This window comes from Bradyrhizobium elkanii WSM2783 (assembly GCF_000472865.1).
Taxonomy (GTDB): Bacteria; Pseudomonadota; Alphaproteobacteria; order Rhizobiales; family Xanthobacteraceae; genus Bradyrhizobium; species Bradyrhizobium elkanii_A.
In genome coordinates, this window is the sequence record NZ_AXAP01000050.1 from 1 (window position 1) to 56,667 (window position 56,667).

The following is a 56,667-nucleotide window of genomic DNA, read 5'->3' on the forward strand; positions in this document are numbered from 1 at the left end:
TGTACGCCGTCCAAGGAGCGCCGCATCACGCGCTGGGAGCATGAGCATGTGGTCGAGGAGGTCCAGAGACGGCTCGATTCCGATCCCGACGCCATGCGGACGCGGCGCGAGACGGTTGAGCATCCCTTCGGCACGATCAAAGCCCGTATGGGTGCGACCCACTTCCTGATGAAGCGCCTAAGGAATGTCGCCGCTGAGATGGCGCTGCATGTTCTCGCCTATAACCTCACACGGGTGATGAACATCGTCGGCAAACCGAGCCTGATTGCAGCCATCCGCGCCGCCTGAAGGCCGGAAAGTGCGTCCAAAAGCGCGATAACGCGTCCCTATATCCACCTTCGCCGGCTATCGGACGTTGGAACGCGTAGCCTGCAACGATTGTCGACCACGGCCGCGTCCGTTTGCACACAACCAAGACCCGGAGCGAACATTCTGAACGTGTTGAAAAGCGGCTAGAGTTTCACTCGGCGGGCTGCTGGCATCAACGCTGACGATGGCAACCAGTCTGACGCACATCGCGAAGGCTATGAAATGCTGCGCTATGGAAGGGTGCGCCAGCTCAGGGTCGATATGGGGAGTGCCTTCGTTCCATTAGATGGAACCGTCGGCATCCTTCGAAGATACGGGAAACATTTTCCCGCTCCTTAACTTAAGTCAATCGTGGGGCCCAATCGAAAGGTCGCGATATGGAACCGACCAGTCGAATATTGGACCACATCGACCATAAGACTGCCCGGTCGATCTGTGACGAGGTGGGTGACAGATTGCAGCAGGACTTATCTCTCGCAGCCTCGCCTCTGCCGCCCTACCTCGAACGTCTAGTCGATGAATTGCGCAAACGGGAACGCCATCAAATTGATGGCACCGGTGCGCCCGCTGACCGTCGCCTTCACGCCACGCGGCGGTAGTTGCGGTCGTCTGAGTGCGTAAGGAAAAAGCCGTCGCCGTTCTCGACCCGGCGGCGGCCTTTCCGCTAATCTTGTCGCTGAGGCGTTCCGGGCTTGGCGGGCTAAAGTTGAACCGAACACGCTCGGAGATCGTTGTTCCGCATCACCGGCCGAGGCTCTGCCCGTTGGCGTCGGTGGTGCGCTCCCGCCTGCATGACCAGGGAGTGCAACTATGCACCCGTCTTTCCGCTTTTTCCGCCTGCCAAACGGTTTGAAGGAACGCGATGACGCGCACCTGAAGGTAGCGCGCGATAGTGTACAGGCGGCACGAGAAGTGCTGAAGACGAACCCCCCGCCTGACACCTTCGCAGGCCGCAAGACCCAAGAGGCGTTCCCCAAGTTCCTGGGATTATCGGCAGAACCTATAGCTCTCCAGCGTCGACACCCTCAATGGTCTTGATGATGTGCTTCCTGTGCTCCTGCATCTCTTGGAGAGTACGGCGGAAAGTTTCCAGCATTTGCTCCGCTAACCCCAAAAGGCATTGTAGCGAGCCTTCCGCCCTGATATCGGGACGACCCATTTGCATCGGAGGTTGTTATGGTCGATCTACCCCTCACTCATTCTCCTGGCTACATCGTCATGGTCTATGACGACGAGAATGACGACCTGGCCCGCTATTTCGTCGTCTGTGGCGCGGCCGATGGCGGGGAGGCCACCGCTCTGGTGCTTGGGTCGGTCCCAGAGAAGATGGGCCACGCGGTGCGCAATGCATCCCAGTCTGAGGTTGAAGGGATGAAGGCCGGTGAGTTCCATGCTGTAACTGCGGCGAGCGCTACGCGCAAATAATCAATCCAGTGGCCGCCGAAACGGGATCACGTCTCCATCCGCGGCCCGGAGCACCACCCTCGCCAGCTCCATGACGTCGAAGTCGAGATCAGCGATCGCTTCGGCAACGCCCTGTCGATCCATCTCACGGATGATCGCCTCAGCAACTTTCATCAGTCGTGCCGTTTCCGCTGTTGCATCGGCCATGGTCATGGTCTCGGTGAAACCGAGATCATAGCCGCCCCTGGCATGGGTAGCGAGCGCTTGGCGCTACATTGGCATCAACATCACCGCCGTGGATAGGGCGGCGACCAGAACGATCAGCGCCGAGACGATGAGAGCGAGCCAGACGTTGTGCATGGCCGCCCAACGGGTCGTATGGATCGTGGTTCCTATCATGGCCGGCGGCGTGCCGATGGACCCCTACGAGCAGTTCGTGCCGGCCAAGATCATCGAAGCTCAGGCCGCGCTCAAGGAGGTCTATCCCGAGTTCTGGTCTGTCGGAACGGCGCGCGGCATCGCGAATGCCAACGAGGAGATGAAGGGCGTGGCGGACAACATCTTCTCGAAGATGTGCGCCTTCCTGAAGGCCGAGACGATCAAGCGGATGGACTGAAGTCGGCCGCGGGTAGCGAGGGCTTCGCCCTGGAGCTGGCCGCCGAGGAAATCACCTCTTGTCGGCGTTCGTCCGCAGCGCCACACGCGCCAGCGCCGCCAGGTCGAAGCCACTCACCGTTAACACCTCGGCCACGCCCTGCCTCTGCAGCTCGGCGCCGAGGGCATCGATCATGTGAAAGACCTTCTCGGTCTCACGCGCAGCTCTGCGCTCTTCCAGCGAAATCACCATGTTCGACTCCGTGTATCGGCCACCGAGTGTAGCGAGCGCTCCGCGCTGAGTCCAAGATCTGACGGATGTGGCAGGCGTTGGGGAGCGGCTCCGGCGCTGGGGCCGGGGGGCGTTGGGACACCGGAGCCGCCTACTTGCTGCCGGGGACACTCGCGGACCCTGTGGGAGGTATCCGCTTGCGGCAGACGCATTCCGACAGAAGCCACAACCGACAGTCGGTGCAAATGAAAGTTTGATGACAATTCCGCGGGCCGGAGAATTGTCAGGGCCAATGGCCGATCCGTCGAATAAGGCCGCCTGGCCGATGTCGCGCTCGGGAAGATTCGGTTGTTTGGCCCGGCTATTCCCGCTCGGGATTACCGCTCTGGAAATCCGATACCGGCGAGGGCGTACCCTGGGAAAGACGCGCTGGCGCCGCCGATTGCCGCGTGGGTAGCGAGCGCTTCGCGCTCAGTCGTTGAACCGGGCGCGGCGGCGCGGAAACACAATCAAAGGGGTGGAGGAATCAGCGTTCCATCCAGGAGGGAGCTAAAGATAAGATGGATGGGTCCTGTGAACACAGGGAGAATCCAACATGTCAAAGTCTTTCGCTGGCATCGCAGGTGGAGCGTCAATGTTTGCGCTTCTGTGCTCCCCGTCATACGCGGAACCCTGCATAGGGTACGCGGCGGGTCACCGAATGCAACTCGCTAATGGCACCCTTGAGTCCTGCATTCGTATGGTCATAGCGACGAACGCAGGTAGAGGGTGGTGGGGAGGACAAGAGATAGAAGTTGACCGTGATGGCTCTGCCTATGTGGATGGTGAGTTTTTTGGTCGAGCGCGAAGAAGTTCTGACGAAGGTACGGCTTCGCCATACGATAGGTCGCAGGAGCCGCGAAACTGGAATTACTACCGGTTCAATCAGCCTCACTGAAAAGCCTTTCTCATCGTCATCCCGCGCCGGGCGCCCCTGTGTGCTCACCCGGTTTCGGATGCCGCCACTGGAAACCCTGGAGCTGCGCGCCAAAGCCGCCGATCCAGGTGTAGAGGCCGCCGCTCAGCATGCGTCTCCTGGCTCGAAGGCAAGTGCATCAAGTACGTCCAGCCGGATCTGCTTCATGGCGAGAGCACCCGCACCTCCTTGGACAACATGATCGTGGGCCTGTTCGCCTTCGGCGTCCTGATCAGCTTTGTCATCGCCGCCTACGCTGGCCTCTCGGAGGAGGACAAGCCGAAGGACGACGAGCGCGAGGATGACTATTGGCGTGCCATTAAGTGATTCCGCACGGGCCGGCGAGCGCTTAGATGGAAGAACGAGCTGGGTCGGCCGATCTAGTCGTCAAAGGAGCAGCCCCAACGTCGCAGGCAACGGCATTGCGGCGCTGGGGTCTGCTCCTTGGGCGGCTCTTCTAGACCGCACAAGAGGCAACGACCGAGGTGGGGTGCCGTTCCTACATGGCCGGCGAGCGCTTCGCGCTCAAAATCCGTCTAGCGACTAACGTGTGTTAGAGCGCGAAGCTTAGTCATCGGAAAAAGTAGGAAAATCCGGGAGACGGCTTTTCATTTCGAATTTTTGGCCCGGGGCCGGGGCCACAGTTCCAAGAGGGTCCCTTTGGAGGAGCAGCTCGGTCAGCCCAATGACCGGGCTGCTTCTTTATAGAAAACGGACGGCCGAAGCCGCCCGCCGTCAGCAGTGAGTTTACGCAGAACGCTTAGAAGCTGCGACTTGCTTGCTTCCGATGTGGGCCTTTCCAGTCAAGATCTCACTGACCCGTCCCGCGTTGATGCGGTAATCGGCGGCGATGTCGTGCTGAAGCTGACCACTTCAATAGCGCAACCAAACATCCACAGCTTCGTCGGACGTAAACTTCGTCTTACGCATCGGCGGCGGTCGCCGCTTTGTTCGTTACCGGAAAAAACTTGCCCTAAGTTAGAAAGTCTTTTCCGGACACGGAACATCTCGTGATCAGCGTGTGTGGCCGAGCCCGATGCCAAGCTGGTGCGCCTTCGTCCGCAGCGCCCGGCACGGAGCGCTTCATCTGCTTGGAGATCTTAGCGATCGGCGTCCGCGCCTTCGAATGCGCCTTGAGCGCATTGATGTCGTCGCGAGTGTACTCACGCCGGTTGGCCGGCTTGCTTTTCTTGGAATTTGGCATGCGATCCCCATTGCATGGACAGGACAAGTCGCCGGCAACGCTGCAAATGCGCAGACGTTCCCGCCGAGGCGGACGAGGGTATCGAGCGCTTCGCGCTGAGCCCAAAGATCTGAGCCCCCGCAAGCCGTAGTCTACCGTGGTTGCGCGTGCCGGCGCCTCAGATAAGTTGCGGCCGTTCGCCTGGTCGGCTTGGTCGCTTGCGGCTGTCCGGACGGCTCCGCCCACCCTTCGCCGCACGGAGGGTTGGGCATTTTCATGAGTAGCGAGCGCTCCTCGCACTTCCCGGCCTGCCGGCGCCGGCGCCGCCGGAACAATCTGCGGCTGTTCTGCTTACTTTCTGCTGCTGCCACTAGACGTTGGCTGGTGACGCTATGAGAGAAGGCGATCGTATAATTCTGCTGCTTCGTACAACCGAGAATCTATCAGCCCGTCTTCAGCAGGGGGTGCAATTGAGTCGCACTGCCGAGGATCTATTAGCCCGCCTTCAGCAGGTGGTGATCTTGAGAGCTGAACTGGAAGGACGTCTCGGGCGGCGACCACCTGATCAGACGGCCTGAGGCTAGGAACTCGATTCCCGGTTGACCGCTGGAACGGGACGCGAGGCTGATCGTTGCCGACGTTCCAGCCGGCTGGCATTAGCTCCTCTCGCTAGGCATGCTTAGGCACGGGCGAGGGGAGCGCTCCGGCTCCCGTACGATACTGGAGTTTACCGATCGGAACGCTTGGAATACCCAGCAAGTGTCGCTTCCGAGGGCACGACACGACATCAGCCTTCGGAAACTTGGCCTGCCTCCAGACGCTCTGGGGGCAGGCTTTTCTTTTTGCGGCGAACGCTGCGCGCTATAGGCCCAGTCAGGGCTGGGCCAAGGAGGACTGAATGAAACTCAACAGCGACTACGAACGCGGGCTCGTCATCCAATTCTCGGCCTGGTTCATCAAGCACCATGACTTGAAACTCGAGGACCAGAACAGCTCGATCAGCTGATGTCCAATGGCCCGTTCTGCGACGGCGACGTGACGATCAGCCTCTGCAAGATGCTGAACCTCAGCGTTGCGGTCCAAGGATACGCCATTCTCCCAATCTGTTAGGAAAGTGAAATCGAACGACAGAAGTTCCCGAAGCGACCATTCCCATAGAAGACAGGTCGCCCGCGCCAGGCCGGGCGAAGCGTCGACCCTGGTTCCATGTTCCAAAAAGCCTTGCGAACGACTATTTTCCACGCAAACAAGGTTGCCCGCACCCTGCTAAGCGGCAAGACGCGCTGAAATAACGGGTCGAGACATGACGATCGCCACTCACCAACCGAACTTCCGGTCGCCCGCTGCTTTGATGGCCGAAGCACAGAACGTGTGGCGGCGGCTGTTCGAGCATTCGCCTCTTCCGATACTCGTCCTTGCGCCGGACTTAAGGATAATCGACGCCAACGAGAGCTACCTCCGCGAGGTCTCGCGCTCGCGGGAGACGCTGGCAGGTCTGGACATGCTCGAGGCATTTCCGGACAACCCACTTTGTGCAGGGGCGGATGGCGTTCGCAATCTGAGCGCGTCGTTCGAGACCGTGCTGCACACAGGGCGGGGACACGTTATGCCTCCGCAGCGCTATGACATCCAACCCGATGCACGACCATGGCAGGTACGTTATTGGTACCCGAAGGATTGGTCAGTACTCGATGACAAGGGATCAACAGTCGCGCTGGTTCATCACGTTGCCGACGCGACCGCTTCCATCTTGCACAGAGAGAAATTGCCGCTGCCTTCGTCATCCCGCTCGTCAGAGAATGTCTTGCAAAGGGCCGACGAGGCGATTTGGGAAGCGCGAGAGTTGGTGAGGCAGACTCACGAGAGCATTCTGGCATGCCGCGCGGGCATGAAAGCCGGAAGCTAACCGATCACCTTCTCGATCATTCTAAGCCTGCCCGTTTTTGGGCGTCGAAGTCGTGCGGTGGCGACAGCGGCCGCGAAACGGACTCGCCAACTTGTCTCTCCTTGGTCGCGCCAACAAAGTGGTCGAATGAAAGCCAAGACACTTCCGGTAGTGGCCCTTCTGAGATATGCCGACCGCTATGATGGATGTCCGCCGACCCTGCGAACCGAGATCGACACGCTGATCGGCACGCTGGAGGCCCGTCGCTTGGGCGTTAGTCTTCGCGCATGTGGCGCATCTTCCGCGGTGGAGAAGCGCAATGTCCATCTCTACCCTCAAGCAACTCGGCGCGTCGGCGGTGCTGACTGCGATAAGCTGCGCGCCGGCTCCGGCCCAGCTAGTGATATCCGAGCCCTGCTATTGCGCACAGTTCTATCCAAATGCCAATTGTCAGAACAAAGGGCCCGGGAACCCCAACACCGACCCGAATTACCGGCTGTATGGCGGCCAGAGCTCGGGACCGTGGCCGAGCGGTGAGCATAATGTTCGATGATGCCGGCCTGCAAGATGCTTCAAGCTGGTCCGCAATCTGAAGCAGATGTATCCGAACACCGACGCGCTTGGGCGAACGGCTCAAGCTGTATGTTGAGGAGAACTTTCCCGACTAAACCCGTCCACCGCCAGCCTGATCTTGTGCGCGGTATGGTCAATGGTGATGCAGTTTATCCTCGTCAGCGCGCCGCTGGTCCTGAAGAACAGTTTGTGGCCGAGCTTTAGCTTGCGGAAGCCTCGAATTGTTTGCCGGCCACGGCGTCCCGCGGAGGCCCGAGGATCTTCGACGCCTGCCATGCGTGACGTTCGACGGTCCGCTGCCGTCCCCAGGATGGCAGCTCCGGGACCCGGCGACCAAGCTGCCATTGGTCGTATCCGTCACGTCGCGCCTTTCAGTGACAACGATCGAAGCCGCGCTTCGCGCGGCCGTGTCACATGTCGGCATCACGCGACTGCTCTGCTACCAGGTCGCGGACTCGATACAAGCGGGACGGCTGCGGGTTGTCCTCAAGCGGTACGAGCCCGAACCCGCGCCCGTCAGCATCGTCCATGCCGCGCGCGGCCAAATGCCGATTAAGACGCGCCTCTTCCTCGACTTTGCGACGCCGCGTCTGCGGAAATCGCTCGCGGCGATCGATTGCAAGATGTGACCGCGATCGTTCGAAAGCCTATTTTCGTTGGAAAATTCCAGCGATCTCGCGCAGTTTCTCCTGAAGACGCGGAGCGACGAAGTCGAGAAACGCCCACAGTTTGAGCGGCTGGTGCTGCGGTTGCGCGGCGTGCACGAGGTGTACAGGAATGCCCCGCGGCTCGTACTCCCGCATATCGGAACCAACGCCCCCTCGCGAACGCTCGCTGCCGCCTGGTAGCACATCACGCGCGCGATGCCGAGGCCGCCGACGGCGCCGCCGATGACCCCGTCCGCCGTGTTGACCGAGAAGCGGGGGTTTATGGTGATCTGCTGTACGGCCCTGGGCCCGCGAAAAGGCCACTCGCGGTATCGCTGCAATCCTTCAAACGCGATGCAGGCATGATGCGAGAGGTCGGCGGGCGCACGGGGCTCGCCGTGGCGTCGGAGGTATTCCGGACTCGCGCACACCGGCCACCAGATGTCCCCGACGCGTCTGCCGACTAAAGCGCTGTCGGGCAAACTTCCGATTCTCACGGCGACTTCGATCTGGGCGTCGACCAGATCGATCACGCCATCCGACAAAACCAGCCTCACCGTGACGTCCGGATAGGCGGCAAGGAATTGATGGACGATTGGCGCGACGATCTGGGAGCCGAACATGATCGGAGCCGTCACCAGGAGTTCCCCACGCGGCGCCCGGTACTCGCCCGACGCGGCACGTTCCGCCTCGGACAGTTCTTCCAGCGCCCGGCGCGCGGAAGCGAGGAAAGCCGTGCCCGATTCGGTCAGCAAGAGTTTGCGTGTCGTGCGGACCACGAGCTGCGAGCCGACGAAGGCCTCAAGGTCCGACACGCGCCGGCTAGCGGTCGGCAAGGGCAGGTGCAACGCCTTTGAGGCGGCCGTCAGGCTTCCGCCGTCCACCGCTGCGATGAGGGTGCGGATGGCTTCAAAGCGATCCATCAGATTCCACGATCTAAAAGGCGGTTGCCGGTGCGTTCAAGCGCGCTCCGTACCCCGGGTGCTTCCGCTTTATGGAAGGCATACTCTCGCAATTCCAACATTATTCTCCTCCCCTGCATGAGGCATGTTCGCTTACCTCGAGTTGTACGGCTCGAACCCAACTGTGGATGCCTTTGGAGATACTCGATGTTTAAGAAGAAGGTGGGCATGGCGGCCGTCGCCGGCGTGCTGCTGCTCGCTGCGAGCGCGTCGACACTTGCCGCCCAAGACGCTTCGCGCCCGGCCCACGAGGGTCCTTCGGTCAGCACCCCTGCCGACCAGATCAAGTTCGTGAATACGGGAATCAAGACCGACAAGGGCGAGCTGCCGGCTTACGGTAACCTGCAGAAGGGGCGCCACGGCACCTTCCTGCGCATGCCGGCCGGCTTTGTGAGTCCCGCCCATACCCATACCGAGGATTACTACGCGGTCGTCATTAAGGGCGTCGGCGCAAATCGCCCTCCCGGTGCCAATGCCGTCCCGCTGCCCGTCGGGTCTTATTGGTTTCAGACGGGTGAGGAGGCGCATGTGACGGAGTGTCTCTCGAAGACCGAATGCCTTTTCTTCCTCGTTCAGCCCGGCAAGTTCGACTTCGCGCCCGCGAAGTGAGCAATAACCGCTCCACCGAACCCTCGACAACAGCCTCAGAAGCGATCATGGGTCGGGGGATGGATGAACCATCGCAAAGGAGCGTCGCCCCGCGATTTGGCGGCGCTTCCTTGCGGAGCACCACCGGCCGTCCTTGCGCAGATGAGCGTCAGGGGCTGACTAGCGGGATTATTTCAAGCCCTGCGTTTTCTTGATTGCCTGGCTTCCTTTGCCCGATCGCGGTGAGCCTGCGCTTTTGCCCGGTTGCCGCATACGGCCATACTGCACCAACGCCGCGCCCGAGCGCGCGTGCGGTCTACAAAGACGAGGGTACAGTTGTGGCCTTCACAGGACTTCACGTCCGTGAAATCATCGGTGCACACGAACTCGGCCATCGCATGCGCGATCGGGATCAACAGCGCGTCGGCCGATCGCCATCGCCGCTCTTTCTTGAGTATCAAGGGATTGAGCGCCGCTTTACCCGCCGAGGGCTCGCGTAGTCCCACCTGAATAAACTCTTCATCGCGCGCCAGGATCCGGTTCAGCGGCGCAAGCTCCTTCGCCGCGTCTGGCGATAGCCGCTTGCCTTTGTGTTCCTGAACGAACTTGCGAAACCATTCGCGCAAGGCGCGGGCTTGCGCCGCGACCGCGTCCAGCTCACCGGGCATGGAGTTCTTGAGAAAACTCCTTCCCACGTCGGCAGGAACCAAATTGGCAACCGCAAGCCAGTCGAGCAGATCCTTACCCGAGGTGATCCATTCCACCTGTGTATCGAGCGGGATCGCAATCGAATTCAGAAAATCAAGCGCGGTCGCATCCGCGATAAAAAGTGCCGGGGGACGCTGCTCTGTCATTCTCGTTTCCAAGGGCAGGCTGATCGGCCGGCCACCGTCGAATACGGTAGAATAACCTCCCTGAGGCCAGTTGACAAGTTAACATAACGTGCCGGCTGCCACCGCGTCCGACAGGCCGGCTTTCACGCCAGAGACCGTGGGCCGCTTTTCCACAAGGATCAGCGAGAAGTATTCCCGTTCGTCCGTCCAGCCGCCGACCGGCGACCAGCCGGCGGCGCGCAGGAGAACCCGGGCTTCCCCGATCGCGTATTTCAGGCTGCTTTCGGTATGGATCGTCTCGCCCTTGCCGAGCGCAAAATCGCGGCCCGCCGCGGTGAACCGAATGTCCCCGCAGAACCTCGAGGTGCATCTCAATCCGCGATTCTGCTTCGTTCCAGCGGATGAGATGCTTGAAAGCATCGATCGGAATCGATCCTCAAGTTCGCGATTGATCCTCCGCAGGAGGTTTAGATTGAAGGCCGCGGTGATGCCCCTGCGTATCATCGTAGGCGGCGACGAGCGTATCGCGGTCCTTCCGCCTGTCGATGCCGATCAGCAGCATCGATCCGTCCCCGAGGGTCGCGGCCATCGTCCGCAACAAATCCACGGCTTCGTCCACCACCAGATTGCCGATCGTTGAGCCGGGAAAAAATCCGAGCCGCGGCATACTCTCGATCGCATTCGGCAAAGAGAGAGGCCGCGTGAAGTCGCCCTCCACGTCGTGGACAGGAAGGCCGCAAAATTCGCCCCGTAACGTTTCCGCCGCGGCGCGCAGAAAATCGCCGGAGATGTCGATAGGCACGTAGGCCGACGGCGCGATCGCCGAGAGAAGGATCCGTGATTTCAAAGAGGACCCGGACCCGAATTCGACCACGGCGCGCCCAGGTCCGATCGCCGCGATTTCACATGCGGCCTTCGTCGGGATCTCTATCTCGGGCCGCGTCGGATAGTATTCGGGCAGCTCCGTGATCCTCTCGAACAGCTCCGAGCCCCGAAGGTCGTAGAACCAGCGAGGCGGGATGGTCGCCGGGCGCCGGCTAAGCCCCAGGATGACATCTTCCCGAAACGCGGGATCCGTTTTCGCTGGAGCGCCCGCGCAAGCGTCTTCTGGTCGAAAGAGCATTCAGATATCCTTGGCGAGACGAACGCCGGTGAACTGCCAGCGTTGATGCGGATAGAAGAAGTTTCGGTAGCTGGCCCGCACGTCGCCGCGGGGGCGTCGCACAGCTCCCGCCGCGAAGCACGAACTGGCCTGACATGAATTTGCCGTTGTACTCGCCGACGGCCCCGGGGGCCGGCCGAAAGCCCGGTAGGCGAGGAACGCCGAATTCGTCCATTGCCAGAGTGCGCCGTACATCTGCTTGAGGCCCGCCCGCCCCGTCGCAGGTTTGGCTTTCACCGGCCTGGGTCGATCAAGGAAGTTGCCTTGCGATTCGTCGAGGGCCTGCGCGGCGCTCTCCCATTCCGCTTCCGTCGGCAGGCGCGCGCCCACCCAGCGTGTGAAGGCGTCTGCCTCGAAGAAACTGACATGCTGGACCGGGGTCGCCGGATCGAGCGCGATCGAACCATCGAGCCCAAACTGACAGGCTCATTTTCCTTCCGCGTCGCGGCGCCAATGGAGGGGGCTTCGATCTCGTTCTGCTTGACCCACGCCCATCCATCCGACAGCCAGTTTCCGACCGCCCGGTAGCCGCCGTCGTCGACGAAGGACAGCCACTCCGCGTTGGTTATGAGGCGATCCGCGAGCGCATGGGGAGCCGGCCACGTGGCATGCCGCGGACCCTCGCAATCGAAAGAAAAGCCCGTGCCGTCATGGCCGATCGAAACGGGTCCTTGCTTGCCCTTGATCCACTGAAGAGATAGCGGCACCTCCTCAGGCCTTTTGCCCGTCGGCGGCCAAAAGGCCGGTGCAAGCGGATTTTGCGCAAGGAGGTGCAGAAGATCCGTCAGCAGGAGCTCCTGATGCTGCTCCTCATGGTGGCAGCCAAGCGAGATTAGCTCGAGAGCCTCGCGCGACATCTGCCCGATGGAACGTTTCACCGCCTCGTCGACATGGCGCCTATAGGCCAACGTTTCGCCGAGCGAAGGGCGGGTAATGAGACGGCGCGACGCGCGCGCGATGCGGGCGCCTTCGCTTCGTAATAGCTGTTGAAGAGGAAGGGGAAACGCGTGTCGAAACGTTGGTAGCCCGGCGCGTGGTCGACGAGAACGAACGTCTCGAAGAACCACGTCGTGTGGGCCAGATGCCATTTGGCGGGTGACGCGTCCGGCATCGATTGAGCGGTTGCGTCCGCATCGGACAGGTTTTCCGCCAGAGCCGCGCTGAGCGATCGCACCCGATCGAAGCGCTGGACTAACGTTTGAGCGAAATCGGCCTTCATCTGGCCTGTTGTCGTTAGATTGACGCCCATCGAAGCTCTTCACCTCCGACCGGCAAATCTGGCGGTTCACCGCGCGCCTGATAACCTGCCGTTCTCCGTTATACAAGTTACGTAAAGGGCCTGTTAACCCTCCGCCCGTACAATCACGGTGATGTGTTTCAGAAGGGAAGGTTTGGTTTGGCAGGTGTAAGCCGCGCGCAGGGTTCTTACCTGCAGGCGGGTCGTCCGCCGCTCTTCAGCAACGTTCTCCCAAAGCAGAGGCCGGCTGGAAGTAGTTTCGAATTCTCCGTCAAGACAGATGCGTCGAACGTCAAGGGGGAGGATGCCGGCAAGGCCGGCAATCAATCGACCGCGGCGGCGGCTGCCGCGCTCGACGCCGTGGACAGCCTTTCTGATTTAGCCAAGACGCTCGGGAACAATCCGTACCACCTGTCCGCCGTTACTTTCACGCTCGATCGGAACGGTGGACTCTTGTCGGGAGGGGAACTCTTCGCCAACGGTGATCTCGACGTCCATGGCAGCGGCTCCTCGAACGGAGCCACCAGCAGCATTGATCTCTTCGTTCCCGGTACCCAAGGCGGAAGCGGCGACTGGTCGACCGAGGCCGCGACCGGATTGGCGCTGGCGGCGTATAATTTGAACGCGGTGCTCGACCAAGCCGGCGGCCGTACGCGCGGCGCGTACGTCAACGCGGCCGCCTAGCGGCCGCGTCGCGACGTCGTTTTACGTAACGTTGCGTACCCGAAATCCGTCTCTCACAAGGAGATGTCCGTCGCGCAGCGGAAGTCAGTGGCCGGCGATCTGGCCACCATCCACATGAAGGATCTCGCCGGTAACGAAGTTCGCGTCTTCCAGGTAGAGGATCGCCTGCGCGATGTCTTCCGGCTCACCCATTCGCTTGAGTGGATGCAGCATTCCTACCGCTTCATGCGTCTCGGGCGCGTGCAGGGGCGTCTTGATCATGCCGGGCGCCACCGCATTGACCCGAATGCCGCGCGACGCGTACTCGATCGCAAGGCCGCGCGTGGCCGCCGTGACGCCGCCTTTCGTTATCGACGCGAGCAGCGCAGGCACGTTCGAATTGGCGTACTCGACGAGGGTCGTCGTGATCTGGACGACGTGCCCGCTTCCCTGCTTGAGCATGGCCGCGATGGCGTTCTGCGTGATGAAGAAGAACCCGTTCAGGTTGGTCGCGAGAACGTCCTTGTAGTTCTGCTCGGTGTATTTCTCGAACGGTCCGGGAATGAAGATGCCGGCGTTGTTGATCAGCGTGTCAACCCGTCCGAAGCGCTCCAGCGCGGCGTCGATCACGCGCCTTCCGGTCTCAGGATCGGCGATGTCGCCGCGGATCGTGAGGAAGTCGGGATCGGAAGACGAGGCGATCGATCGCGACGTTCCGACAACGCGGAAATTCCGATGGCGATAGGCCTTGACGATCGCTTCCCCAAGACCGCGTGACGCGCCGGTCACCACAACAACTTTCTGTTCCGAGCTCATAGTTTTCCTCGCATGGACGACGTTGGATTCAAACAGCGAGGGATGAAATAGATCGCGCGCACCGACGCGAGAACGTATCGTTTTCGAGTAGCAATTCCTCGAAAACTGAGAAGGCGAATTGGACTTGATCCAGGCCTGTCCGAACAGCCCGTCAGTCCGGCTGCACCGAGGCCTGTCCCAGCCGGACCAGCGAAGCACGCAAGCGTGGCGCCGCATGGTCGATGAACCGGCGCAACTTCAGCGGCATTTGCGTCCGCGGGACGTGCACGATGTGAACTGGTTCGGGCTCGGGTTCGAACGCCTCCAGCACGGGCTCCAGTTTGTTCGCTTCCAGGAGCTCAACGGCTTGGTAATGGAGCAGCCGCACGAGCCCCACGCCCTGAACAGCGGCTTCGACGGCGGAGAGGGCCGCCGACACCTGGAGCCGCGGCGTGATCCGTATCTCGAAGCTCGTCAAAGACGTTGGATCGCGAAACTGCCACATGGGCGAGAGCATCGGCCCGTCGGTCGAGACGCACGGGAATCGCTCCAGATCAGAAGGGGTGTCCGGACGACCATGTTTCTTCAGAAGCGCGGGCGATCCGCAGGTAATCGATCGCATTGAGCCAAGGCGCGTCGCCACCATGTCGCTGTCTGGCAAATCTCCGAAACGCACGGCCATGTCGATGTGATCGTCGACCAAGTCGGTATTGCGGTCTCCCAAGACCATCCTGATGTTGATATCCGGAAACGCCGCGAGGAAGTCGGAGACGATCGGCAGAAGATACAGATGGCCGAACAGGACGGACGAAGTCACGACCAGTTCGCCTTTCGGGCTTTTGAATTCGCCGGCCGCCTCGCGCTCCGCTTCCTCGACCTGATCGAGGATACGGCGTGCCGCGGCCACATAGGCCATCCCTGCATCCGTCAGGGAAAGCTTGCGCGTAGTCCGTGTCAATAACTGCGCGCCAAGCAGGGTCTCGAGCTCGCCGACCTTACGGCTCAGGGTCGGAATCGCAACGCCCATCTCGCGTGCGCCGGCTGAGAGGCTGCCTTTTTCGACCGCGGCGAGGAGCATGGACATTGCTTCAAAGCGATCCATGACGGAATCCCGATCAAAGCCAGCGCCGCGACGACGATCGGTCCGGCGTGATCAAGAAATGGTCGAGAGCAAACATGGATCGCGAACCTTCAAGAAAAACCTGATAACCAAAGTGTGACGGTTACGATATCAAAATGCGCCACGTCCGCAGGTCCTTGGGAGCCGCGCCTCCTCGGAGCTTTCGTTCAGCGCATTGCCATCATGATCAGGCGATCGAATAGACGATCGGACAGGCACCGCCGGAGGAAAAGCATTTGACTTGCCATCAACCCCGCGTGGTAGCGCGTCCTGGGACGCCGTGCCTTAAGCGCCTTCACGATAAGATCAGTGACGCCGCGGGGCGGGGGCAAATCGCGCTGTCCGGCCTGTAGCTCGCGAAACTTTGCCGCGAGCGCCGCATAGGGGCCCTTGCCTGAATAGCGGTCCGCTTCCTCGGTCGCGATGGCGGCCCATTCGCTCGCGATGCCGCCCGGTTCGATCACGATGACGTCGATGCCGAAGGAGCGGACCTCGTTTCTGAGCGCATCGGAGTAGCCCTCCAGCACAAATTTCGAGGCGTGATACCAACCGCCGAGCGGCAGCGCGAACCGGCCGCCGATTGACGAGATGTTGAAGATCTTGCCGAACTTCCTGGCGCGCATATGCGGAAGGCAGAGCTGTATCAGGCGGGCCGCGCCGATCAGGTTGACCTCCATCTGCCGCCGCCCCATTTGGATCGGGACGTCTTCGAGGGCGCCGTATTGACCATAACCCGCGTTGTTGATCAGGACGTCGATCCGTCCCTGCTCCCGAATGATGCGGTCGACCGTCGTCACCATTGCCGCATCGTCCGCCACGTCCATCGCGAGGATCATGCCGCCGGCGGCCGCAATGTCGCCCATGCGATCCGTCCGGCGGGCCACGCCATATACCGTATAGGCTTGAGCAATCAGCCGCAGGGCAAAATCCTTACCCATGCCGGACGAAGCTCCGGTGATGAGGACGACAGGCTTGGATGCAATCACATTGGCCAATTTTTTATCGCGCGAGGTTATGGCGCCGTAATTCGGCGATGAGAGAGCACTGGAGTTGAATTACGCGGTACCGGTGCCGACGAAGACCGGCTCTCGAGGCGCATGGAAATATAATAACCGCCACCGAGCTAGTTGACAAGTTATGACGTGAAGCGTACCCATTGGCGGATCACGGCCCCAACAAGGCAACGGCCGAACACCGCGCCCCGTGGCGCGGCGTTTTAGGCCGTCACGGTCGGTGAAGTGAATATGGGTAGTGCGCAAACCGGATCAGGGCGGGGGCGGGCCGTTGCCAGGGCAAGTCGTTCTGGTGCTGCAAGGCGGCGGCGCGCTTGGATCGTTTCAGGCCGGGGTGTACCAGGCGCTCCACGAATCCGGCATCGAGCCGGATTGGGTTATCGGGACGTCGATCGGCGCCATCAATGCCAGCATCATCGCCGGCAACGCGCGCGAAAACCGGCTCGCGCACCTGAGGGATTTCTGGGAGCGGATGGCGCAGCATCCGGCGCAGCCGTTCTCCATGGGCTTTGCCGGATTCAATGAAACGCTGGCTTATTGGAGCGCCGTTGCCGAGGGCATTCCCGGCTTCTTCCGGCCGAACCCACTGGCTCATTTCGGCGGTGCTTATCCGCTCGGCGTCGAGCAGGCCGGCTTTTATTCGACCGCTCCCCTTCAGGCGACGCTTACCGAACTCGTCGATTTTGAGCTGATCAGCCGTTGCGAACCGAGACTTACCGTCGGCGCAGCGCATGTGCTCACAAGCCAGATGCGGTATTTCGATAACCGGGAAACCGAGTTGAGCGCAAAACATGTCATGGCGTCGTGCGCTTTGCCGCCCGCGTTTCCGGCGGTACGAATCGACGGTCAGCTTTACTGGGACGGCGGCGTTCTCTCAAACACACCCACGGAGGCCGTCTTCGACGATATTCCACGCGTCAGTTCCCTGATCTTCGCCGTCCACCTCTGGAATCCCGCCGGCGTCGAGCCGGCCACGATGGGCGAGGTATTAAACCGGTACAAGGACGTGCAGTATTCGAGCCGGCTTGCGAGCCGCATCACCCGTCAACAGGAAGCGCACCGTCTCCGTCACGTGATTGATTAACTCGCCAAGCGGCTGCCGGAGAGCGAGCGGGACACGCCTGCGGTCCGGGCCTTGGCGGATTATGGTTGCCAGACCCGCATGCATGTCGTCCGCCTGCTGGCGCCGCAACTCGAGAACGAGACGCACACCAAAGACGTCGACTTCACCGCAAAGGGTATCAGCCGCCGCTGGGAAGCCGGTTACGCGTATACGAGGGCTATGCTCGCGCGCGAGCCTTGGAATGGCGAGTTTGATCCATTGGCCGGCGTGATCTTACATGAGCACGAAGGGACGCATGCCCGGGCGGCTGAATGAGGCTGGCCTGGGCGATGGTGCCCGCGGCAAGCCATCGCCCGACATCTAGGCCAGCACAATCAGTGCGGCCTTTCGCCAGATATGTCAGCGACAGGTTATCTATTTGGGGCCATCTCTGCCTCAGCGCCGCAAGGGGACGCCAAACCGGGGCTATGCAAGCGGTACGGCAATGGCGGCTACCGGCGGTTGAATTCTTCACGTCCTCCATCGAATCAAATCGCACCGCGATCCATCGTATTTGACCGGTCATCAGGATCTCCAGGCGTCCCGTCGCGTTCAGTGGGCGACCGATAGCATGCGATTGCACCCGGGGGCCGTGGCCGAATCCCGAGCTTTGCAACATCGCACGTATGTGCAAATGCTGCAGCGGGAGATAAAGCGCTAGGAAAGTGACCGCGTTCGTGCGTCGCATCCCGCCGAACAAGGGAGGGACAAATGCGAAATGTGCTTCGGTCTGTGCGCATGCTCCCCTGGACCGCGGCTGGTGCCGCGCCGCTGAGCGGCGTGGCAAGTGGTGGTCTTGTAGGCTGGAATGGCGCTCCACTCTGCGCCGGGGCTCTCGAGAATCCCATATCAGCTCAAGTGCGGGGTCATCGCTTGCGCGTTAGCAATTGGTCGACAGCAGCGGACGCGTCTTTCGGCGCGCCATTAACACAATGATCTGGTCGAGAATACATTCCAGGAGTTTGTTGATGCCATCCACACTGCGGGCGATGCGACCGCATTTGAACGGGTTGCCGCACGGGTAGCGCAAAAGTTCGGGTTCCAGCGATTTGCCTATCTTCGCCTAACGGCGACACGCCCTTGCTGATCTCATCCTACCCGAAATCCTGGACCAGCCGATACTTTCATCTTGGATATCAGCAGCTCGATCCCGTGGTCATTCGCGCCCGGGTCGAACGCGACCTTTTCAGCTGGGGAGGGGCCAGTCGCGCGCTCGCCGGAAATCGAGCGCAGCGTCAATTCTTTGATGAGGCGACGACCTTTGGGCTTCGATCCGGGATTACGGTGCCGATTAGAGGCGGCTTCGGACGAATAGCCGCGTTCACGTTGGCGACAAGTGATCGCGAGATCAATCCGGATCGGCTTATTGGCGAATGGCGTGATGTCGTCCATCAAGTAGGTCTATATTTACATGCCCACGTGGCCTCGCGGCTCGACGTTCCTTTTGTCGCACAACAGCACACTGGAAGTGAACTGACCCAGCGCGAGCGCCAGTAGCTTGCATGGACGGCGCAAGGAAAGACGGTCGCCGATATCGCAGTCCTGGTCGCCATTTCGTCGCGTACCGTCGTCTTTCACCTCGAGAACGCGCGCCGCAAGCTCGGCGCGGGGTCGATTGCCCAATGTGTTGCGGTCGCGCTGCGTCGCGGCCTCTTGACCTGATCGACTTTCAGTTAACTCCACTCGACGAAATAGACGAGAATGCTCTGGCGAACCCGGCCAGACGAATGGTGCATTGTGTCCCAGCCAAACTGGTCTAGCGTGATCCAGCAGATCAAACGGCGCCTGCAAAATCTGACAGGCGATCACTAGCGCTTTTCTGGTTTCAGGGCCTCCCGGATAACTTGAGGAGGTCGGCATGCATGCCATCGCGCTTCACACGTCCGAATTTAGTCGCCATCTGGACTTGCTGACATCGATGTATCGCCTTCGCCGCCGCGTCTTCAATGACCGGCTGGACTGGAGCGTCTCGGTCGCGGGAGATCTGGAAATCGATGTTGTTTATGATGTCCTGAGCCGCATCTATCTTCTCGCCGTCTCGGATGAGAGCGAAGTCCTGGGTTGCGTCGGGCTCCACCCGACGACCGGACCGACAATGCTCGCTGATACCTTCGTCAATCTGCTGGCCAATAGGGCGGCGCCAAGCGACGAGCGTACCCTGGAAAGCTCGCGGTTTTGCGCCGACACCATGCGCTCCCTCGAGCCCGGCCGGAACGGATTCAACCGAGCAACCTTCGTGCTGTTCGCAGCAATGCTCGATACAATACGCGCAAGAGGAGCGCGCAATCGATCGTGACCGTCACTGATGCCCAAAGAGAGCACATTCTGAGGCGAGCCGGTTGGCCCTTGGAGCGACTGTCTGAGCCGCAGCCGGTTGGACCGACCGTGGCGCTCGCGGGCTTTCTTCACGATTCGGATCAGGTGCTCGATGCCATGTACCGGCAAGCCGGTGTCGACGGACCGGTGCTCGTCGCCACCGGTTCGGAACGCAATGCCGCCTGAACTCTCCTCGCGACGGAAAGTCTGCAATCATGCTGGCCGACCCGCGTCACAGCTGCCTCGTCTTATTGAACTTGACGCGGAGCGGAAGATCAAGCGTTTGCTCTTCGCCGAGCCCGAAGTCTGGCTTTGCTGTCGGCTTGCCGAGAAGTGTTTGGTGTTCCTCAAATCGCAATCGCCGACTATGATCGGGGCCATCTGACCGATCAGATCGTCGCTTCGATCGAGCACCTCGACATCGATTCTTGTCCTTGTGGCGGGATCCACGACTTGGGGCTCAGCTAACAGAATCAGCCGCTGGTGTCATCTTCCTGGGGGAGCATTCCTGGAGGAAGAGATGCTGATCGCGGCATTGGAGGAAGCAAGGATTCCAGTTCCACCCGGAGATGGGCGCGAAAGGGTTCGAGCGCTGGTTGATAGGTCATACACTTGAGCTCTCCGTCGCGGGCATAGACGTGAACGAACTCATGAGGACATACGAATCCTTGAGTTGATCTGGATCGGCGTGCGCGCGAGTGTCTGCCGCACTGGCTGGATAGCGTCGGCGAAAGCTTGTCGAACCGAAAGCTCCTCGCCTAGATCGGGAGCCGTTGTCGGTCGTGGAGCGCAGAGCGTGCGCCCCGTGTCCGCTTCTTTGGCCGGCAGCGCACGTGTCGCTAGCTATTTTCCCGGAACACCTTGCCTTTTACCTTGCTTCCGCACCGCGTCATGGAACACCATCCGCGCCGGCCCTCGGGAGAAGTTTCAACGAACAACATCCGGCAATCTGGCTCGTCACATGTCCGGATCAGTCGTGCTTGCGGTCCGGCCAACAAATCAATGGCGTCCCGGCGGGAGGCTTGGAATGCGAAGAACCACTCGAAAGACCAGCTGCGAGCCTGAGGGACGACAAGACCAGCAACCGGCAATCCAAAAAAAGCGAAAATGACCGCATCGATCTACCACATAAGTAAGCTGCCAATAGACATTGGCCCGGTTCTGCTGCGCTCGCCAAGTGCTGGACGCAAACCCGGTCAGCTGGCCATGGCCACCCGAAGTGGCTCGAGCGTGCGCCCCGAATTAAGACAACGCCGCTGAGCGGTGACGTCAATAGACATTCGAACGTGATGTTCTCTGCATTTCGAGAACGATGGAGGGTGACGTAGAAATCACGGGGGAGCTATTCGCGAGGCTGCAAATGTGCGCTTAAACCCTGATTAATGAGCGCTTGCTTCGAGTGCGGGATTTTCAAGAGAAGCCCTATCCGATGAGGTCCCTACTCGGGTGCTTCTCCTCCAAGTTTCTCAAGGTCCGTATGAAAATGACGAACCGCAACCTATCGGCGCAATGGCCCCTCACTTTTGGCTCCCACGAAGGTCCTCAGGACTATATCTTTCGTTGTTTTGATCGGAAAGGCCGCGACAAAACGTTCGCCGCGACATTGACGTTGACCATTGTTGTTGCAGCGGCAATTATATGACCGTTTATTATTGCAGCGGTAATTATAAACGACTTGCATATGGTCTCATCGGCCGCCTAATCACGCCCTGAGAAGCGGCTTTTCGCGGCCATATCCTAACCTTTGGCGGAATAGGCCAACAGCAAACTATAAATTATGTGGCATCGGATTCGTTGTATCCCCCACGCTTCTGCGGTCGTCGCCAGCGATTGCAGGAATGCCCAACCACACCCCAAGAAGTTCCATGGCCGCGTGCTCTTGAGGATCGCGGTGCGGGCGCCGCGTTTGTTATTGGCCGACTCAATACAGCCATTTGGTGTCCTTTCGTTTGAAGTGGTGAAAAGTTGCAGATGTCTTCGCCATTTCTTCCGCTCGCTACGAGTGGATGATTTGCTAAATGTTCGGCGGGGCTCGCATATACCTTCGCAAGACATAAGTAGTTTGAACGGGCATTCCGTTTTCGGGAAGCCCGCTCAACAAGCATCTCGCTCGATTGGATGAGAAGGAGCTCTCACTGGTGAGGTGACTTCTGGTCAAAGAGCCTTCCTTTCGGGGGCGGTTGGTTGGTGGGGGCGGACTCCATCATGTCTGATAGAATTGGTGGACCTGGTTTCATATGAAATTCGCAAATGATGTCCTCGATCTAGAATTGATCGCCAAGGCGATACAAAACATTTCCAGTGAAACCAGCTATAAGGGGCTAGCGGAGGCGCTCCTCCGCGAAGCGCTTAGCTATTGTGGGATTGGGCGAGGTGCCGTTCTGCTTAGCGAAATGGGGAAATTGCTTGCGAAAGCGGACGCGGACTTTCCTCACGACGAGGCCTGGATCTTTGTTTCGCAACCTCCGCCTCGTCGCTGCCGACTATCGGCCGAGATCAAGGAAAGGGTCATTCATCTGCAGGAAGCTGTTGTAAAATACGTTTCCGCAGACGATGCGGCGTTTGTTGAACCGACGGAGAACTCCCCGTACATAACCCAGTTGTTCCTGCCCCTGATTCGTCAAGGATTGACCATCGGCGGCCTCTATTTGGAATCTGGTCAGGACAAGGGGATTTTTACTGATAAATGCATCTCGGTATTGTCCATATTTGCTTCGCAGGTGGCCGTCTCTTTCGAAGCTGCTCGGCTTTTCGAGGCGCTGCGCGAGACCAATATGTGGATGGTCGAAGGGCAAGAGATCGGACGAATGGGTAGCTATCGCTACAACCCCCGCACCCAACTCTCAAGAGGGTCTCGCGAGTGCTACCGAATATTGGATCTCGACCCTGCTCTTAATCCGCTGCCATGGCGCGCGTTTCAGGACTGCGTCCATCCCGACGACCTCCCTGGGGTGGAGCAAGCGCTGGCGAACACCATCAACACGGCATCAACGTACAGATTTGAATACCGCGTCATTCATAAGGACGGTTCGGTACATCATGTCGTCGCGGTAGGCAAATTCGATCGTGGTCCGAATGGGGAAATGGAATTAAATGGGATCATAGCTGATGTCACTGCCCGAAAAGCATCGGAGCGGGCTCTCGCAGACGCGCGGAATGAACTAACAACAGTTTCGCGCCTCGCTTCGATGGGGGAACTTGCGGGTTCCATCATTCACGAGATTAATCAACCGCTGACCAGAATCGTTATGAGCGCTGAAGCCTGTCTAGGATGGTTGGAGCGAACTCCCGCCAGGCAGGATGATGCCCGAAAGGCCATGTTGCGCGTGATCGAGCAAGTCTATCAAGCGAGTGATGTTATCTCTGGCCTGAGGTCATTGGTCCGGGACGCACAGCTCAAGTTTGCCGACATCGATATCAACGATGCGATCGAAGAGGTCCTCGAGCTCCTGAAGAGAGAGTTTGAGATTGGCAATGTCGCGCTTCAGACACGCTTCGACAGATCACTGCGCAATATCAGAGCGGATCGAACTCAGATTCAGCAGGTCGTACTCAATCTCGTTCGGAATGCAATCGAGGCAATGCTTGACGTCAACGGGAGGAGCCGGGTCCTTACTATTTCGACAACGGCAGAAGAGGATCATGCTTTAGTGCGCATCATTGACACAGGCACAGGTGTCAACCCGTCGATGAAAAATAACCTCTTCGCCGCGCTAAACACTACGAAGGAGGCAGGCCTCGGCCTTGGCCTCTCGATTTGCTACAAAATAATCTCTGCCCATTCAGGACGTCTGTGGTTGGCGGAAAGCACGGATTCGGGCGCGACATTTGCGTTTACCGTGCCGTTCTGAACCAATGCCAACACCGATTTTTCCGACGCTTCCACAGACCGTTTGTCGGTGTCGTCACATTTCGCAGTCTAGGTCGCGTTGCTTTTTTCACTAAACTTGGCCTGAAGGCGTCGAGAGCGGATTGTGCGGCTCTTTCGCGGGTCCGGAGCGATCGCGCAGGTAGGTATCGATACCTGAAGCGCCGCCTTCGATTTCGTCGCGGCTCTGATATTTAAATGTCCGGAGCGTGTCGACATAACTTCGCTCCAGCGATTCAAGCGCAGAAGATCTGCCTGCCGGATACTTCCATATCGTGTTGCCTCACTTGGTTATGAAGACGAGCTGAAGGTGCATTGTACCCTCTTTCCATATGACGCCTTCCGAACCAAGCTTCAAGGCACTCGTAATGATTGTTACGGTGCAGCAGAAGCAAAGGCATAAGCACAACTGCTCCCTTTGGCACATCCACGCCGCAAAGTTCATGCCTTCGCGCAGCCTGCCGAGCTGTCATGAAAGCGGGGGAATAAGACCGCATCGCTTCATCGGAATTATAGCGCGGGTAGTCTCAGCTTTGGAAGGCTTTCTGCAGCGTGGTCGGGAGCAAGATTGACTGCGGTCGCCTCTTCGGTCACGGCCGTCTGCCACTCCGGTATCTGCGGGAGCAAAAACTGGCCTGGAAAATCGTAAAGGACGTATTCTCGTGTCCCCCCAAACATCATTGTCACGACTTCGCCGGCCAGGATGCCATTCGGAATGGGTTCTATAAGCCTCCGCGAGCACATCGAACAAATCCCTGGGTGCATTGAACCGATCCAACTCTTGTCTGTCGCGGATGATGCTCCTGAGCAGTTGCGTCCAACGACGACGAAATAGTTTTCTGCGCAAGCCGAGCAAGGTCGGTACGCCCCTTGGGAGAAGGAAATCCGAGGCCGTGGGCGTCCCAACGTTGCCACATAGCACGACACCACGCGTCTAGTTCTTCGCCGAACTTCGCTGTCTCCAATGAGAACATGAGGTGGAGGCGATGTTCAAACTAAATTCCTGTAGAAAATTGAGAAGATGGATGGGCCGATCTCTCGACGCTTCGAGGCCGGCGCATGCAACTTCCGCACACTTCATCATGTGTACGGTAAGCGCCGGCAGGTTCCGCGGCGCGCAGACCGGAGCGAGGACTTGGCGCACTTGGCGCTGTCGACGCCAATTTTTGCGCTCGCTGACGGATAGCCCACGACCCAGAAACGGGCCAAGCAGACATCACGGCGCGGCGACCCTGCTGATACAGTTCAGTGGTGGTCGATAGCACTTTGCGGATCGCGTCGGGCGAGTTCGCAGGCACGAGCGCTCAACCTAGAATCGTTCGCTTCGCAACGGGCTCAAACAGCTCGATGGGAATGCGCTGAAGGCATTCCGGCGCAGCATCGAACAAATATGAAGTCCGGTTGCATTGTCCTGCGCCAGAGGAGGCATCGCTGGAAGGCACATCTTCGAGAAACGCTCGACTGAATGATGAAATTGAAGATCCGAATGGTGCGTACGAAAATCGAACTTTGGACCTTCCCTTGTGATGGCGAGGTGACCCACCGGAATTAGGCTCAGATCAGCGCGGGTCTCCTGTCGGCGCGCCGATAAGGTATAAGCGTTTGATTCGCCTAAATAACAAGCTTGGGATTTTGCGTTCGGTCAATCGCAAGAACCGGATGTTGCGAGTCCTCGCCTACAATCTCACACGGGTGATGAACATCGTCGGCAAGCCGAGCCCAATTGCAGACATGCGCACCACTTTGAAGACCAGAAAGTGTGTCCAAAAGCGCGACAGCGCGTCCCCTAGAGCCACCTTGGCCCGCTGTTGGACGATCCGACGTGAAAACATCGGCGGCCTGCGCCGGCCGCTTCCGAGCTGTCCGTTTCTATACAACCAAGACCTTCTCGGACATCGGACTGTTTAGGCAATGACGTATCCGCCGGCGGCGCCCCCTCGGCGTTACGACGGTAACTGCTTCTCCTGCGCGGGAAATGATCGGGTGACACCGCGGCGATCTTGTCGCTGCATAGGTGGGGATGCGCGTGCCTGCGCTTCGTGAACGTTCCAAAGGGGAGATGATGACGTGAAAATTCTAATTGCTTGCACCGCCCTCACGGGCCACCTGAACCCGATGCTGTCGATCGGGCGTATTCTCGTCGATGAGGGCCACGAGGTGGTGTTCCAGACTGCCAGCGTGGTGCGCGACCGCATCGAAGGCGTCGGGGCGATATTCCGGCCGTTTCCGCCGGAATACGACTACGATCTGCGAGACTTAGACGCAGTATTCCCCGAGCGCAAAACTCTTCCGCCGTCAGAGCGCGTGGCCTTCGACATCAAGCAGATTTTCACGGCGCCAATTCCCACGCAGCACAAGGGTATCCAGGAGGTCTTGCTGGATTTTCCGGCCGACGTGGTCATGGCCGACAACTCCTTCCTCGGAACCTACCCGATGCTGCTCGGGCCACGGGCAAACCGCCCGAACGTCATCACCTGCGGCATCATGTTTCTGCCGTGGCATCGCGACGACGGAGCGCCGGCAGCGTTGGGGTTGCCTCCGGCGCAAAACGACGCCGAGCGCGAAAAATACGCTGCAGCTGCCAAGGATGTTGAAATGAACAATGTGGCCCTTATTCGCTACATGAATGACTGTCTGGCGGAAATGGGCGTCGGTCCGATGCCTGCCAGTTTCTTCGACACCATGGTCCTTCTTCCTGACGCCTATCTGCAGTTGACGGTTCCGAGCTTCGAGTTTCCACGCAAGGATTTGCCGAAATCGGTTCATTTCGTCGGCCAGCTGCCTATCACGCCGAACCAGGCGCCGCTTCCGACATGGGCGGGGGATCTCGACGGCTCGCGCAAGGTGGTGCTGGTGACGCAAGGGACCGTATCCAACCACGATTTTGGTCAACTGGTCGTCCCAACCCTGGCGGCATTGGCGGACGATCCGGATCTGCTCGTCGTGGTCAGTGCTGGTGGCCGTTCGATCGACGCCATCCCCGGCCCGATTCCTGGCAACGCGCGCCTCGCAAGCTATATACCGATGGAATGGCTGCTTCCGAAAGTCGACGCCTTGGTTACCAACGGTGGCTATGGCACCGTAAACCAGGCGCTCAGCTTCGGGATTCCGATCGTTGCCGCGGGACAGACCGAGGACAAGGCGGATGTGAGCGCCCGCATCGCCTGGTTCGGCGTCGGTATCGACCTCAAGACAGACGAGCCGACACCGCCGGCGCTACGCGAGGCGATCAGCTCGGTGCTCGGTCAGCCTGGTTATCGGGCGCGGGCGACGTCCATTGCTAGGCAGTATGACAGCATCGATGCACCGTTGCGAATCCTCCAGGTCATCGATCAGGTGGTGAACATTCGCGCGAACCACGCGCCTGAAGCGGACGACGGGGGCGGTTCAGGGAGCTTAAAGAAGATTTGAACACCGAGGCCGATTACGGATGTGACTTTCGATCCGTGCAAGAAATAATCACCCGTCCGTGGCAGCAAAGGTCGTCTCCTTTGCAGGGTTGACGAGAGGATCCGGCGACGGCGGTTACTGGCCCAGGGTGTGAAAACGCTCTATCTGCTGCGATCAGCGAGCTAAGATTCTCTGCGATTTGCGGGCGCTTTGTTGAAGGGTTGGATAGTGGACAGAGCACGCTATTTTTTCCGGCGTCGCTCGATGATTATGTGACCGAAGACAATCCAGTGCGAGCGGTCGACATGTTCGTTGACGGCGTCGACCTCGATAAGCTCGGGTTCGCCGGTGTCCAGCCACTCGACACCGGCCGACCCAGCTATCACCGGGCACCATGCTCAGCTCTAAATCTGTGGCTATCTTGATCGAGTTCCGTCGAGCCGACGCCGGGGCGGGAATGCCAGCAATCGAGATGAACCGGTTGACTGGGCAGTTGGCGCCGCAGTTCAAGACGATCGTGGACTTCCGCAAGGACAACGGCAAGGCAATTCGTGGGGTCTATCGCGCGTTGTCTCACCGTGCCGCAAGCTTGAGCCGGTCAGTGCCACGAGCGTCGCCATCGATGGATCACAGTTCAAGGCTGTCAACGCAACAAGACGAGAACTCGAGCGAGGCCACGATGAAGCGGCGTCTCGAGCGGATCGATGAGAGCATCGTCCGCTATCTCTTTCAGCTCGACACCGCCGATCGCCATGGCGATGCGGTACCGAAGGCGAAGATTGAGCGGTTGAAGGGCAAGATCGAGAGGTTCAAGTAGGAGATCGTCCGGCTCAACGCAACCAATGCGGAGATGATGAAGAGCGAGGACAAGGAGATCTCGCTGTTCGATCCTGGCGCATGCTCGATGACGAAAGTGGCAAAGACAGCCACGCGATTGAACGAGACCTGGGCGATAACTTTGTCCACGATCAGCTGGAGACCGGTCGAAAGCTCCGCGTGCTCACGGTTATCGATATCTTCTCCCGCTTCTCGCCTGCATTGGAGCCGCCATTCAGCTTTCGCAGAGCTGACGTCGTGGAGATACGGGAAAGTGCAAGAAAGTGAGATTCCTGGCGGCGATCCGCATTCGATCAAGGCACCGAGTTCGTGTCGCGCGACCTTGACCTGTGGGCCTATCAGCGCGGCGTCACGCTGGACTTCTCCCGGCCGGCAATCAGACCGACAATGCCTTCATCGAAGCCTTCAACGGACGCTTCCGGGCCGAATGCCTCAATGCACACTGGTTCCTGAGCCTTGCTGCCAAGGAGAAAGTGGAGGATTGTCGCAGGTGCTACAATGAAGAGCGGCGCCATGGGCCGGTCGGCAACAGGCCAGTTTCAGAGCAAAAAACTCCGAGACTCTAACCGCCGCCGGATGAAAACTCAGCGGTAGATCATTACTAATGAAGCACTAAAGTATGCCAGCTGAAATGAAAATGAAACTAAGACGCTGCAACGTTAGCAGAAACACCCCTTCAGGCAGGTGTTTCCTACTAAATTACTCAGCAGAAAATCGATGAGCACGTTCGTTGCGGCATTTGACGTCGGCACAACATCTCTGAAGGCGATTTTGGTGACGCGGGACGGCAAAATTTGTCATGAACGTAAAGCTGCCTTGACGACTCGGATGACCGAAGACGGTTTGGTTGAACAGGATCCCCAAGAGTGGTTTGAAGCCATGTGTTCCGTCACATGTTCTTGGTGGAAAGCTGGTGTGAAGCCGTCATCCATCTCGATCATTGCAATGACAGGACAAATGCAAGACCTTATTCCAATAAGTCTTGAGAAAAGAGCTCTATGCCGCGCAATTCTTTATTCCGATATGCGAGCGGTGGCAGAATCAGAACATATAAACGAGCTCTTTGGAAAGAGCTTCCTTCGAGAGCAACTCGCAAACACAATGACCCCGGCTTCAATTTTGCCCAAGATGCTGCATTGGCGCAGGCAGTTCCCACAATCATTTAGGAGGACGCACCGCTATCTATTTGGCGCCAAAGACTACCTCATCATGATGCTTTGCGATCGTTTGGTATGCGACCCAACGACAGCGTCGACGACGGGACTATTTCTGCACGGCGTGCAAAGGTGGTACACAGACATTCTGGAGAAATGTGACTTTTCCGTTTCATTGATGCCTGACATCGAAACGGCCGGTAGTGTCGTCGGAAGCGTTAACCGGTCCGCATCGAAGTGGACGGGCTTCCTCCAAGGTACTCCCATCACGTGTGGAGTTGGTGACGCAATGGCTGCTACCCTGGGTGCCGGCATTGCCGAGATGAACGAAGCTTATATCTATTTGGGAACAACGGCGTGGGTTGCTAGTTTTGTCCCGTCAGTTCCGCTAAAGCTCCCTGCCAATGACGCCATATACACGCTTGCGGGGCAAGACAAAGACAAGGACCTTCGTATAGCACCTGTTCTAAACGCGGGTAATATAGTGTCTTGGGCACTTACCCTAGTTGGCTGCAAGCCAGGGGACGATGCCACCCGATTCTATGAATTGCTTGAGAAAGAAGCGGCAGCTGCAGGCGATGTCGCGCCTCTAACTTTTGTCCCTTATCTCAATGGGGAACGCTGCCCCATCCAGACAGACGGGCAATGTGGCGCGTTTGTTGGGATTTCTGCGGGAACGACAATGGGGCAGCTTGCAAGGGCTGTCTTTAATGGCTTGGCCCAATCGCTGCGTTGGTGTGCCGAGTTACTTGATGTATCGGAAAATGGAGCCCTGCGCGTGGTTGGCGGCGGGGCTCGTAGCGCAGTTTGGCTACAAGCAATAGCCGATGCATTCGGCTGTCCGTTGATTGTTAGCGGTCGCTCTGAAATTCAGCCGGCCTTGGGGGCAGCTTCAATTGCAATGCAGACTATCGGTTGGGCCGATACGCGTTCGCATTTTCCCCTAGACGATGACGGTCGTGTGCTTATTGTGCCCGATGTAGATCTTTCGATGGCGATGCGAGACGGACACAAGCGTTTCAAGCGGCTATCGGAGGTAATAGTCGGTCTTGAGAGGCGCAGCTGACCGGGGTGACCAGCTTCGGCGAAGGCGCCTGCGCGTTTGTCGTGTCTAGCTTGCAGATGTGAAATGAAGGTCTGATCGTGTGCCGAATTGTGGGACTGTTCCCGGTCTGAGGCGACGAAGCTGCTTTGGACCTGCTGTCGATATCGCGAAACTCAGACGGTGCATATTGGCAAGCTTAAAGGTCCAAACTGACAAGCGCCCGTTGTCGGCCCTACACTGGGATGTGTTTCGGCGTGGAACAAGGGCCTTGACTCACATATGGAACGGCGCCGGCTGCAAGGTCTTCTGGTTAAACAAGAGATGACGGTGCGGTCATATATTCGGCGTTTGAGCGCGGCACCTGGCCGCTGGCCACGATGATCTGCGCGGAAGCAATCGCCCAATCAATTTCTCGCGCTCGAAGCGCAGTGAGTCAGGCGGTCTGATTGCTGCCAGGAATGTCGTCACTCGGGTTCATCCAGATTTGCACCTTGCCTCCTCGGCAGCTCCTTTATCTGCCAGAGAACTCTTGAATTTAGGATTTCAGCATCGCGGCTGGCGGCTGATGATAATAGATGCCTCCACTGACCAGCAAGGCCCAGATGGTACGAGCAATCTTGTTGGCGAGCGCCACTGATAGACCTTGACCGGCCGCCGTTGCAGCATTGCCTGGATCCAGAGCGGGACTTTCAAGCCTCCTGCCAGCTTCGCCTATGGGCAAGATCTCTCGAATGAGAACTTTCGGCGACTTCGAGAAGGCGCGCACCATCCTCCGTGATGCGGAGGAGCCGATCGCGCGATCGAAGAGTGCGACGCCCGTTTGCTCCTCCAAGCGAGAGTTTCGCTGCCAGTGTCGCTGGCGATCACGATGGGTCGCCGCGCTCGACGCCTTCTGGGTCGTTTACTTGAGCCAAGCCTGTGCATCGCCTTCTCTGGGACGCGCAATCACAGAATGCTCAATGTGCGGGTTCACACTTCGACTTGGCTAGAGCCTTTCAATATGACCTGACTATCGTCGGGCGCGGAACAAAGTGGACGTGGTTCGGACCCGGCCATAGTAGGAGGACGGCAATGACTACCTTCGTTCTTGTCCACGGTGCATGGCATGGGGGCTGGTGCTACGAGCGGGTGGCACGGCTGTTACGTCAGGCTGGCCACGAGGTCTACCCGCCGACTTTGACCGGCCTCGGCGAACGCGCTCACCTGATGAACCGCGGAGTCGATCTCGGCACGCACGTACAGGATATCGTCGGCGTCATCCGAGGATTTGTCGAATGTGGTGCTGTGTGGCCATTCTTATGGTGGCATGGTCATCACTGGCGTCGCCGAGCGGATCGCGCCGAAGATCCGTTCGCTGGTCTATCTTGACGACTTCGTGCCCGAGAACGGCAAGTGTCTGCTCAACTATCTTCCAGCTCAACAGTCGCAACAGGTTCGTGACGACGCAGCCCAGAACGGCGACGGTTACAAGATCACGCCGATCCCGGCGGCTGTTTTTGCCGTCAACGCCCACGACGCCGCTTGGGTGGATGCCATGTGCGTCAAGCAGCCGCTGGCGTCCTTCGAGCAGAAGCTCGAAATCAGCGGCCCGAAGATGCCGAAGCGGGTGTACATAGTTGCGGACGGGTGGGAGCCGTCGCCGTTCCAGCAATTCGGCGCGCGCTTTGGGGCCGATCGAGACTGGCAGTTCATCCGTTTCGGCGGCGGCCACGACGTGATGATTGATCAGCCGGAGGCACTTGCCGTCACGCTCATTGCCGCCGCCTAGGGATATGCACGCCTGGCTGTCTCCGGGGGACGAACAGGTTCGCGTGCGGTGCGACGGCGCGAACGAAGATCACGGTTCTTGCTTGAGGCCGCCGCCTCGAACTCGGGCCTAGCTCATTAACCGTACTTCTTGGGCTCCGGGGCAATGCAATGTTTGTTCCTGAAATGGACGGCGATTTCCGAATTCGGGGGCTGATGGAATTCTATAACGACGTTACGTATGATTTGCCTATAGAATATCGCAATCAGGCATTGAGGTCGGCTAGGTTATTGGCGTTGCGCCAACAGTGCTCCGCTTTCTTCATTAGCTCCGAAGCGACCATTTGGCTCTGAAAGCGCTCAGCGGCGTTGTCAGTCCAAGACATAATTCGATGCTCCGCAGCCTCCTCATACGCGTCACCTTCGCGCGCCAAATCCCCGGCCGTCATTTTGATGGTCATGTGAAGTCTCCCTCGGGTGCGTCGAAGTCATCTAACGGCCGATGCCAGTCCGGGCGCAGAAACCGGCATTGCTCCCTGATCTCGATTGCCTCGGCGCTGTTGCCGTAATCGCAATCACCGCAGCGCGAGCATTATGATCGCGACGGCAATCGGATCATTCCGGACCATAACATGTGGAAGTCCCGAATTCTTTGCTGGCCAGGCGTTCCGTGTAGGCCAAAAGAGCTTCAACGTATGCCGCGGCGCTAATCACGCAGTCCGCGGTGTTGACCGAGAAGCGGGAGCTCATTTTGAACTTTTGTGTGGCTTTGGCCCTGCGAAAAACCCAATCCCGATGTCGCTGCGGACCCTCGAACGATGCGGTCTTGATGTGAAAGCTCGGCCGGCGGTGCGGCTCACCACGACGTCGGAGGTGTTCCGAACTTGTGCATACTACCCATCGAATCTCACCGACGCGCCTGCCAACCAAGGCGCTGTTAACATGACCGGCGGAGTTATCAGGAGCTCTCCTCGCGGCGCCCGATATTCGCCCACCGCTGCACGGTCAGCTTCGGTCAGTTCGCCAGTGCGCGGCGCGCAGATGCGAGGAAGGCAATACCAGATTCGGTGAGAAGAAGCTTCCGTGTCATGCGTACCACAAGCTGCGAGCCGATAAACACCTCCAAATCCGAGACGCGCCGACTGACTGTCGGCAACGGGACGCGCAACGCTTTCGACGCGACCGACAGGCTCCCGCCGTCCACCAGCGCGATCAAGGTGCGGATGGCTTCGAAGCGATCCATTAGACTAAATTCCGCTACTTGAAAGAAAGGTGCCTCTAAATGCCGCAAACCTTCGATTTCCGATAGCTTCCAGAGGCGGGCAGGTGTGCGTTATAAGCGCCCGACGTATGTGCGTACTTTCGGAAGCCTTCCGCACGTTTGTAGATTTTGCACTAGCGGCGCTTGGCACCATGGTCGACTTCAGTTCAGTCATCCGATGACTTCCGTTTTCGACGATATTCACGTGTTGATTCCGTGGTTTTTCGCCGTTCACCTCTGGAATCCCGCCGGGCGCCGAGTCGGTCACAATGGGTGAGGTGCTCAACCCATAATCGGGTCGGATTGCAAGTCACATGACGCGCCAACACGAGACACACCGTCTCCGCCACGTTATCGATGAGCTTGTCAGACGACTCCAGGAGAGTGAGCGGAACGGTCCCGCGGTACGGGAACTGTCAGGCTATGGTTACCAGATTCGTATGCACGTAGTCCGTCTCCTTGCACCCCAACTCGAAAAATAGGACTCACACTAAAGATGTTGACTATAGCGCGAACGGAGTCGCCAGCCGCTGGGACGCTGGTTACGCATACAGAAGTCGATGTTGCAGCGCGAGCCTTGGAATGGCGAGTTCAATCCATTGACGGCGTACTGCTACATGAACAGGGAGGATCGCTCTCACTCAAGCAGGAGCGACGCGCGCCTCACCGCAGGCCGGCTGAATCGCAGCGATTACATCTGCCCCGATATCACGCGTCTGCGTCACGGCGCCTTGAATTGACGCCAAGTATGATACGCATCACAGTAAATACTGGATGAAGGCATCATAAAATCGAAGGTAAATTCATGGCGACAACGAATGTGGTAAACGTCGATGGTGCGCGCGTCGCATATCGATTGCACGGGCGTGGTCCTGCTGTGGTGCTCGTAAGCGGCACAGCCGCCCTGGATATGCATTGGGGCCCAGTGATCGGAGAGCTCGCCAGACACCGGACCGTGATCAGTTTGGACTACTCAGGCTCCGGAGACACAACAGATGACGGCGGTGCGCTTAGCCTGCAGAAGCTTGCGCATCAGGTAAGGGAAGTGGCCGGCGCAGCCGGCGTGGAGCGGTTTGATCTAATTGGCCATTCCCTCGGAGCGGCGATTGCAATTCAGCTTGCAGCCAGTTCCGCAGATCGGGTCCGATCCCTCATTGTGGTCGCAGGCTTTTTGCGGGGCGCAGAGCCGCGGCTTAAGCTTCAATTCGAGCTCTGGCTTGACTTGCTTCGCACCAACCGCGGCGCATTTCTCAAGCTACTGTTGCTCTCGGGACTCACGCCAGCGTTTGTTTCGAGAGTGGGTATTTCGACGATCGAAGACATTGTCAAAGAGTACACGCATCTCGCTAATTGGGAGGGGATTGCACGTCAGGTCGAACTGGATCTGGCTGTTGATGTAAGCAGACAGGTCGAGAGAGTCACCAGTCCCACGTTGGTAGTGAATTGTGCTTACGATCAAATCGTCACACAGACACCCGAATTGGCCGCGAGCATTCCCGGTTCAACGTGCCAGGAGATCAGTGCCGGGCATCTGGCATTCTTCGAGGGAGCCGATCAATTTCTCTCGTTGGCTACCGAGTTTCTGCGCCGACACGACGCGTAGGTATTGAGGAGAGTGCTCATGAGAGCTCAGATTGATCCGTTTCTTGGCAGGCCTGCCCGATCTACAGACATTTGTGGGCACACTAAACCGGTTGGTTGCTTAGGGAGGGTTCGGCTTTAGAGGTTTGCCGAAATATACATTCGTGCGGCGCTCTACCGACGTATTTCAGGGCGCGCTTCTGGCTCTGGAAAGCCAGTCCGTAACCATCTTTCGGCCGGTCATCCTATGACGGTAAGGTTCACATTCGGGCGATTAGCTGTGCCGCTGCGTCGTGGATCACATTCATATGCACCGGCCCAACGAAAAGGCGCTCCATGACGCTTAGGACGCCGCCTTACCCGAGTAACGCAAATTGTCGAGCCTGAAATCTCCCTGAAATAATTCAAGTGCCTCTTCAGCTCGCGCCTTTGCAGCAGCAAGGGAGCTACATGGGAGGTGTTCAAGATGACCAACGCAGCAATCGTGCCCAAACATATCGCTGAGGCACTCGTATCGCCCGGGGCTCACGCCGAGCGTGATGTACTGTTTTCAAGCCTGCGCTGGCTTCGGGTCAATAACCCGGTCGCTCTCGTCGAGGCTGAGGGTTACGATCCGTTCTGGCTCTTGACCCGACATCGGGACGTGTACGAAGTGAGCCGGCAAAACAGCCGGTTCCACAAATGCCGACCGCCCGGTCACTTTGGTGGACCGAGAGCGCGAAGCGGCGATGCGGGCTAAGACGGGCAAGCCGCATTTCATCCGCCTTCTAATTAATATGGACGAGCCCGATCATCTGAAGTTTCGCCGAGTGATCCAGGGCTGGTTCACCACTCCCAAGCTCAAAGCGTTCGAAGCGGACGTCCGGGCCATCGCCAAGGCCTCCGTTGATCACATGGCTTCGCTCGGCGGAGAGTGCGATTTCGTCCGCGATGTCGGCCTGACCTATCCTCTGCGCGTGCTGACGAAGCTCATCGGTATTCCGCCCGAGGACGAGCTCCTGATGCTGAGACTGACGCAGGAATTGTTCGGCCGCCAGGACGAGGACCTTCGCCGCAAAAGCGGGCTGACGCACCGAAATGAGTCCAACGATCTGGCGGAGGTGTACGCCGAGATCGAGGCGTATTTTGCGCGGCTAACTGATGCGCGCCGTCGCCGAGCCAGCGATGATCTGGCAAGCGCCATCGCCAATGCTCGGATTGATGGCGCGCCGATCCCGCATTTCGAGGCGTTCTGCCTTTACCTTATTGTCATGACGGCCGGACACGACACTACATCCTCGTGCACCTCCGGCGCTATCTGGGGCCTCTGCGAGAGTCCGGGTGAGCTGCGCAAGCTCAAAGAGAAGCCGGAACTGACCGAGACGCTTGTCGACGAGGCGATCCGCTGGACGAATCCGGTCAGCCATTTCATGCGATCGGCGAACGAGGATGTCGAGCTGGGAGGTCGGTCTATTCGCAAGAGCGATTGGCTGATGCTGTCCTATTTTTCGGCCAACAACGATGAGACCGTGTTTGACGAACCCGAGCGGTTTCGGGTCGATCGTAACGCGTCCCGCCATATCGCATTCGGTACGGGCGCCCATGCTTGTATCGGCCAACATCTCGCGCGGCTGGAGATGCGCATTCTGTTCGAGGATTTGATTCCACGCCTCGACGCTCTCGAGCTGGCGGGCAAACCGAAACGCTCTGCTTCCTCGTTCGTCGGGGGGCCCAAGCCGGTTCCGCTGCGCTTCGTCTTGCGATAGGAAGTGCCAGTTGCGACGGGAAGAGCTGCACGACGCGCGGGGGGCATCGATCGCAACCGAAGCCGCGGTATGACACTAGATGCCGTAATGGGCCCTGCTCCGAGCAAGGGGTGATGATGGTGGCTGTCCCCCGATAGATGATGAAACGGGGTCACGACGTTGAGTCGGCCCCGAGCATCCAGAGACGGAGGACAGCCGTGGAGAACTATGCCGGAATCGATGTGTCATTGGAACTGTCGAGCGTATGCGTTGTGGATGCCCAGGGTAAAATCCTGAAGGAGGCGAAGGTCGCGAGCGAACCTGACGCCTTAGTTGAATTTTTCGAGACGCTTGGCTTTGCAGTGAAACGGATCGGTCTGGAGGCTGGGCCGCTTTCGCAATGGCTGCACGCAGGACTGAAAGCAGCAGGATTGGAAACGGTTCTGCTGGAAACGCGGCATGTAAAGGCCGCACTATCTGCGATGACGGTCAAGACGGATCGCAAGGATGCGCGCGGGATCGCCCAGTTGATCCGGATGGGATGGTTCCGGCCGGTACACGCAAAATCGGTCGATGCGCAGGAGATCCGGGCACTCCTGATCGCGCGCAAACAGCTTCTTGGGCGACTGATCGATGTGGAATTGAGTATCCGCGGGATATTGCGTGGTTTTGGGCTGAAGGTTGGCCCGGTCACGCGGAAGAATTTCGAGGCGCGGATCCGAGAGTTGGTTGCGGGTCAATCGACATTGGAGCGCATTGCTAGGGCAATGCTCTCGGCACGATCGGCTTTAAAGGCAGAGTACGGAAGGCTACACAAGGCTGTGCTGGCAACTGTGCGTGACGATGCGATCTGTCGCCGGCTGATGACAGTGCCAGGCGTCGGTCCCCTGGTAGCTATGACCTACAAATCGGCGATTGATGACCCCCATCGCATCGCAAAATCGAAGGCGGCAGGCGCGCTGTTTGGGCTCACGCCAAAGAAATACCAGTCGGGAGAAAAGGACGTCACGGGCGGAATCACGCTGGCCGGAGACGATTTAGTACGCACGGTCTTGTATGAGGCTGCCAACGTTCTGCTATCGCGCATCACGCGGTTCTCAAAACTCAAGCGTTGGGGGATGGACGTCGCCAAGCGGCGAGGCTCGAAGCGCGCAAAAGTGGCTCTGGCACGTAAGCTCGCAGTGATTCTACATCGGATCTGGGTCGACGGCACAACTTATCGATGGGCAGAAGCGGGGCCGATCGCAACATAGAACACGTCGAGGAGATTAAGAACGCAACCGGGCTGAACTGAAGCCCAGTGCCCGAAGTCCCGTCGCCGGGACGGTGGATCCGGTGAAGCCGTTACACGCCCAGTGGCCGTCGTCTGACGAACCACGCGTATCTAGATAGGCTCACCGCTCCCTCTGACAGCATGATGTGGCGGCCAGGCGTTGACCACGGACAGAAGCATGAGTTCGGCGGCGTGACGTTCACTCGGGAGGCTTGACATCATCGGGCCCATTACAGAAGGGCGTGTAAAGGCGGGGGCGCTGAGCGGACCGCCCCCGGGCGTCAATCATGGAGATCGAGGGAAGGCGCGGGGCGTCGCTTCCTCTCGGCTGATCACTTGAGGCCGAGGGGGGCGGAATTGATGCCGCACCGCGGGATGAGTTCGCACCTGTGCGGCGTCTGGTGAAACGGCCCCAACTCGTCGAACTGCGAGCGGCCTTTCCGCAAAACGTAGGCAGATGACCGGTGAGGTTGATGGCGGTTATTGCTCCACAGCCGCGTTTAGGCGCGCCAGTGCAAGCAGATTCATTCTTGCAAGAGCAACTGTCCTCATGATGATTGTCAATCCTGGCGCCGTTCGTCTGGCACGAACGGCTGGAATGCTCGATAGCTGCCTCGCTCCTTTGGGATGTCGCGTGGTACGGCTGGGCTGCCATATCCGGATTTGATCCATGAGCGGCCGGGCTCCTGGGGAGTGCCCTCGATCGGCAAGGCCGGTCTCGACGATCAATCCGCTTGGGACAAGACCGAGCAAGCGATCTTCACCTCGTTCTTCATCGGAGCGTTAACGGCTGTTGCTGCGGTCGCCGCAATCAAGGCGATCAAAAAATGACCAATGATGCCCGCGACCGCGTAACGCACGTGGAGACGAAGGTCGAGCACGTCACCGAACAACTCGCCGACATACAGAAGAAGGTCAACGAAATGCATGATCTTCTGATGCAGACCAGGGGATGCGCTGGTTGATCGTCGGCATGGCTGCGGTGGCAGGCTGCCTCGCTTCCTTCGCGCCGAAATATCTGCCGTTCGTCAATAAATAGAAGTTCGCCATTCCATGACGTCAAAAGTGCGCCTCAGCATCGAGACGAGCAGAAATTTCTTGTCGGCTTTGCTGCAAGGACGGCAGTCGAGTGGCCGTCCACCGCAGCGCCATTCTCCGCCCATCGAGACTAAAGGGAGGTTCACGCTGGAGGCGATCACGATCGTAACAGATCGCAAACCTGACATTTGTGAATGAAACGGTGTCACGTTTCCGAGGCCGAACAGTCCAGGGCTCTGGAAACATGTGGCCGGAGGAACCAGTTTTCAGCAGCAAACAGGTGTATCCAAGGAGACTCGAAAAGAAATGGGGGGCCGATGACGCTCGCAAGCGCAGAGTTTCTCAACTCACCTGAATTGGATATCGATGCTTGGAGAGAAGCGCTTCTGCAGCAGTGGGGGCGCTATACACCAGTGGCGAGGGAGTTCGGCCCCTTCACTGGGCGAGCACGTGCTCGAAAGCCATTCGGGTTCGTCGGCGTGGATCTAAGCTGCAACAATGCCGACCGCGTCGTGCGGACGCAGCGCGACACTCGCTTGGATGGGGCGGATTATTACTTCGCCCTGTTCCAGATAGCTGGCGCATCAACCATCGTGCAGAACGACCATGAGGCGCAACTCGTCGTGGGCGATGTTGCACTGGTAGATTCGTCTCGGCCAGGGGCATACATCGCCGAGAGCGGCTATACGCAATGGTTTTCGTTGCAGCTGCCCCGGCGTTCACTGGTCTCTCATCTCGGCTTCAACCCCGAGGGCGCTCTTATCGGAAGGGACAGAGCGGTTATCGGGCGTGCTTTGTTCGACCTTGTACGAAATGCCGATAGGGCCGACACCTCAACATTCCACTCGTCACATTTGCAATTAGCAATCTACGATCTCGTCGGTGCATTGCTTGCTCCATCCGGACCTGCAGAACTGTCTCTTCATGCCGACAAGTTGTTCAAGCGCGTCTGCGATCTCATAAGGGATGGCTACATCAATCCGGACTTCGGTCCTCGCGAGGTGGCTACCGGCGCGGGTATCTCGCTGCGTTATCTACAGAAGCTCTTCGCAGCCCGTAATTCGACCTGTAGCGAATTCATTTATTCGCTTCGATTGGACCACGCCGCGCGGCTTCTTCATCGCCGAAAATTGATGAGGACAGAGCAACCCATCAGCGAGATTGCTTACGTTTCCGGGTTTCGTGACTACACAAATTTCGCTCGAAAATTTCGGCTCCGGTTCGGTCACTCTCCATCTTCTCATAAGCGTGATCTCGCTTAGCTCAGGGCGCTTCCGTACTGCTGAACGTTCGTCGTTCGCTCAGGACATCCCACCTCGCGCGACGTAAGTTGCGCGTCAGCGTGGGAATGCCGCTCTAAAAGGAAAGCCATAGTGAATACCACCTCTGCGCAAGCGATTATCGCCGATAAGGATGCAATTGAGTATGCCATCGCCATGCTCTCTTTGGCCTTTGACACTGATCCCATTGCCGCCAGTGCTTCGGAACGTCCGCTGAGACAAGGCTGGAGGATGACAATGAAAGTTCTCATTGCTTGCACTCCTGCGACCGGCCATCTCAATCCACTGCTTGCGGTCGTTCGTGGCCTTATCGACGAGTGGCACGAGGTTACATTCCTGACCGGCTCGGCCATCATAGCGATGTTACAGAGTAAGGTGAAATCGTCTGTCGAGCGCAGTGCTCAGTGACATCAAGAGGAGGAAACAGAGTGCCTCCTAGCTCAAATCTTTCTGTAGCTCGGACATCGGGCTGCTGGCACTTACCGATCATTCCATCTAATTCGGAGAACAACCATGAGTCTACTGCGCGAAGCCGAGCCAACTGACGCAAAGATGTGCGGTACCGTCTGCTTTGATGCATTCAAGGCAATTCACGGTCAACACAACTTGCCACCAGATTTTCCTAGCGCCGACATGCTGGTTGAGCTTCTCGCTGGATTGATTTCTCATCGTGGTGTCTATTCTGTGGTAGCAGAGCAGGACGGCGTGATCTTAGGCAGTAACTTTCTTGATAGCCGAAACTGGGTAGCGGGAGTCGGCCCCATCACCGTTGATCCAACTGTCCAAAGCGGCTCCATTGGACGTCGGTTAATGCTTGACGTACTACGGCAGGCCAGTGACAGAGGAAAGGTAGGCGTCCGGCTTCTGGTGGCTGCATTCCACAATCGCGCCTTCTGCCTGGGCTCGAAGCTTGGCTTTCAATGTCGGGAGCCAATCATAAAACTAGGCGGGGATTGCCTAAATGTCGAAGTTCCAGGCTATATAGTGCGGCCAGCAAGTGTTGAGGATATCTACGCTTGCCACGCGCTTTGCGTACGAGCTCACGGATACGATCGTAGCCCCGAACTGAGTGACGCCATCGCACTGGGTACCGCACGAGTCGTCGAACACCGTCGCCGTTTGGTGGCCTACGCAAGCGACGTCGGCGTCTTTGGCCACACTGTCGCTGAGAATAACGACGGATTGCAAGCTTTAGTGGGCTCAGCAGAGCGATTTTCAGGAGCTGGCTTCTTATTGCCAGCTCGCAACCATGAAATGCTGTTTTGGTGTCTGGCGCGCGGCCTACGGGTACTTTACCAAATGAATTTGATGACTATTGGTTCGTATATTGAACCAACCGGCTCCTACCTTCCGTCGGCTTGGTATTGAAACGCTTCAATCGAGTAGATTGTTGAGAAGACATTCCACGTCTATCCCGATGTCTGCAATCCTAACTCACGTTCAGGCATTGAGCCTTCTACCGGCTGATGAGCGGAGCAGTCGCCAGCGCAGCTAAGGCTGCAACCATAGCAGAAACGATCGTCATCATGAGCAGATCTGCAAGCAACAAAGCAAGTTCGACAACAAAGTCCCCCAGTTAGCGAATTCGGATGAGACGACGCGTCGCCCGATGACGGTTCTTGGTGTCGGCGTCGTGGCCGCCTTGACGTTCTGCCATACGATCGATGACCCATCGCGCTTCCGATCAGCATCGACGCCCGCTTTGAGCGCCATCCCGGTTTACTACGAAATTCGTGCTTGGGAAGAATCCAGCAAAATATGCCGAGTTGCGTCAATTCCTCGAAAGCAGAGCCGGCCGCTGATCGCTAATTCAACAGGCAACGGCGGCGGCGATCTGGGCTGCCCGGAGCTCATCATCCATGTCTAGTCGTATCGAAGATTATTCACTCATTGGAGACTGTGAGACGGCTGCGCTCGGCTCTAAGGAAGGTTCGATCGACTGGCTCTGCTGGCCTCGCTTCGATTCAGGAGCATGTTTTGCGGCGCTGCTTGGCGGGGCGCACAATGGTCGCTGGCGAATCGCACCCGTCGTCAACTCTGCAGCGGGTACCGAAATGCGGGTCACGCGCCGGTATCGGAAGCACACGTTGATCGTGGAGACGGAATTCGCCAATGCGGACGGCGCCGTCGTCCTGATCGACTTCATGCCGCTTCGTGGAGTCCTGGCCGTAATCACATGTCGTGCGTCTGGTCGCGGGGAAGCGCGGCACTCTGGCGATGCACATGGAATTGATCCTGCGGTTCGGCTATGGCGGGTGGGTGCCTTGGGTTTCTCGTCGAGAGAACGGCGACCTTCTCGCGATCGCCGGGCCGGACACGGTGCTTCTGCGCACGCCAAGCGAGCTTAGGAGCGAGGGGTTCTCCACCGTCAGTGACTTCGTCTTGTCGGCCGGGGAACGAATGCCGTTCGTTCTGACCTATTGCCCGTCTCGTTTGCCCATTCCCGAACCTGTAGACCCTGAGAACGCGCTGCGTGCTACGGAGGATTATTGGCGTTCCTGGGTGAGCGCGGGAACCGGAATGAGTACGGTCAAGCACGGCGACATGGTCACGCGTTCGTTGATTACGCTGAAGGCTCTGACCTATGCGCCTCATGGCGGCATCGTCGCGGCGCCCACCACCTCGCTGCCCGAACAACTGGGCGGTCCGCGCAATTGGGACTATCGCTTCTGCTGGTTGCGCGATGCCACGCTGACGCTCCTCGCGCTGATGAACGCCGGATACGACGACGAGGCGCGTGCCTGGCGCGATTGGCTACTCCGAGCCGCCGCGGGAAGCCTCGAGCAGATCCCGATCATGTACGGAATCACGGGCAAGCGATGGCTGGTCGAGCATGAGGTGCCATGGCTCGGCGGCTATGAGAACTCGAAGCCGGTGCGCGTCGGCAACGCGGCCGCCGACCAGCTGCAGCTCGATGTGTTCGGCGAAGTCATGGATGTATTGCATCAGGCGCGGTGCGTCGGCTTGCAATATCTGACAGCGGCATGGGACTTCCAGTGCGCCCTCCTTGCACACCTCGAAACCGTATGGCGCAGCGCAGACGAAGGAATTTGGGAAGTACGAGGAGGCCGCCGCATCCTATGTCTTCTTGGGCTGGCTCAGCGACCATATCGGCCGCAAGCCGGCCTTATACATTTCCGGCGTGCTCATTGTACTGCTGACGCCGGTGACCATGGCGTTGATTGGCGGCGGGTCCGTACAAGGATGGCTCAATCTGACGCTCGTGGCCGCCGCCACACAGATGCTGTTTGTCGGTCCCCTAGGCGTGGCACGAGCCTACATCAACGAGCGTTTCGCGACGTCGGTTCGCTCGTCCGGGTGGGGCGTTGCCTACAGTGCCGCTGTGATTATCCCTTCATTTTTTCCTTACTACATGAACCGCACCGTATGCCCCAATGTCTATAGCTCACGGGACCAACGGTGCGATGAGGCGCAAGCCTTGATCCCCACCAAGCACGGCCGTAGCTTCTGGAAAAAAGGTCAGGACGTGGCGGCGCCTCAACTGACGGCGTACGACCACTTGGCCCGCTGCATCAACGCCGTGTACTTGGAAGACCGAAACTTCGCAATATCCAGACCGATCGTCGAAATTGACTGCATAGGCTGCTCCTCCGAATCGTGGGAGCCTCAAACGGCGCCCACTCCTTGGCACTCTCGTGCCGGGGGAGGAGCCGTCCACATGGGGTAATCGCGGGAGCGAGTCGCCCCTGAATCAATGGCTGTTCCCCGATAGGATGGAAATACGGGCTCACGACTGGACGCCGGGCCCAAGCATCGAATGGAGAACAGCCATGGAAGAATATATTGGTCTCGACGTGTCGATGAAAGAGACGGCAGTCTCGATCCGCCGTGCAGGTGGACGGATCTGGCGCGGCAAGTGCGCATCTGATCCCAGCACTATCGCCGAGCTCATCCGCAAGCGGGCGCCATCCGTGAAACGCGTGGTATTCGAGCCCGGACCGCTGTCGGTATGGTTCTATCATTCTCTGCGCACCGAAGGGTTGCCGGCGATCTGCATCGATGCGCGCCATGCTAAAGCGGCGCTCGATATGGCGACGAATAAGACGGACGCGAACGACGCCGATGGTCTGGCGCAGCTCGCGGAAGTCGGGTTCTTTCGTGAGGTGCGTGTCAAGGGATTCGACAGCATGCTGACCCGCACGCTTGTCGCAGCGCGGACGCGGCTGGTCCGAATCACGACCGAGCTTTCCAACCAGATCCGCGGTGTCATGAAAACCTTCGGTCTGCTCGTTCCCGCCGGAAAGGGAAGCGCCTTCGAGAAGAATGTGCGGAGCCTTCTTGCCGACCAGGACAGACTTGCATCCATCGTGCTACCGATGCTGGAAGCTTGGCGTGGCATTCGCATCCGCGCCGCCGAACTCGGATGCCAATTGGTGCGGGACGCGCGCCAGAGTCGGGCTTGCCGCATCCTCATGTCGATCCCTGGTATCGGTGCGATCACCGCAACCTCCTTCACCACAGCTATTGAGGAGCCTGACAACTTCAGGAAATCTCGATCTGTTGGCGCGTGGATCGGCCTAACAACGCGCCGCTACCAATCCGGAGAAGTCGATTATGACGGCCATATATCCCGACGTGGCGATGGCCCTTTGCGAGGGCTTCTCTACGAAGCGGCGGCGGTCATTCTGACGCGCAGCTCAACCCACAGCACTCTGCGCACGTGGGGTCTGCAGCTCCGGGAGAGGATCGGCTTCAAAAGAGCTGCCGTGGCTGTGGCGCGCAAACTGGCGGTAATAATGCATACGATGCTTAAGACCGGCGAGCTGTTTAATCCGAATGCCGGCGCCGCCGCATAAGTCCCGATAGCGTTCAGAACCTGAACGCCTAAGGTGTCCCTGCCGGGACGTGAGCCGAGCCATTCCGCTGATGCTGTTGCACTGCTGAGGCCGATCCCGGGCAGAGGCGGCCAGGTGAGATCAATCACCACGACGGTGGACGCGGTGTCTACTTCGAAGACCCGAACGGCCACCTGCTTGAAATCATCATCCGCCCGTACGGCAGCGGCGGATGGAATCCATAAGACCCAGCAGTCCGCCCTCACTGATGCCGATGTCCGCAAAGTGCCGATTGTGTTGAAAAAGTCGAAAATGCTGCCTCAGCAAAGTTCCCGCAAAGGCGTACTGATCTTCGACTTCGGCGAGTGATGCCACCTTAGAATACGAGAGAACGCAACTTGACGAGTCCGCAAGCGCAACCTCACAGAGCGGCATGTCCGTGCTTGACAGGATCGACTTCGCGCTTTCGATGCGCTGGTAGAGCAGATATTCGTGGGGACGATATCCCGTCGCAGCTCGGAATTGCCCTGCGAAGTACATCGGCGACAAACCGGCCACCGCAGCCAGATCCGCGAGACTCAAGGCTTGCTGGAGGTGCTTGTCAATGTGCTCCTGTACCCGCTTCAATCGCCACTTGGGAAGAGCACTGGCCTTCCGACCCGACAATCCTATTCTTGCGGCATGCATCACAGGAGTTTGGCTCACGGTCACAGCATAAAGCCGGTCGCCTGCACCCTTTTTATCGAGTAACGCAGCCCCGATCGAATATTTGCGGGGGCCAACGCCGTGGGTTAGCAATAACCATCCTTCATTAAACTCGATGAGCGATCCGCAATTGCCGATTTGCACAAATTCCCAGGGCGGATCAGCCGAACCACATCCTGCCTCAGTAGAGAGAGCGACACGGCCAGCAGAACGACGTCCTTCATCAGGAAGGGGACGTTCCAGTCATCGCGGGGAATCCTCCCGCAGCGACGTCCCAGCTTTCCGGCATGAACGGAATGATAGTGACCGTTGCGATGAAGGTGCCGGTCGAGCCGAGGGCACCAAGGACGCCGAGCCGCTTGTCCCAGAAGCCGGCGAGCAACAGAGTCCCGAAGGTCCACTCCGAGACGCCCAGGAAATAGCTGGCGCCGGCGTGGCCGAACACGGGGTAGAGCCACCAGATCAGCGGCCCGTTGCTGATGAACGGGACCAGTCTTTCGAACTCATACGGAAACCACTTCTGGTAGCCGAAGAAGAAGAACATGATCACCATCGAGGCGCGGACGACGTGGTAGTCGAGATCCTCCGCGAGCAGGCCAGACCTTTGCAGCGCGTGGACGAGCGGGTTTAGCATGGTGTTGGTAATCGTGGTCATGGTCGTGATCCTTTCGTTCAAGGTCTGATGGGGCGCGTCGCTTCATGCGACCGCAGGGAAGTCGATCTCGGTGTCGTTGATGCGGTTGAAGACATTGGTGAAGACCGTGGTGGCGAAGGCCAGACTAATCTCGACCAGTTAAGCATCGCTGTAGGGGCCGACCGGGGTCGGCGTGACCAGCTTGGACGTCGTCGTTTGCTTTCGGACAAATCGGGCCGAAAAGACAGCGGCCGATGGCCGAGAAGAGCTTGCGCCACAAGCACCATAGCCGAAAGGAAGAGCGGAAAGGACTAAGAGCACGCAGGAGCTTCCAGAGAAGGCGGCGGAATACAAATCGAGTATGTTCTGCATCGGCTGCGATAACGCAAGAATAGGAACGGTCAGAGCCGGCGAGAGCCAGAACCGGTGCTGAATATCTGCAACCGCAATCGCATGGTTATGTCGAACGTGGTTGCGGTTGATGAGGTGATAGCTCATAGCCTTGGAGGCCATTCGCGTTCAGTTACGTGGTTATAGCTGACCGGCGATAATCATGAGACGGCCTTGAAGAACACGGGACGCTCGCGGAGGGTAAAGGCACTTTCTTTGTCGCGTTTTTGACTTAGTAGCAATAACTGAGCTGAGCCGGCTTTAGGCGCCTTGCTCGGATTGTGCTTTCTTTGCTCAAGATGGGCGCGCGCTTCTCGTCTAAGGTCGCCCCTGGAAAAGATCGATGGCTTTGTGGAGGACGAGCGCTTCGAAAGCAGGCATCGTTCGGGCTGGAGTCTGCCGCTGTCGACGTGCGGGACGAAAAGTCGATGGTTCGATGGCGTACGACGCGCGTGCATCACATCATTCAGAAACAGGGGCGCGCGGAGATTTTCGAGGATTACCATTTGAGAATCGGTGATGTTACCGCCGACACAGATGCGCCTAGCTCGGCGTCGGTACATGAGCAGCGTTTCGACGAGACTAAAATAGGTGCAAAATTTGCGACGATAGCTGAGCTTACCCGGCGGCAGGGCACTTCATTTGACCCTCAAATCGATATCGTTGCGGATCTCGGCCTCGACATCTCTGAAGCGATGATCGATCATCACGCATTCGCGAGCATCTACAATCCAGGCAAGCTTGCATTGCTAGCTTTGTGACATCAGACATCGGCCAATGCATCGATACCGCGGAAGCCAGCCGCGGTTCAGATGTTACGCCATCGACAGGTTCGGGTCGTGCGTGACTACGGCATGTACGATCGGCGAGAAGCGCCGCGGTTCTCTTCCGATGCGAGGGGAGGCGAAAAACGAGGCACGCCGGCTCCGCAAAATGACTAACCGGAGCATCAATGCTTGGTCAGGAACGGATCGCACTCGACGGCAGATATCGGGCGCTTGCCGGGAGAGTGCCGCCCGTTTGCAGGGGGGCCGCGCGTTCATGGTGATCATGCCTTCCTCCTTGGTAGCCAGAAGTGGTGGGCCTATGAGGCGGAGCGGCTCGTTCCTTTATCAGTATCAGCAACGGTCCGCTGATCGTGTGGCCTTTATCCCGTGTTGGGCTATCAGAGCGCGAGCTGGTTCCCGGGCGACGCCGAAGGGACGTTCGGCGCGCTCTTGTTCGCCGGCTTCTGGGACAAGCGGCTCGGCATTCTCGGCGACGCTGGTTCAACGGACCTCAGGATAGTGAGGGGGCGGGCGGCATGCTTCTCGTCAAATATTCTTCGGTCGATTTGAAAAGCTCGACCTTCAGGCCCGCCGCTCCAAGCAACGTCCGCAATCGCGCTCGCAAGGGGTCAGCTTGCGTTGCGTAATTCTGGCGAGACGTCGCCGAGTTCGTTGAACCGTACGTGTCCGGCCAGAAGATGGTAAGGACGACGACTTTCCATTTCCCACAAACTAGCTCGAGGGTTTGCTTCAACCTGGCAGCCGACTGCATGTTCATATTTCCTTGCTTTGAGATCACGCATAGATCGCTCCGCCGGATCCCATAGGCTCCGTCCTTACTCGGCCGCTGGAGGCGCGCCTCTCGCGAGTTGATAGCCCGCTTTGGTTCGCAGTGAACATTCACTAGCAAGCGAGTCCCACTAGTATCACCGTTTGCGGAGAGTGACTTTATTGAAATTGTTGCAATTGGCCCGATCTTGTTGGATCGGGCCGCTCGATAAGTGACGGCGTTCAAGTGACATTGACCGTCATGCGTTCGCACTCGACGAGACGAGGGCGATTTCGATCGCGTGCTCTGGGCGGGTGCCCGAAGCGCACGTTGCAATCGATAGGGCGCTTGAGCAGTCAGACCGGTGTGAAGAGCGCTGGTGCGTGGCGGAGCGGCTGCGGATCAAGGGCGAGCTCTTTGTGCGAGAGGGAACAGTTAGGAGTTCAAGCTGGCCGAGGATCACTTTCAGCGATCACTTGAATGGGCACGAAGGCAGGAAGCGTGTCCTGGGAGCTCCGTTCCGCCATAAGGCTCGCCCGATTACAGCACGCACACGGCAAGACGGCTAAGCCGGATCAACCGGTCTCTTGTATCTACGATCGGTTCAGTGAGGGTTTCGAGACGCTTGCTCTGAAGAACGCGCGGGCGCTGATCGAGAGCTTCGCGCGACAAGGGAAAGTTCGTCCCGACAAAAGGACATTTCGGACGGCTGGCCGCGTCGTACGTTCGGATCCCCTTTTTCGCAGCCGGTGTGTCTCCAATCAATCTGCTCAATGCGCGTCGCGGGCCCAAATCCGCTCTGACGACGACTGTGTTCTGCAGGAACTAGTCCCCGGTAATGCTCGGCAGAACCACGCAAGACCGATCATGGGAAGACCAATAGAACCTGTGCCAACAGCAACAGGAGCGCCACGCGCTGCGCTCGACAGAAACCAATGGAGAGACGGATGCGGCGACTTCTGATCACATTTGCAGCACTTCTTGCAACGGCGAGCATTTCTGGGCACACAACTTCAGCGAAGGCGGAGTCATATCCCGTGTGCTTGACCGGCGGAAATAACAATGCATTACGGTGCGACTACACTAACGTGGAGCAGTGCGATGCCGCCGCATCAGGTGGCTTAGGCTATTGCGTCATAGATCCAGACCTCCTGTCCAACAGTACATACGCGAGCCATGATCACGCCGGTAAACGTAAACGCACTCACTGATTGACACGAAGGGGACAAATCTATCGGTGACGCATCGCTAGCCGAAGGCGGACGTCGTCATTAACGCGGATAACCCGCGAGCAGACTCGAAAGCTAGCGGCACGAGCGTCGGTACTGTCGCAACAAGGCCGATCGGAGGGGTCGAGAGGGGTGAATCCGCAGCACGCCTGCCCTTGATGATCAAGGCGGCGCGGGCAAACGCCGCACACTCGGCATGAATCCAGGTTTTAGTGGCGGGGATTGACGCGCTGATGACGGTCGGATTCCGGTGGTCAATCACATACAGGGACAGGGACATCCGCCGGCAATCTGAAAAAGCACGAAACGGATTGATTCCGTTGCTCCCGATCCGCGATACCACTTGGAACAGTTCCGGCTTCTGGACCGTAGCGCCCATCCCTGAAAGACGGGATATTCTCCCGGAACACCACCGGTCTGGCAGTACGCGTCAGACTTTTGAAATGGCGCTCGCGAGAGCGTGGCCAAACCGCCCGCGCTGATAAAATTTCCGTGACAAATCAATAATTCGTAACTCCAGGAGAAAACACTTGGGGGCGGCCGCGCTTGCTGCGTAGTCTCGATCAGGCTGCCAGAACTGGTATCGCCCTTGCAGGGGCCGAGACCCGGTGCAGTAACGTAAGAGTAGCGAAACGAACAACTTGACCGACAGAGGCAGTTTGGCCCGAACACGGCATGCGACTTGAAAGGAGGCCAATCGTACCGCTCCACCCGGTTCGGTTGAGGAAGATTGGTGAGCGACATAAGGATGGAGGATGCTGCGTGGCCGTCTCGGAAAGCGCAGCCTCGTTTGGCCCTTTTCGCCTGCTTCCGGCGCAGCAGTTGCTTTTGGAGAATGAAAGACCGGTTCGCCTCGGTAGCAGAGCCCTGGAGATCTTGATCGCGCTCGTCGAGCGTGCCGGTGAACTGGTCAGCAAGAACGAGCTAATGGCTCGCGTCTGGCCCCACACTGTCGTCGAGGAGAGTAATCTAAAGACGCATATCGCCAATCTTCGAAGGATCCTGGGTGATGGCCAGCCCGGCCGGCGATATCTGGCGACTGTTCCCGGTCGCGGCTATTGCTTCGTGGCGCCGGTGGAATTCCTGGAGTTGGAGCCGCCCCCTCAACTGAGCGATACAACGGAGCGTGCGCACAATCTGCCGGCGCTGCAAACACGAGCCGTCGGTCGCGACGATACAATCAATGTACTCCTTAATCAGTTGCCGCAACATCGCTTCATTACCGTCGCGGGAGCGGGCGGCATCGGCAAGACGACGGTCGCTCTCGCGGTAGCTGAAGCATTGATTGCTTCGTATGAACATGGCGTTCGCTTTGTCGACCTCGGACCTCTGCGTGATCCTCACCTTGTTCCGGGCGCACTCGCTTCCGCGCTCGGACTTGCGATCCACTCCGACGATGCCGTCCCGGGCCTGATCTCCCACCTCGAAGACAAACGGATGTTGCTCGTGCTCGACAGCTGCGAGCACGTTATCGAAGCGGCAGCGACGCTGGCGGAGCAGATCTTGCGCGGCGCTTCGGCAATCCACGTTCTGGCAACTAGTCGCGAGCCCATGCGCGCGAAAGGTGAGCGCGTACATCGTTTGTTGCCGCTGGAGTTTCCCCTTGATTCAGCTGGCTTAACGGCTTCGCAGGCCCTTTCTTTTGCCTCGGTCCGGCTGTTCGTCGAGCGCGCGTCGGCGAACATCGAGGGCTTCGAGCTAAAGGATACGGATGCGCCCGCCGTAGCCGGGATCTGTCGCAAACTGGAGGGAATACCGCTGGCGATCGAGCTGGCGGCCACCCGGGTCGATGCCTTTGGAATACGCCAGCTTTCGATTCTTCTGGATGATCGAATTCGCCTCCTGAAGTACGACAGGCGCACCGCACTGCCGCGTCATCAAACCCTGGCGGCGGCGCTTGACTGGAGCTATGAATTCTTGCCCGAGCACGAACGCGCCCTATTGCGCCGCCTTTCTGTCTTTTCCAGCTTTCTTACGCTGGATTCGGCGAGTGCGGTGGCGGCAAACGCGAATTCCGACGTCGTCGAGGACCTGGCGAGCCTGGTCGCGAAATCGCTTGTGTCTGCGGATGTAAGTGGCGGCGTCGTGCAATACCGGCTGCTCGATACCACGCGCGCCTACGCGATGCAAAAGCTCACCGAGAGCGGGGAGTTCCAGCAATATGTGAGGCGTCACGCCGAGCACCATCGGGATCTGTTCGAGCGGACACAAGCGGACTGGGAGGAGCAGCCCAGCGGCGAATGGGTGGAAGAGTATGGCCGCAGAATAGATGACGTCCGGAGTGCGTTGAACTGGGCTTTCTCTCCGAGCGGCGACGCCTCGATCGGCGTCGCGCTCACGGTCGCGTCGATTCCGCTATGGATGCGCTTGTCCTTCATGGACGAATGCCGCGAGTGGGTCGAACGCGCGCTAGCAAGCCACTTGGCCGAACCGAATCGCAACGAGCGCGATGAGATGAAGCTCCTCGTGGCGCTGGGAACAGCGCTGCCGAATGCGGGAGGTCCTCTACCCGCGACGGAAGTTACTTGGACGAAAGCCCTTTGGCTCGCGAAAAAGCTTGACGAAGACAAATATCAGTTGCGAGCGATGTGGGGATTGTTCGTCTATCGCATGTATGTCGGCGATCATCGCGAGGCCCTTCTTCTCGCGGAAGAGTTTTGCGCCCTCTCTGACAAGAAAGGCGACGCCGGCGCTCGCCTGATCGGCGATAGACTGACCGGGATTGCACTGCACTACCTGGGAGATCATGCCAACGCGCGGCGCCACCTCGACCGCGTCCTCACCCAATACGTCGTGCCCTCTCACTGGTCGCACATCGTCCGCTTCCTCGTCGACCATCGCGTGGCGGCGCGGACCACGCTTTCAAGGATCCTCTGGATACAGGGATTTCCCGATCAGGCAGTTCGCAGTGTGCAAAGCACTCTCGATGAAGCCCGAGCGACTGATCATGCGCTTTCCCTGTGCAATGTCTTGGCCCATGCGGCTTGCCCCATCGCTTTGTACGTTGGCGACTTGACGGCGGCAGAAACCTTGGTGACGACGCTCCTGGATCAGTCGGCGAAGCATGCGCTGACCGCGTGGAACGCACTGGGCGGCTGTCTTAAAGGGGGGCTGCTCCTGGCGCGGGGCGATGCCGCTGGATCGGCGCTTCTCCGCAATGGTGTCCAGCGGCTTCGTGAGGTCAGGTTCGGGTTTTACGACACAACATTTCTCGACTTGCTGGCGCAGGGTTTGGCGGCTGCCGGGCAAACGGCTGAGGCGCGCGTAGCCATCGATGCGGCAATCGAGCGGTGCGACAGCAACGAGGGGCGATGGTGTCTGCCAGAGTTGTTGCGGATCAAAGGTGAGATCCTTCGACGCGATGGATCGATCGCCGCCGTGACAGCTGCTGAGGAACACTTCATGCAAGCTCTTGAATGGGCACGGCGGCAGCAAGCGCTATCCTGGGAGCTGCGTGCTGCGACCAACTTGGCCGAGCTGTGGCACGGAGGCGGCAAGACGGCGGAAGCGGAACAGCTGCTTTCGTCAGTTTACGACAGGTTCAGCGAGGGCTTTGAAACTGTCGATCTAGAAGCTGCACGCGCGCTGATCGCCGAGTTTCGCAAGGCTCTGGCAGATCATTAGCAGCAAGATTACGGGTCCCTCTACAAGATTACGAATCCCTCTAAAGGTCTCGATGCCTCTGGAGCTGCTGCACACGCTCCTTCGACCCGAAGAAATCGACGGTATTGGAGTCGGCACGGGATGTGACCGTACCGATCCGGCGCGTAGTAGGCACGAACCTGATATTCCAAGTGTCTTGAGCAGTCCAGCGGGTGCCCGGTTGCAAAAACCAGCGTCTCTCGAAGACGAAGGCGCGGCCCCATTTCGATCGCGTTGGCATGCCCATCCATCGGGGCGATGGAACCGCCGATGACGTCGCCCAGGCTATGAACGGGTTCATGTCTGGCACGGTCCGCAGTATCGACGCAGGTGGCAATGGCGCTGATTCTGCGCGCAAACAATGGTGCTGCCAGACAGGATTGAACTGTTACAATAATCCCGTCAGCTATTGATCTTATTGGAATTTTCGGCCCGGCGATCTATTTTAGTGTGGCACCCCTGAGGGGCGCCGCCCGGCCATGTTTACCACATTCCGTACGAGGTCGCCACGGAGGAAATCCTGTTAGCCGCAGAGTCTGGGCCTTGCGCAGCGCGTCGTGGTCGGGCCACAGATCATCGGCCCTCGCCGCGTCCGCGATAGCGGCAGCTCCGCAGCCGCTATCGAAACGTCCGCCCCTGCAGTGTCCGTATCTCGCGCTCCTGGGCGAAGATCCTGCCCATGCACACGCGCAATCGCCGGCGAGGTGAGACACTCGCCGGCGACGCATCGCCATCGGCGGGAGCACATATTACCGGGTCAGGCGAACCACGTCCTGTCTCAGCAGGTAGAGCGAGACCGCGAGCAGGACGACGTCCTTCATCAGGAAGGGCACATTGCCAGTCATCGCAGGGAAGCCTCCCGCAGCCACGTCCCAGCCCTCCGGCATGAAGGGAATTATGGTGACCGTTGCAATGAAGGTGCCGGTCGAGCCGAGAGCGCCGAGAACGCCGAGACGCTTGTCCCAGAAGCCGGCGAGCAGCAGGGCTCCGAAGGTAAACTCAGAGGTGCCCAGGAAATAGCTGGCGCCGGCGTGGCCGAACACGGGATAGAGCCACCAAATCAGCGGCCCGTTGCTGATGAACGGGACCAGTCTTTCGAACTCATACGGAAACCACTTCTGGTAGCCGAAGAAGAGGAACATGATCACCATCGAGGCGCGGACGACGTGGTAGTCGAGATCCTCCGCGAGCAGGCCAGACCTTTGCAGCGCGCGGACGAGCGGGTTTAGCATGGTGTTGGTAATCGTGGTCATGGTCGTGATCCTTTCACGTTGGAGATCTGACGGATCGCTCGATCGCTTCATGCGACGGCGGGGAAGTCGATCTCGGTGTCGTTGATGCGGTTGAACACGTTGGTGAAGACGGTGGTGGCGAAAGCCAGGCTGATCTCGACGAGCTGGGAGTCGCTGTAGCCGGCGGCCTTGATCGCGGCGAACTCCTCGTCGCTGACGGTGCCGCTGGACTGCGCGAGCTTGCGGACGAAGCGGATCAGCGCGTCGCGCTTCTCATCGCCGGTCGCCGACGATCGCGGATGTTCTTCAACTCGTCGGGCTTCAGGCCCGCGAGCTTGCCGAGCAGGCTATGCGCGGTGACGCAGTAGTCGCAGCCGGCTACGCCGGAGATGACGAGCTTGATGGTTTCCTGGTCGCGCTTCGACAACGAGCCGGCGGCGAGCACGCTGTCGGCGAGCATGATGGACTTGAGCGCATCGGGCCCGTGGGCGCCGATCGCCTTGAACGTGTTGGGCACGCTGCCGATCGCCTTCTTGATCTGGCCATAGACTTCGGCGGTCGCGCCAGTTGCGGTTTCGAGACTGGGGACGGAAAGACGGGACATGTTGGCACTCCTTGCTTGGGTTGGGCGGTGAACGATTGCGAAGTGACAATAAGGGCCCGCTATGAGACTTTGAATGTTGTAGGAACCCGACTATATGCTAGATCGTCTCAATCGAGTCGTTGGAGAGATCGCTATGGACTGGCTCAGCAGGCTCTTCGAGATGATGCCGGTAAGCGGGCGGCTGGATCTGCGCTGTTCCTACGGTGTGCCCTGGCGGATCGATCAGGGCCCGGGTGAAACGAACGAGATTCCCTATCATGCGGTCGTCGGGGGCTCGGCCCTCTTGGAAGATCCGGCCGGCGGCAAGCCGCTGCGGCTGGAGACCGGAGACATCTTGCTGCTGCCGGGCAATCCGCGCCACGTCATGCATGACGGCGGCGGCGCCCGGCCGAAGCCGGCGCGAAATCGCCAAGAGCTTAATCTCGTCATCAGCGAGAACACCGGCAGAGGCGAGCGGCTCGATCTATTGTGCGGACACTTCACGATCGCGCCCCCACACGACCGCCTGGTGCGCAGCTATCTGCCGCCTCGTCTGGTCGTGCATGCCCGCGGTGACGACGGAGGACAGAATGCCACGCAGCTCGCCGGCCTGGTCGCCCTGATGCGCGGCGAGTCGACCGATGATCGTCTCGGCGGTCGCGCGATGTTGAACGCGCTGTCGACGGCGATGTTCGCGCTGGTGCTGCGGTTCGCGAGCGAAGCCGAAGATGCGCCGCGCGGACTCCTGGCGTTGGCCGGTCATCCGCGTCTGGCGCCGGCCGTGGCCGCCATGTTCGCCGAGCCAGCCCGCGCCTGGTCGCTGCCCGACCTCGCGCGCCTGTGCAACATGTCGCGCGCCACGCTGGCCCGCCAGTTTCAGGAGAAGCTCGGACGATCGGCCTCGGATCTTCTGACCGATATCCGGATGACGCTTGCTGCGAACGAGTTGAGGAAGTCGTCGCTGTCGACGGGCGCCGTGGCGGAGGCGGTGGGCTACCAATCCGAAGCCGCATTCCAGCGCGCCTTCAAGAGCCACATGGGCGCCACGCCGGCGCAGTGGCGCAAGATGCAGGAGCCCACGGGTCGGGACATCTTCGCCAGGCCGGCGGCTGCCGTCGATGCGGCGAAGATATCCGACGGAAGTAGGCCAGCGGAGGGCGGGAATGCGCCCTCGCCAGCCTAGAGAGATGATGCGGTCAGCGCTCAGGCGGCTGCCACCGATTCGGCAACCGGGTAGTCCGTGTAGCCGCGCGCGTCGCCGCCGTAGAAGGTCGACCGGTCGTAGTCGGTCAGCGGCAGGCCCTGTCGGATCCGCTCCGGCAGATCAGGGTTCGAGATGAAGTGGCGACCGAAGGCGACGAGGTCGGCGTCGCCGAAGGTGACGACGGCTTCCGCGGAAGCGGGGGTGAAGCCGCCGGCCGCGATCAAGGTCCGCGAGAATTTCGGCCGCAGATGCTGGGATGCAATCGGCGCCTGGTCCTTCACGATTTCCTCGATGCCCTTGATGCGCGGTTCGACGACATGCAGGTAGGCAATGCCCAAGCGGTCAAGCTCGGTCGTCAAATAGCTGAATGTCGCCGCCGGATTGCTGTCCGACATCGACCCGTAGGTGCCGCTCGGGGCGATGCGCACGCCGACGCGGTCGGCGCCCCAGACGGAAATAGCGGCCTGCGTCACCTCCAGCATGAAACGAGCGCGATTTTCGATCGGGCCGCCGTATTCGTCGGTCCTCTTGTTCGTGCCGTCCTGCAAGAACTGGTCGGGCAGGTAGCCGTTCGCACCATGGATTTCGACGCCATCGAAACCCGCCCGCAGCGCGCGCTCGGCTGCCGTTCGAAATTCTTCGATGATGACTGGGATCTCAAGCAGTGCGAGTGCGCGCGGCATCGAGAACCGGACCTCGCCGCGCTTGGAGTACGCATAGCCCTCGGCCGCGATAGCGGAGGGCGCGACCGGCGCGTCCCCGTTCGGCTGCAGGTCGACATGCGACTGCCGGCCGACATGCCACAGTTGCTGGAAGATGCGGCCGCCCTTGGCGTGGACCGCGTCGGTGACGCGTTGCCATCCTGCGATCTGGGAATCGGAGTAGATGCCGGGAGCACCGGCGTAACCGTTGCCGCGGATCGAGACGGGTGACGCTTCGGAGATGA

Annotated in this window: 54 protein-coding genes and 7 pseudogenes (1 of these 61 only partly in view); 36 read left to right on the plus strand and 25 right to left on the minus strand. The window is 59.1% G+C overall.

The window, feature by feature from the left end; genetic code table 11:
* Both YY7_RS53445 and YY7_RS0132355 read left to right on the plus strand, forming a co-directional pair.
* Positions 1-288: transposase (locus YY7_RS53445; RefSeq protein WP_035691471.1), on the plus strand; the 288-nt coding region annotated here is incomplete at its 5' end.
* Between the two features lie 1,197 nt (positions 289-1,485).
* Positions 1,486-1,734 (plus strand): hypothetical protein, encoded by a 249-nt coding sequence (locus YY7_RS0132355; protein ID WP_028166844.1) that lies wholly within the window; start codon positions 1,486-1,488, stop codon positions 1,732-1,734.
* Here the strand turns inward: YY7_RS0132355 and YY7_RS0132360 are convergent, their stop codons facing one another.
* Positions 1,735-1,926, minus strand: a complete 192-nt coding sequence (locus YY7_RS0132360; RefSeq protein ID WP_028166845.1) for a hypothetical protein — start codon at positions 1,924-1,926, stop codon at positions 1,735-1,737.
* A gap of 145 nt (positions 1,927-2,071) precedes the next feature.
* Between YY7_RS0132360 and YY7_RS0132370 the strand changes: the two genes are divergently transcribed.
* Entirely contained in the window at positions 2,072-2,329 is a 258-nt protein-coding gene (locus tag YY7_RS0132370; protein ID WP_155255396.1) for a hypothetical protein, read from the plus strand.
* A 51-nt stretch (positions 2,330-2,380) separates the two neighbouring features.
* Here the strand turns inward: YY7_RS0132370 and YY7_RS0132375 are convergent, their stop codons facing one another.
* Positions 2,381-2,560: a hypothetical protein gene (locus YY7_RS0132375; RefSeq protein ID WP_028166847.1), complete on the minus strand. Its 180-nt coding sequence runs from the start codon at positions 2,558-2,560 to the stop codon at positions 2,381-2,383.
* 1,123 nt (positions 2,561-3,683) lie between these two features.
* Here YY7_RS0132375 and YY7_RS60820 point away from each other — a divergent pair.
* From YY7_RS60820 to YY7_RS65190, 3 genes are all read left to right on the plus strand, one after another.
* Positions 3,684-3,821: a hypothetical protein gene (locus YY7_RS60820; protein WP_155255397.1), complete on the plus strand. Its 138-nt coding sequence runs from the start codon at positions 3,684-3,686 to the stop codon at positions 3,819-3,821.
* A 2,159-nt stretch (positions 3,822-5,980) separates the two neighbouring features.
* Positions 5,981-6,583, plus strand: a complete 603-nt coding sequence (locus YY7_RS53455; RefSeq protein WP_051397043.1) for a PAS domain-containing protein — start codon at positions 5,981-5,983, stop codon at positions 6,581-6,583.
* Between the two features lie 830 nt (positions 6,584-7,413).
* A complete protein-coding gene (locus tag YY7_RS65190; RefSeq protein ID WP_028166849.1) occupies positions 7,414-7,764 on the plus strand; it encodes a LysR substrate-binding domain-containing protein in 351 nt (116 codons plus the stop codon).
* 233 nt (positions 7,765-7,997) lie between these two features.
* Here the strand turns inward: YY7_RS65190 and YY7_RS65195 are convergent.
* Positions 7,998-8,705 (minus strand): annotated as a pseudogene (locus tag YY7_RS65195) (LysR family transcriptional regulator); the annotation flags it as partial.
* Between the two features lie 186 nt (positions 8,706-8,891).
* Here YY7_RS65195 and YY7_RS56920 point away from each other — a divergent pair.
* Positions 8,892-9,353: a DUF4437 domain-containing protein gene (locus YY7_RS56920; protein ID WP_051397044.1), complete on the plus strand. Its 462-nt coding sequence runs from the start codon at positions 8,892-8,894 to the stop codon at positions 9,351-9,353.
* A gap of 173 nt (positions 9,354-9,526) precedes the next feature.
* Here the strand turns inward: YY7_RS56920 and YY7_RS0132425 are convergent, their stop codons facing one another.
* The 6 genes and pseudogenes from YY7_RS0132425 to YY7_RS63625 form a co-directional block, all read right to left on the minus strand.
* A complete protein-coding gene (locus YY7_RS0132425) occupies positions 9,527-10,186 on the minus strand; it encodes a CGNR zinc finger domain-containing protein (protein ID WP_028166850.1) in 660 nt (219 codons plus the stop codon).
* Between the two features lie 78 nt (positions 10,187-10,264).
* The gene (locus YY7_RS63610) at positions 10,265-10,669 is read right to left on the minus strand and encodes an L-histidine N(alpha)-methyltransferase (protein WP_080663939.1); all 405 of its coding nucleotides are present in this window, start codon (positions 10,667-10,669) and stop codon (positions 10,265-10,267) included.
* Positions 10,602-11,288 carry an L-histidine N(alpha)-methyltransferase gene (locus YY7_RS62145; protein ID WP_080663940.1) on the minus strand — a complete coding sequence of 229 codons (687 nt, stop codon included), beginning with the start codon at positions 11,286-11,288 and terminating at the stop codon, positions 10,602-10,604. The genes YY7_RS63610 and YY7_RS62145 overlap by 68 nt, the downstream gene beginning before the upstream one ends.
* Positions 11,289-11,657 carry an SUMF1/EgtB/PvdO family nonheme iron enzyme gene (locus YY7_RS63615; protein ID WP_245287483.1) on the minus strand — a complete coding sequence of 123 codons (369 nt, stop codon included), beginning with the start codon at positions 11,655-11,657 and terminating at the stop codon, positions 11,289-11,291. It lies immediately after the preceding gene.
* Positions 11,658-11,677: 20 nt separating this feature from the next.
* Positions 11,678-12,184, minus strand: a pseudogene (locus YY7_RS65200) (SUMF1/EgtB/PvdO family nonheme iron enzyme); the annotation flags it as partial.
* A 17-nt stretch (positions 12,185-12,201) separates the two neighbouring features.
* Positions 12,202-12,576 (minus strand): DinB family protein, encoded by a 375-nt coding sequence (locus YY7_RS63625; protein WP_245287484.1) that lies wholly within the window; start codon positions 12,574-12,576, stop codon positions 12,202-12,204.
* A gap of 123 nt (positions 12,577-12,699) precedes the next feature.
* Here YY7_RS63625 and YY7_RS0132440 point away from each other — a divergent pair, with 123 nt between their 5' ends.
* Positions 12,700-13,248, plus strand: coding sequence for a hypothetical protein (locus tag YY7_RS0132440; protein WP_155255399.1), 549 nt, complete (start codon positions 12,700-12,702; stop codon positions 13,246-13,248).
* Positions 13,249-13,332: 84 nt separating this feature from the next.
* On the opposite strand, the gene YY7_RS0132445 is transcribed toward YY7_RS0132440, so the two are convergent.
* The 3 genes from YY7_RS0132445 to YY7_RS0132455 all read right to left on the minus strand — a co-directional run bounded on the left by YY7_RS0132445 (position 13,333) and on the right by YY7_RS0132455 (position 16,128).
* Positions 13,333-14,043 carry an SDR family NAD(P)-dependent oxidoreductase gene (locus YY7_RS0132445; RefSeq protein ID WP_028166852.1) on the minus strand — a complete coding sequence of 237 codons (711 nt, stop codon included), beginning with the start codon at positions 14,041-14,043 and terminating at the stop codon, positions 13,333-13,335.
* Between the two features lie 151 nt (positions 14,044-14,194).
* Complete coding sequence (locus tag YY7_RS0132450; protein WP_028166853.1) at positions 14,195-15,124, minus strand: LysR family transcriptional regulator; 930 nt, start codon at positions 15,122-15,124, stop codon at positions 14,195-14,197.
* A gap of 185 nt (positions 15,125-15,309) precedes the next feature.
* Positions 15,310-16,128 carry an oxidoreductase gene (locus YY7_RS0132455; RefSeq protein WP_349642694.1) on the minus strand — a complete coding sequence of 273 codons (819 nt, stop codon included), beginning with the start codon at positions 16,126-16,128 and terminating at the stop codon, positions 15,310-15,312.
* 265 nt (positions 16,129-16,393) lie between these two features.
* Here YY7_RS0132455 and YY7_RS53480 point away from each other — a divergent pair.
* Positions 16,394-17,533 (plus strand): annotated as a pseudogene (locus YY7_RS53480) (patatin-like phospholipase family protein).
* An 804-nt stretch (positions 17,534-18,337) separates the two neighbouring features.
* Positions 18,338-18,754 (plus strand): autoinducer binding domain-containing protein, encoded by a 417-nt coding sequence (locus tag YY7_RS65205; RefSeq protein ID WP_196237361.1) that lies wholly within the window; start codon positions 18,338-18,340, stop codon positions 18,752-18,754.
* Here the strand turns inward: YY7_RS65205 and YY7_RS63635 are convergent.
* Complete coding sequence (locus YY7_RS63635) at positions 18,665-19,066, minus strand: hypothetical protein (RefSeq protein WP_245287485.1); 402 nt, start codon at positions 19,064-19,066, stop codon at positions 18,665-18,667. The genes YY7_RS65205 and YY7_RS63635 overlap by 90 nt on opposite strands.
* 49 nt (positions 19,067-19,115) lie before the next feature.
* On the opposite strand from YY7_RS63635, the gene YY7_RS64515 reads away from it, so the two are divergent.
* Together YY7_RS64515 and YY7_RS64520 are read left to right on the plus strand one after the other, a co-directional pair.
* Positions 19,116-19,553 carry an acyl-homoserine-lactone synthase gene (locus YY7_RS64515; RefSeq protein ID WP_051397045.1) on the plus strand — a complete coding sequence of 146 codons (438 nt, stop codon included), beginning with the start codon at positions 19,116-19,118 and terminating at the stop codon, positions 19,551-19,553.
* Positions 19,550-19,759: an acyl-homoserine-lactone synthase gene (locus YY7_RS64520; protein WP_283807028.1), complete on the plus strand. Its 210-nt coding sequence runs from the start codon at positions 19,550-19,552 to the stop codon at positions 19,757-19,759. Before YY7_RS64515 ends, YY7_RS64520 begins: the two co-directional genes overlap by 4 nt.
* Before the next feature lie 653 nt (positions 19,760-20,412).
* Here the strand turns inward: YY7_RS64520 and YY7_RS65210 are convergent.
* The gene (locus YY7_RS65210) at positions 20,413-20,664 is read right to left on the minus strand and encodes a CGNR zinc finger domain-containing protein (RefSeq protein ID WP_433994540.1); all 252 of its coding nucleotides are present in this window, start codon (positions 20,662-20,664) and stop codon (positions 20,413-20,415) included.
* Positions 20,665-21,810: 1,146 nt separating this feature from the next.
* Between YY7_RS65210 and YY7_RS0132495 the strand changes: the two genes are divergently transcribed.
* The 5 genes and pseudogenes from YY7_RS0132495 (at position 21,811) to YY7_RS0132540 (ending at position 29,888) form a co-directional block, all read left to right on the plus strand.
* Positions 21,811-23,424 carry an ATP-binding protein gene (locus YY7_RS0132495; protein ID WP_028166857.1) on the plus strand — a complete coding sequence of 538 codons (1,614 nt, stop codon included), beginning with the start codon at positions 21,811-21,813 and terminating at the stop codon, positions 23,422-23,424.
* Between the two features lie 2,084 nt (positions 23,425-25,508).
* Positions 25,509-26,852, plus strand: coding sequence for a glycosyltransferase (locus YY7_RS53490; RefSeq protein ID WP_051397046.1), 1,344 nt, complete (start codon positions 25,509-25,511; stop codon positions 26,850-26,852).
* Positions 26,853-27,510: 658 nt separating this feature from the next.
* Positions 27,511-27,648, plus strand: coding sequence for a hypothetical protein (locus YY7_RS63640; protein WP_155255400.1), 138 nt, complete (start codon positions 27,511-27,513; stop codon positions 27,646-27,648).
* Positions 27,649-27,785: 137 nt separating this feature from the next.
* Positions 27,786-28,234: pseudogene (locus YY7_RS63645) on the plus strand (integrase core domain-containing protein); the annotation flags it as partial.
* Between the two features lie 151 nt (positions 28,235-28,385).
* The gene (locus YY7_RS0132540; RefSeq protein WP_028166860.1) at positions 28,386-29,888 is read left to right on the plus strand and encodes a xylulokinase; all 1,503 of its coding nucleotides are present in this window, start codon (positions 28,386-28,388) and stop codon (positions 29,886-29,888) included.
* 514 nt (positions 29,889-30,402) lie between these two features.
* On the opposite strand, the gene YY7_RS0132545 is transcribed toward YY7_RS0132540, so the two are convergent.
* The gene (locus tag YY7_RS0132545; protein ID WP_028166861.1) at positions 30,403-30,699 is read right to left on the minus strand and encodes a hypothetical protein; all 297 of its coding nucleotides are present in this window, start codon (positions 30,697-30,699) and stop codon (positions 30,403-30,405) included.
* 239 nt (positions 30,700-30,938) lie between these two features.
* Here YY7_RS0132545 and YY7_RS65215 point away from each other — a divergent pair, with 239 nt between their 5' ends.
* Together YY7_RS65215 and YY7_RS53505 are read left to right on the plus strand one after the other, a co-directional pair.
* On the plus strand, positions 30,939-31,235 hold the full coding sequence (locus YY7_RS65215) for an alpha/beta fold hydrolase (protein WP_210164715.1): 297 nt from the start codon (positions 30,939-30,941) through the stop codon (positions 31,233-31,235).
* Positions 31,174-31,635: a hypothetical protein gene (locus YY7_RS53505; protein WP_245287489.1), complete on the plus strand. Its 462-nt coding sequence runs from the start codon at positions 31,174-31,176 to the stop codon at positions 31,633-31,635. Before YY7_RS65215 ends, YY7_RS53505 begins: the two co-directional genes overlap by 62 nt.
* A gap of 244 nt (positions 31,636-31,879) precedes the next feature.
* Here YY7_RS53505 and YY7_RS0132555 read toward each other — a convergent pair whose 3' ends face one another.
* Together YY7_RS0132555 and YY7_RS56930 are read right to left on the minus strand one after the other, a co-directional pair.
* Positions 31,880-32,074 (minus strand): hypothetical protein, encoded by a 195-nt coding sequence (locus YY7_RS0132555; protein WP_028166862.1) that lies wholly within the window; start codon positions 32,072-32,074, stop codon positions 31,880-31,882.
* A gap of 554 nt (positions 32,075-32,628) precedes the next feature.
* Positions 32,629-32,856, minus strand: coding sequence for a LysR family transcriptional regulator (locus tag YY7_RS56930; RefSeq protein ID WP_028166863.1), 228 nt, complete (start codon positions 32,854-32,856; stop codon positions 32,629-32,631).
* A 332-nt stretch (positions 32,857-33,188) separates the two neighbouring features.
* Between YY7_RS56930 and YY7_RS65220 the strand changes: the two genes are divergently transcribed.
* The 12 genes and pseudogenes from YY7_RS65220 (at position 33,189) to YY7_RS64825 (ending at position 43,175) form a co-directional block, all read left to right on the plus strand.
* Positions 33,189-33,356, plus strand: a complete 168-nt coding sequence (locus tag YY7_RS65220) for a DUF3734 domain-containing protein (RefSeq protein WP_433994541.1) — start codon at positions 33,189-33,191, stop codon at positions 33,354-33,356.
* A 323-nt stretch (positions 33,357-33,679) separates the two neighbouring features.
* Positions 33,680-34,477 (plus strand): alpha/beta fold hydrolase, encoded by a 798-nt coding sequence (locus YY7_RS53515; protein WP_035691474.1) that lies wholly within the window; start codon positions 33,680-33,682, stop codon positions 34,475-34,477.
* Between the two features lie 682 nt (positions 34,478-35,159).
* Positions 35,160-36,200: a cytochrome P450 gene (locus YY7_RS53520; protein WP_245287486.1), complete on the plus strand. Its 1,041-nt coding sequence runs from the start codon at positions 35,160-35,162 to the stop codon at positions 36,198-36,200.
* A gap of 197 nt (positions 36,201-36,397) precedes the next feature.
* A complete protein-coding gene (locus tag YY7_RS0132575) occupies positions 36,398-37,432 on the plus strand; it encodes an IS110 family transposase (protein ID WP_028166864.1) in 1,035 nt (344 codons plus the stop codon).
* Positions 37,433-38,145: 713 nt separating this feature from the next.
* Entirely contained in the window at positions 38,146-38,283 is a 138-nt protein-coding gene (locus YY7_RS0132580) for a hypothetical protein (protein ID WP_155255401.1), read from the plus strand.
* On the plus strand, positions 38,280-38,417 hold the full coding sequence (locus YY7_RS60840; protein WP_155255402.1) for a hypothetical protein: 138 nt from the start codon (positions 38,280-38,282) through the stop codon (positions 38,415-38,417). Before YY7_RS0132580 ends, YY7_RS60840 begins: the two co-directional genes overlap by 4 nt.
* A 390-nt stretch (positions 38,418-38,807) precedes the next feature.
* Entirely contained in the window at positions 38,808-39,752 is a 945-nt protein-coding gene (locus YY7_RS0132595) for a helix-turn-helix domain-containing protein (RefSeq protein ID WP_028166866.1), read from the plus strand.
* Positions 39,753-39,863: 111 nt separating this feature from the next.
* Positions 39,864-40,178 (plus strand): hypothetical protein, encoded by a 315-nt coding sequence (locus YY7_RS0132600; protein ID WP_028166867.1) that lies wholly within the window; start codon positions 39,864-39,866, stop codon positions 40,176-40,178.
* A gap of 105 nt (positions 40,179-40,283) precedes the next feature.
* Positions 40,284-41,138, plus strand: a complete 855-nt coding sequence (locus YY7_RS58720; protein ID WP_080663945.1) for a GNAT family N-acetyltransferase — start codon at positions 40,284-40,286, stop codon at positions 41,136-41,138.
* A 157-nt stretch (positions 41,139-41,295) separates the two neighbouring features.
* Positions 41,296-41,466 (plus strand): annotated as a pseudogene (locus YY7_RS65225) (IS110 family transposase); the annotation flags it as partial.
* 163 nt (positions 41,467-41,629) lie between these two features.
* Positions 41,630-42,118, plus strand: coding sequence for a trehalase-like domain-containing protein (locus tag YY7_RS64820; protein WP_349642693.1), 489 nt, complete (start codon positions 41,630-41,632; stop codon positions 42,116-42,118).
* 196 nt (positions 42,119-42,314) lie between these two features.
* On the plus strand, positions 42,315-43,175 hold the full coding sequence (locus tag YY7_RS64825; RefSeq protein ID WP_349642695.1) for a glycoside hydrolase family 15 protein: 861 nt from the start codon (positions 42,315-42,317) through the stop codon (positions 43,173-43,175).
* Here YY7_RS64825 and YY7_RS63655 read toward each other — a convergent pair.
* Positions 43,173-43,370, minus strand: a pseudogene (locus tag YY7_RS63655) (IS110 family transposase); the annotation flags it as partial. The gene YY7_RS64825 and the pseudogene YY7_RS63655 overlap by 3 nt on opposite strands.
* 191 nt (positions 43,371-43,561) lie before the next feature.
* Here YY7_RS63655 and YY7_RS0132620 point away from each other — a divergent pair.
* The gene (locus tag YY7_RS0132620; RefSeq protein WP_028166871.1) at positions 43,562-44,587 is read left to right on the plus strand and encodes an IS110 family transposase; all 1,026 of its coding nucleotides are present in this window, start codon (positions 43,562-43,564) and stop codon (positions 44,585-44,587) included.
* A gap of 186 nt (positions 44,588-44,773) precedes the next feature.
* Here YY7_RS0132620 and YY7_RS64525 read toward each other — a convergent pair whose 3' ends face one another.
* The 4 genes and pseudogenes from YY7_RS64525 to YY7_RS62160 form a co-directional block, all read right to left on the minus strand.
* The gene (locus YY7_RS64525; protein WP_155255404.1) at positions 44,774-45,253 is read right to left on the minus strand and encodes a helix-turn-helix domain-containing protein; all 480 of its coding nucleotides are present in this window, start codon (positions 45,251-45,253) and stop codon (positions 44,774-44,776) included.
* Between the two features lie 48 nt (positions 45,254-45,301).
* Positions 45,302-45,427, minus strand: a pseudogene (locus YY7_RS62155) (glycosidase); the annotation flags it as partial.
* Between the two features lie 67 nt (positions 45,428-45,494).
* On the minus strand, positions 45,495-45,926 hold the full coding sequence (locus tag YY7_RS53530) for a YkgB family protein (RefSeq protein WP_245287487.1): 432 nt from the start codon (positions 45,924-45,926) through the stop codon (positions 45,495-45,497).
* Positions 45,927-46,064: 138 nt separating this feature from the next.
* Positions 46,065-46,418: a hypothetical protein gene (locus YY7_RS62160; RefSeq protein ID WP_196237363.1), complete on the minus strand. Its 354-nt coding sequence runs from the start codon at positions 46,416-46,418 to the stop codon at positions 46,065-46,067.
* 167 nt (positions 46,419-46,585) lie between these two features.
* On the opposite strand from YY7_RS62160, the gene YY7_RS53535 reads away from it, so the two are divergent.
* The 3 genes from YY7_RS53535 (at position 46,586) to YY7_RS0132650 (ending at position 52,684) form a co-directional block, all read left to right on the plus strand.
* A complete protein-coding gene (locus YY7_RS53535) occupies positions 46,586-47,056 on the plus strand; it encodes a hypothetical protein (RefSeq protein WP_155255403.1) in 471 nt (156 codons plus the stop codon).
* Between the two features lie 1,722 nt (positions 47,057-48,778).
* Complete coding sequence (locus YY7_RS65230; protein WP_196237362.1) at positions 48,779-49,042, plus strand: DUF3551 domain-containing protein; 264 nt, start codon at positions 48,779-48,781, stop codon at positions 49,040-49,042.
* A gap of 780 nt (positions 49,043-49,822) precedes the next feature.
* Positions 49,823-52,684 carry an ATP-binding protein gene (locus tag YY7_RS0132650; RefSeq protein WP_028166875.1) on the plus strand — a complete coding sequence of 954 codons (2,862 nt, stop codon included), beginning with the start codon at positions 49,823-49,825 and terminating at the stop codon, positions 52,682-52,684.
* 767 nt (positions 52,685-53,451) lie between these two features.
* Here the strand turns inward: YY7_RS0132650 and YY7_RS0132660 are convergent.
* Both YY7_RS0132660 and YY7_RS63660 read right to left on the minus strand, forming a co-directional pair.
* Positions 53,452-53,955 carry a YkgB family protein gene (locus YY7_RS0132660; protein WP_028166877.1) on the minus strand — a complete coding sequence of 168 codons (504 nt, stop codon included), beginning with the start codon at positions 53,953-53,955 and terminating at the stop codon, positions 53,452-53,454.
* Positions 53,956-54,190: 235 nt separating this feature from the next.
* Positions 54,191-54,538 carry a carboxymuconolactone decarboxylase family protein gene (locus YY7_RS63660; protein WP_245287488.1) on the minus strand — a complete coding sequence of 116 codons (348 nt, stop codon included), beginning with the start codon at positions 54,536-54,538 and terminating at the stop codon, positions 54,191-54,193.
* 133 nt (positions 54,539-54,671) lie between these two features.
* Between YY7_RS63660 and YY7_RS53550 the strand changes: the two genes are divergently transcribed.
* On the plus strand, positions 54,672-55,700 hold the full coding sequence (locus YY7_RS53550) for an AraC family transcriptional regulator (protein WP_080663949.1): 1,029 nt from the start codon (positions 54,672-54,674) through the stop codon (positions 55,698-55,700).
* Between the two features lie 20 nt (positions 55,701-55,720).
* Here YY7_RS53550 and YY7_RS0132675 read toward each other — a convergent pair whose 3' ends face one another.
* Positions 55,721-56,667, minus strand: partial view of an alkene reductase gene (locus YY7_RS0132675; protein ID WP_028166878.1) — the 3' portion only. 157 nt of this gene lie beyond the right edge of the window; the window shows 947 of its 1,104 coding nt (coding positions 158-1,104); its start codon lies off the right edge, out of view; it ends in the stop codon at positions 55,721-55,723.

What these genes read in the sequence shown, in the direction of transcription:
- YY7_RS53550 (WP_080663949.1), top strand. Translation starts at nt 54,672, where the DNA reads ATGGACTGGCTCAGCAGGCTCTTCGAGATGATGCCGGTAAGCGGGCGG.
- YY7_RS65230 (WP_196237362.1), top strand. Translation starts at nt 48,779, where the DNA reads ATGCGGCGACTTCTGATCACATTTGCAGCACTTCTTGCAACGGCGAGC.
- YY7_RS64820 (WP_349642693.1), top strand. Translation starts at nt 41,630, where the DNA reads ATGTCTAGTCGTATCGAAGATTATTCACTCATTGGAGACTGTGAGACG.
- YY7_RS65215 (WP_210164715.1), top strand. Translation starts at nt 30,939, where the DNA reads ATGACTACCTTCGTTCTTGTCCACGGTGCATGGCATGGGGGCTGGTGC.
- YY7_RS63660 (WP_245287488.1), bottom strand. Translation starts at nt 54,538, where the DNA reads ATGTCCCGTCTTTCCGTCCCCAGTCTCGAAACCGCAACTGGCGCGACC.
- YY7_RS65220 (WP_433994541.1), top strand. Translation starts at nt 33,189, where the DNA reads ATGACGCGCCAACACGAGACACACCGTCTCCGCCACGTTATCGATGAG.
- YY7_RS0132425 (WP_028166850.1), bottom strand. Translation starts at nt 10,186, where the DNA reads ATGACAGAGCAGCGTCCCCCGGCACTTTTTATCGCGGATGCGACCGCG.
- YY7_RS53530 (WP_245287487.1), bottom strand. Translation starts at nt 45,926, where the DNA reads ATGACCACGATTACCAACACCATGCTAAACCCGCTCGTCCACGCGCTG.
- YY7_RS58720 (WP_080663945.1), top strand. Translation starts at nt 40,284, where the DNA reads ATGAGTCTACTGCGCGAAGCCGAGCCAACTGACGCAAAGATGTGCGGT.
- YY7_RS0132360 (WP_028166845.1), bottom strand. Translation starts at nt 1,926, where the DNA reads ATGACCATGGCCGATGCAACAGCGGAAACGGCACGACTGATGAAAGTT.
- YY7_RS63640 (WP_155255400.1), top strand. Translation starts at nt 27,511, where the DNA reads ATGAAGCGGCGTCTCGAGCGGATCGATGAGAGCATCGTCCGCTATCTC.
- YY7_RS0132445 (WP_028166852.1), bottom strand. Translation starts at nt 14,043, where the DNA reads ATGAGCTCGGAACAGAAAGTTGTTGTGGTGACCGGCGCGTCACGCGGT.
- YY7_RS0132595 (WP_028166866.1), top strand. Translation starts at nt 38,808, where the DNA reads ATGACGCTCGCAAGCGCAGAGTTTCTCAACTCACCTGAATTGGATATC.
- YY7_RS64525 (WP_155255404.1), bottom strand. Translation starts at nt 45,253, where the DNA reads ATGCATGCCGCAAGAATAGGATTGTCGGGTCGGAAGGCCAGTGCTCTT.
- YY7_RS0132660 (WP_028166877.1), bottom strand. Translation starts at nt 53,955, where the DNA reads ATGACCACGATTACCAACACCATGCTAAACCCGCTCGTCCGCGCGCTG.
- YY7_RS62160 (WP_196237363.1), bottom strand. Translation starts at nt 46,418, where the DNA reads ATGGCCTCCAAGGCTATGAGCTATCACCTCATCAACCGCAACCACGTT.
- YY7_RS0132620 (WP_028166871.1), top strand. Translation starts at nt 43,562, where the DNA reads ATGGAAGAATATATTGGTCTCGACGTGTCGATGAAAGAGACGGCAGTC.
- YY7_RS60840 (WP_155255402.1), top strand. Translation starts at nt 38,280, where the DNA reads ATGACCAATGATGCCCGCGACCGCGTAACGCACGTGGAGACGAAGGTC.
- YY7_RS64515 (WP_051397045.1), top strand. Translation starts at nt 19,116, where the DNA reads ATGCATGCCATCGCGCTTCACACGTCCGAATTTAGTCGCCATCTGGAC.
- YY7_RS63610 (WP_080663939.1), bottom strand. Translation starts at nt 10,669, where the DNA reads ATGATACGCAGGGGCATCACCGCGGCCTTCAATCTAAACCTCCTGCGG.
- YY7_RS62145 (WP_080663940.1), bottom strand. Translation starts at nt 11,288, where the DNA reads ATGCTCTTTCGACCAGAAGACGCTTGCGCGGGCGCTCCAGCGAAAACG.
- YY7_RS0132495 (WP_028166857.1), top strand. Translation starts at nt 21,811, where the DNA reads ATGAAATTCGCAAATGATGTCCTCGATCTAGAATTGATCGCCAAGGCG.
- YY7_RS0132540 (WP_028166860.1), top strand. Translation starts at nt 28,386, where the DNA reads ATGAGCACGTTCGTTGCGGCATTTGACGTCGGCACAACATCTCTGAAG.
- YY7_RS64825 (WP_349642695.1), top strand. Translation starts at nt 42,315, where the DNA reads ATGGTCACGCGTTCGTTGATTACGCTGAAGGCTCTGACCTATGCGCCT.
- YY7_RS56930 (WP_028166863.1), bottom strand. Translation starts at nt 32,856, where the DNA reads ATGGATCGCTTCGAAGCCATCCGCACCTTGATCGCGCTGGTGGACGGC.
- YY7_RS0132370 (WP_155255396.1), top strand. Translation starts at nt 2,072, where the DNA reads ATGGCCGCCCAACGGGTCGTATGGATCGTGGTTCCTATCATGGCCGGC.
- YY7_RS53505 (WP_245287489.1), top strand. Translation starts at nt 31,174, where the DNA reads ATGGTCATCACTGGCGTCGCCGAGCGGATCGCGCCGAAGATCCGTTCG.
- YY7_RS0132355 (WP_028166844.1), top strand. Translation starts at nt 1,486, where the DNA reads ATGGTCGATCTACCCCTCACTCATTCTCCTGGCTACATCGTCATGGTC.
- YY7_RS53455 (WP_051397043.1), top strand. Translation starts at nt 5,981, where the DNA reads ATGACGATCGCCACTCACCAACCGAACTTCCGGTCGCCCGCTGCTTTG.
- YY7_RS53515 (WP_035691474.1), top strand. Translation starts at nt 33,680, where the DNA reads ATGGCGACAACGAATGTGGTAAACGTCGATGGTGCGCGCGTCGCATAT.
- YY7_RS0132375 (WP_028166847.1), bottom strand. Translation starts at nt 2,560, where the DNA reads ATGGTGATTTCGCTGGAAGAGCGCAGAGCTGCGCGTGAGACCGAGAAG.
- YY7_RS0132555 (WP_028166862.1), bottom strand. Translation starts at nt 32,074, where the DNA reads ATGACCATCAAAATGACGGCCGGGGATTTGGCGCGCGAAGGTGACGCG.
- YY7_RS0132450 (WP_028166853.1), bottom strand. Translation starts at nt 15,124, where the DNA reads ATGGATCGCTTTGAAGCAATGTCCATGCTCCTCGCCGCGGTCGAAAAA.
- YY7_RS56920 (WP_051397044.1), top strand. Translation starts at nt 8,892, where the DNA reads ATGTTTAAGAAGAAGGTGGGCATGGCGGCCGTCGCCGGCGTGCTGCTG.
- YY7_RS63625 (WP_245287484.1), bottom strand. Translation starts at nt 12,576, where the DNA reads ATGGGCGTCAATCTAACGACAACAGGCCAGATGAAGGCCGATTTCGCT.